The following is a 57,671-nucleotide window of genomic DNA, read 5'->3' as shown; positions in this document are numbered from 1 at the left end:
TCGCTATCATGATTAACCGAAAGCTTTAATGATAAATCAATAGAACGCTCAAAAACGCCGACTAAATCTTGGTGCAATACGGTTATTTCATCAAAAATGTATTCATCAACGGGTAAGTCATTTTGAGTGTCACTTAAGTAAACTTGTTTAATGTTGTGGATGTTATTTATTGCCGTGTAATCGGCAGACAAAAACTGACTATGAATATTACTTATATTTAAAATTAAACATAAAGGAATACTCAGCAACAAGCAGCTAAGCCATAATTTAGTATTTTGCTTAGCATATTTTAGCCAGTTAAAGGTCAGATCAGTAATTAAGTTCAGCATCAAAAACCCTGAGCACTAAGCTGTCCGTCTTGAATATACAAACGCGTTTTTGCTGTTTTAGCATGGTTTTCATCATGTGTTATTAAGCAAATTGTTTTGCCTTCGTCGTTTAGCTTATTGAGTAACTGATATATTTGTTCGCTATTACTCGAATCTAAATTACCCGTTGGCTCGTCGGCTAAAATAATAGAAGGCTCATTTATTAATGCTCTAGCAATAGCAACTCTTTGTTGTTGCCCGCCTGACAATTGGCTTGGCTTTCTATCAATAAATTCAAGCATATTTACTTTATTAAGCGCAGCTTCTACTTTTTTTTGGTAATCCTTTCTAGGCACCGATTTGTTGTAACTGAGTGGCAAAGCCACGTTATCAAATACGCTTAAATGATTTAATAAATTAAAGTTTTGAAATATAAAACCAAGTTCTCTGTTTTTAATGGCTGCAATAGAGTCGGATGTTAAGTCTGCTGTGTTAGTGCCTAAAATAGTGTATTGCCCTTGGCTAGGTAAGTTTAGTAAACCTAAAATAGAAAGTAGGGTACTTTTACCACTGCCAGAAGTACCAGTTATTGCAATGTAGTCACCACTGTTTATTTTAAAACTTACAGCTTTGAGGGTATCAATTTTGGTATTAGGGTATTGATAAAAAACATTATTAAACTCTATTAACGGATAACTCATAACTGACACCTCATTAAAATACTTCTTTCAAATCAAGGTAACTTTGAGTGGCATAAGCTGCTGGTAGTAATAAAACATAGTTACCTTGTAGCGACTCATCAAAGCTTAAAGTGTCTTGCTCAGTTGTTTTGTAATTTATATGAGTAAGAATAGCTTTGCTGGAGGGCGTTATTTCATATATTTTCCACAGACTGTAGTTATCAAAATCATTCGGTTTTTTAATGTTTTGAGCTACTAAAGATTGCTCCAAATAAATATGAGCTTCTATTGCTTGGCTGCTTCTAAGCCATGATGGTGGGGGAGCGTCTAATACTAAAAATACATTAATAGCGCCATTTCTTATTACTGTATCAATATAATCAACCTTAGCTGCAATTGTGCCACTGGGTGTAACTATGTCTGCTTTTTGGCTTATTTTTAACTGATTAGATGAATACTGAGGGACTTGTATTTTAGCCAGTAAGTTGTCGGTCTCTATTAACTCAAACAGCGATTGCCCTTGAGTAACCGCTTGACCTAATTTAGCTAAGTTTTGGCTTACGGTACCGTCAAAGTTTGCTGTGAGTGTTAGTTGCTCTTGACGCCTTTGTAAATAGCTAAGTTTGTTTTTTGCGATGTTTACTTTGTTATCAAGCGCAATTAATTGCAGATCAAATGCCTCTTTAAATAGACTAAGTTCACCATTTTTGGCATTAACTTCAAGTTCACTTTGCTTGTAAAGCATTTCGCTTTGTTTAAAGCGAATTGCAGAAATAATACCTTGTTCCATTAAAACTTTATTAGCATTTAATTCAAGCGCTTGTTGCTGCAATGCCATTTTAGCTTTTGATAAGTCGACTTTAATTTGCGAGAGTTTAATTGCTAAATTGCTTTTATCAATAGCCACTTGAGATTCTAAATTAAGCTGCTCATAACTCGCATTATGTATATCTTGTTCCAATTCGTAGTTAGTTAGCTTTGCTAATACTTGGCCTTTTTTTATAGCTTGCCCTTCACGAATTGTAAGTGTGTTGATATTGCCTTTTAGCGGCGCAGACAAAAGCTCTCTTTGTGTAGGCTCTATTGTACCAATCCCTTTTAATACATTGGATAATGATACTTGAGAGACTAATATTGGCTTTAAATAACGTTCAGGAATATCATTTGAGAAAAGTAGTATCTTAATTAAATAACCCAAAGCCAATAACAACAATAAAGCCGCAATAGTGATAGGATATCGACTTTTTTGTTTAACGATTAAATACTCTTCCATTAGTACAACCTACTTGTGTTTTTGTTATTTTAAAATGTGGTAAACGCTGTTCTAGTTAGGGTTTTTACTTTCCTTAAGTAAAGGGTGTGAGGGTAAGCTAGCTGAGTAATATTTTTTAGCTGGCAGCTGATGGTTTGATTTTTCACCAACTGCGTTCCCAAAACACATTCAGTTATATCACCACTAAGTTAACTATGTAAATTTTATTTTAATGGAATTTAGTGGGAGAAAGGTTTGTTTATCTTGTTTGTTGATGGAGTAGGGCAAGGTAATGATTACGTTGCTACATAAAACGATTTTTTTCGCAGCTAAAACAGACGACGTATTTAACGCGTTGTAACCCAAACTAATTGAGCAAACCAACAAAACACTTATTTTTATAAGTGCTTTTTTGGTTTTTTTGGTTAGGAATGATGTTGGTTACTCTACTTGATGAATATTTATAAAAAAGCTAATATAAACCCAATATCGGTAAATATCAGGGAAGTGATTTATTGTTTATTTCTACAAATTCAATAAACATATTCAAAGTCAGCGTTTTCAGTTTTTACGTAAGATCTTAATAATGCCTTTTATTTATATTCCCCCCATATTTTCATTAAATTGTGTAGAGGGACAAGACATGTTTGGTCTATTAAAATCATATTTTGTAGAAATGTCGCCGGAGGTATCAGGTCGAATAACTGAAAGAGGCAAGCCATTATCCGGTGTGCAGGCAGCAAGGAGTTTAGCATATGATGGATACAAAGGTGGTAAGCTGGCAAAGAACAATTAGAACATACCATTACAAATGGAAAGGTGAGTTTTCTTTTACAAAAGTGATAATGAAGTATCGAAAACCAGATAATATCTTTGGCAAAGCATGTCTGTAATACAGACTAACTATGTTTTAGCGCGGCTATAATTTATGTCAAGTATAGTGTGCAAATAAAATATGGAAACTAATCAAACCCTTAAATGAGCTGTTTTTAGGTTTAAATACAGACCGAAATAAACTATGAAATTGGTACTAGAGAGTTTGGTGGTATGCGATCTCAAGTAGTTATCTCTATATGTTACTTCCAAAGTAGCCTAATGAAATCTTATCATAACAACCTTTATATATCTTCATATGCGGATATTGGTTAATTTTTAATATCAATGACTATTAATGTAAGGAAACACTATGCTTGCAATTTTATCTAGACTTGTATTTAGTTTAGCACAAGTCTCATATCCAATTAAAAGTAGTTTATCAAAAAGGGCTCGATTAGCAGTGAATAAAACTGATGGGGCAGCCTATGTTTGGTTTATTTAAAAAATACGATGTTCACCTATGCCCAGAAGTAAAAGGGAAGGTGTTAGACAATGGGGAACCAGTCTCTAATTTAACGGTTCATCGTTGGTTATGTTATACAGATGAAGTCGAGCGTGAAGATTCAGCTATTACGAATATTAAAGGTGAGTTTTATTTACCAGAATGTAAAATTCGTTCAAAATTACCTGGCCGAGCTTTTGTTGAAAGTATAACTAATCAATTAATTTATATAGAACACAAAGATGAAAAAATCCCATTATGGCAAGCTGTATTGGAAGGGAGACAGCCTTTAGAAGCTTTCAATTACAAATTGGAAGCACTAAATTGTGATTTGAGTAACCCGATTGTAACCTTCGAGTTTAAAAGTGATTTTTCTCAACGGAGATATAGTGCTAGAGGTATATGTCGCTGGGAAAATGATTTTCAGATTTATTAATTATCAAGGATGAATGAAAAATGCATGAAAAACTATCACCACAAGTAGCAGCTGAACTGGCTGCTTTACCATATAAGTTTATTAGAAAAGCACCTATATCTTTCGATATTATCTCCAGGAATATTTCGAATCTATTCGAAGTAAGTCTTTCTGATGGTGCAATTAAAGGTACCTCGGGAGGTTTACCTTTTCAGTTATTTAACAAAACATATGGGTTTGCTATTACTGCGAAAGGAAAAAATGATAATAACAAAGATCATCATGTTATAGCTATTCGCGGAACTAAAGTTATGGTGCCTGACTGGATGAGTAACTTAAATATAGGGTTTGCTACAGGACCAAATAATAAAGATGTCCATGCTGGTTTTATGAAAGCTTTTAATAGCTTAATTCCCTCTTTTGAAGATTACATCAATAAGCATAATCCTAAACATGTGTATTGTGTTGGTCACAGTTTAGGAGGAGCGCTTGCTACATTAACTGCATCGTGGTTGCAATCTAAGTACGGGATTTCAGCCAGCATTTATACTTTTGGTGCACCTAGAGTTGGTAACCAATCATTTGCCATACAAATCAAGGAGTTTATTCCTACGTATAGGGTTACGCATGGTATGGATCCTGTACCATGGATACCATTATGGCCATTTATGCATGCAGATGACGAGTATTTACTTGCGGGTAACAAAGGAGCTAGATTTAGTTTAGGTGCTCATTCCATGGTTGAGCCAACACCTGGCTATATCAATACAGCGGGGTCGTATAAAAGTTACGATAATATTGCTAATAAGATATCTTGTCTAAGTGCTCGACAACGAATTAAATTGGACTATAAAAACCGCACTCAAGCTAGATTTTCTGCGGAATGGGCTCAGAAAATATCAAACGCATTAATGAGCATACTAGTAGATGCTGGTTACTCAATATCTGCGCTATTGAATGTTGCAGGGTCATGTACTATGACTCTTTACGACGTATTGGCTAGAACAATTCACAAAATTGTGGAAATTTCTAAAAGTAAGAAAGAAGATGTTAAAGGCTTATTAGGACATATGTTGGTATTTGCTGGGCAATATCATGATTTAGGTTCATTAACTGTCGCGCTTATACGTTCGGTATTTGAGATAATGACTCGTGCTTTGTACAAAATGGCGGGGCATGCATTACAAAAGTCGATTTAAATTATTTATAGAAAAGCTCTAAATATTAGATTTAGAGCTTTCTATGTACAATTAAAGTTTAGCTAAAATACTTAACTTTAAAGTACTGTTGGGTTTCGTTTCACTCAACCCAACCTACGTGTTACTCATCAATTGAGCGTAGTAGGGCGTTAATGCCTACTTTTTCACGAGTTTGTTTATCTACTTTTTTCACGATGATTGCAGCGTAAAGGCTGTGAGTACCATCTTTTGACGGTAGTGCGCCTGGTACAACTACTGCGCCTGCTGGTACGCGGCCGTAGTGAATTTCGCCAGTTTCGCGGTCATAAATACGGGTGCTTTGGCTGATGTAAACGCCCATTGAAATTACCGCGCCTTCTTCAACAATTACGCCTTCAACAATTTCAGAACGTGCGCCAATAAAGCAGTTGTCTTCAATGATAGTTGGGTTAGCTTGTAGAGGCTCTAAAACACCGCCTATGCCTACGCCACCTGATAAATGTACGTTCTTACCAATTTGTGCACACGAGCCTACAGTCGCCCATGTATCAACCATAGTGCCGTCGTCAACATATGCGCCAATATTTACGTACGATGGCATAAGTACGACGTTTTTACCTACAAAGCTGCCTTTACGTGCTACAGCGTTTGGTACTACGCGCATACCACCTTGTTGAAATTGCTCTGGCGTGTAGTCGCTAAATTTAAGTGGTACTTTGTCGTAAAACTGGTTTACGCCGTCGTTCATTGGTTGGTTGTCGCGAATACGAAACGACAGTAATACTGCTTTTTTAAGCCACTGGTGTACAACCCATTCACCTGATATTTTTTCAGCAACGCGTGCTGCGCCGCTATCAAGTAAATCAAGTGCGTCGATAATGGCTTGTTTTACGTCGCTTGATACTGTGCTTGGGCTAATGCTATCGCGGTTGTCCCATGCGTTTTCGATCATCGTTTTTAAATCTGACATGTGTGTCCTCTATTCTGTTTCGGCGTTGAATTTTTTACGTAATGCCTGATGAATTTTTGCTTGCTCTTCATCAGTCAGCGCTTGGTATTCGTTATTAGATACGACAAAGAAATCCTCTGCACGTTCACCTACCGTTGTAATACGGGCTGCGTGAATGTGTAGTAAATGCGCTTGGAAAACTTCGGCTATTTTGGTTAGTAAACCTTGTATATCGACGGCTTGAATTTCTATTAAACTACGGTCTTTGCGTGCATGTGGGCGCAACACAATTTTAGGTTTAATATTAAAATCTTTAAAGCGTTGAGAGCGGCTCTTTTTAAAGCGAATCTTTTTACGCGGATCGCTCAGAGCTTGCTCAAGCCCGCGTTTAATTGATTGCGCTCGACCACTTGCAATAGGGTCGCCACTTACTTCAAGTATTACAAAGCTAAACAAGACGTAGCCGTCTTTTGTGGTCAGTACTTGCGCGTGTTGTATTTGCGCTTTTTTAGAGCCAATAACACTTACTAATCGGGCAAACAGTGGGCCAGAGTAGGGGCTGTATACAAATACTTGTGTGCCACCATGCATAGCTTTGTTAGATACAACAACACTTGGCTGGCTTAAGTCTGTGCTACTTAATAAATGCTCACTTTGCCATGATATTTGCTGTTCGCTAAAAGCGGTAAAGTAGTTGGCTTTAAAGCGGCTCCAAATTAAATCAATTTTTTCCTCTTGATAACCCAGATTTATTAAGCGTTGTTTAGCTTGGTGCTTTTTATCGCGAATTTGGTCGCGTTGATCCATTGGGTTTTCGAGCCCTAGGCGCAAAGCGCGCTGCGTGTGTAAGTAGAGCTCACGCAGTAGGGTGTTTTTCCAATCGTTCCATAAGTTGTCGTTAGTTGCACGTATGTCGGCAACGGTTAAACAATATAAGTAGTCGAGTTGGCGCTCTGTTTTAACGCGTGTAGCGAAGTCTTTTATTACAGCAGGGTCGTTAATGTCTTTACGCTGTGCGGTAACCGACATAAGTAAATGGTTACTTACAAGCCATGCAACGAGCTTTGCATCCACCGATGAAAAACCATGTAATTTAGCAAATGCTATGGCATCAACAGCGCCAAGTTCTGAGTGGTCGCCACCTCGGCCTTTAGCAATGTCGTGAAATATACCGGCTAAATAAAGTAGCTCTGGTTTGTCCATTCGAGTGACTATTTCACTACAAATAGGAAACTCGCTAATGCCTGTTTTATCAAAATATTCGTAAATGTTTTTGATTAATTTGTGAGTGTGCTCATCTACGGTGTACGCGTGAAACAAATCAAACTGCATTTGCCCAAATATATTACGCCACTGCGGTAAGTAGGCGGCAAGCATGCCGTGCTTGTGCATGAGCGTAAATGCGCGGCCCATGCCGTTAGGGTGTTTAACTAAGCGTAAAAAGGCTTCGCGACAGGCTGCGTAATCTTGCAAATCGCCCAATAAACGACGGCGCACTTGGCGAATAGTACGAATAGTACTTGGGTAAATATGCGTTATTGCTGGGTTATCGGCTATGTGCTCAAACAATACAAAGAGTTGGTCGCGTCTAAAAAATACCGACGGATCTTTTACGCGTATTTGATGACCTACTTGCTCAAAGTTTCTGTCGAGTTCAATTGCTGCCACAGCACTACTTTCGGGCATTATGCTTTGTTCAAAGTATGAAAGTAGCATTTGGTTAAGTTCGCGCACGCGGCTCATTATTCTAAATAAGCGTTTCATCATACGCTCAACAGACGCTTTACCGTCGCTACCAAAACCTAAAATTTCGGCGGCTTGCGGTTGATGATCAAACAATAAGCGGTTTTCAGCTCGACCTGCAGCTAAATGCAGTGCAAAGCGAATGTTCCATAGGTTTTCTAGACACTCAGAAAGCTCTTGAAACTCTTCGTGAGTTAAGTAGCCGTGGCTTATTAACTCTTGCAGGGTTTCGGTTCTAAAATGCTTTTTCGCCACCCAAATAATAGTTTGTAAGTCGCGCAGACCACCGGGGTTTTCTTTAATGTTTGGCTCAAGATTATACGCTGTGCCGTGGCACTTTCTGTGGCGTAAGTTTTGTTCTTGAACTTTGGCAGTAAAAAATTCACCTGAGCGCCATACTGGCGTTTCAAGAATATGCATTTTGAGTTTTTCAAACTCAATGTGGTTACCAAAAATAAGGCGGCTTTCGAGCAAGCTGGTGGCAAAAGTAACGTCTTCACGTTTTTGCTCAATGGCTTGTTCTATCGTACGCACGCTGTGACCAATCTCTAAGTTGAGATCCCATAGCATGGTGACAAACTGGCCTATTTTTTCGCATATTTCTTCGCTTGGCGGTTTAGTTACAAGCAATAAAAAGTCGATGTCGGAGTAGGGATGTAGCTCACCACGTCCGTATCCGCCTACCGCTATTAATGCTAAATCAGGTTCGCGCGCTAAGTCGTAAACATGAAAAAGCTTAATGAGTAGGCGGTCAATAAACTCAGCCCGGGCATTAATTAAATTCCCAACCGGTTGTTTAGAAAATTCGTTATGTAACCATTTATAAAAATAGCTAGAACAATCGCGATAATCACTAAGTTGCTCTGCATCGCTAAGCAACTTTTTTACTTTGTTGGGTAATGCCACGTGGGCTGGCTCCTTGTTGAACCTTTCACACGGATAAGAATTTTCTTATCAAGTGTTTCGGTTTTATTAGTGTTCTATGATCCGCTCGATAGTATCATCTGATCGTAGCGTTAAAATTTCAACACCATTTTCAGTCACTAATAAAGTATGTTCCCACTGTGCAGACAAACTACGGTCGCGTGTTACTACTGTCCAATCATCTTTAAGAAGCTTACATTGGCGTTTACCCGCATTAACCATAGGTTCAATAGTTAAACACATACCTGCTTTTAAGGCTTCGCCGGTACCGGCTTTACCGTAATGCATTATTTGTGGTTCTTCATGAAATCCTGCGCCGATACCGTGGCCGCAATATTCACGTACAATTGAGTAGTTAAAGCTCTCTGCATATTTTTGAATTGCTGAGCCAATATCACCCAAGCGCACACCTGGTTTTACCATTTTAATAGCAAGGTATAAGCTTTCTTGTGTTACTTCTGCAAGACGCTTAGCTTGAATGTTTGGTGTACCAACGTGGAACATTTTAGATGTGTCGCCATGGTAACCATCTTTAATGACAGTTACGTCGATATTTACACTGTCGCCTTCTTTTAATGCTTTGTCATTTGGAATTCCGTGACAAATAACATGATTAACTGACGTACAAACTGATTTTGGAAAGCCATGATAATTTAACGGAGCAGGGATTGCTTGTTGCACATTAACAATATAATCATGACAAAGTGTATTTAGCTCATCGGTGGTAACACCTGGCACTACATGAGGGCCGATCATTTCAAGTACATCGGCCGCTAAGCGCCCAGCTACGCGCATTTTCTCTATTTCTTCAGGGGTCTTGATAATAGCGCTCATTGAGGCTCCAAAGTTGAGTTTTTAACATTTATCGTCGAACAAATTTTGCACGCGACGTTGAGTATTTAATTTTAATATGGTATAAAGCGCGCCGTCTTTTTACAAATAAATTCTTAAATGATTTTTTGTATTTAAGGCAAACACAATTTTATTTTAACACACACACGTATCGTCACATACACTTGGGTGCATTTGAAGTTTAATTACTTCGGTGTTGGTGCTATGGGATATGTGGAGGCCTAACCCTAAACAACTATAGAGGATCTATAAAATGGCAAACGTTTCAATGCGCGATATGCTTCAAGCTGGTGTTCACTTTGGTCACCAAGCACGTTACTGGAACCCTAAGATGAAGCCTTTCATCTTCGGCACACGTAACCGTGTACATATCATCAACCTTGAGCAAACTGTACCAATGTTCAACGACGCACTTAAGTTTTTATCAAGTGCTGCAGCAAACAAAGGTAAAGTTCTTTTCGTTGGTACTAAGCGCGCAGCAAGCGACGCAGTTAAATCAGCTGCTTTAGAAAGCGACCAGTTCTTCGTAAATCACCGTTGGTTAGGTGGTATGTTGACTAACTGGAAAACTGTACGTCAATCAATCAAGCGTCTTAAAGACCTTGAAGCACAAAGCCAAGACGGAACTTTCGAGAAATTAACTAAGAAAGAAACGTTAACGCTTAACCGCGAAATGGAAAAGCTTGAAAAGAGCCTTGGTGGTATCAAAAACATGGGCGGTCTTCCAGACGCGCTTTTCGTTATCGATGCTGACCACGAGCACATTGCTATCCGTGAAGCAAACAACCTAGGTATTCCAGTTGTTGCAATCGTAGATACTAACTCTAACCCAGACGGTGTTGATTACATCGTACCTGGTAACGATGATGCTATCCGTGCTGTAAGCCTTTACACTAGCGCTGTTGCAGCTGCTATTACTGAAGGTCGCGAGAATAACATCGTTGCTCAAGCTGAGAAAGACGATTTCGTTGAAGCTGAGTAATTAGCTGTCATCAAGTCTTCATCTTTTTAAGGTGAAGACTTGCTATTCTTGTCGAGCGGGTAACCCGCTTATCTAACCTGATTTCAGATTTGAGGATTTACTAATGGCTGTAACTACTGCCCTAGTTAAAGAATTACGCGAGCGCACAGGCGCTGGCATGATGGATTGTAAAAAAGCGTTAACTGAGACTGATGGCGACATCGAGTTAGCGATTGAAAACATGCGTAAAAGTGGCGCTGCTAAAGCTGCTAAAAAAGCAGGTAACATTGCTGCTGAAGGTACTATCATCATCAAGCAAAACGCGGGTGTTGCAGTACTAGTAGAAGTTAACTGTCAAACAGATTTCGTTGCAAAAGACGTAAGCTTCTTAGCATTTGCTAACAAAGTTGCTGACGCTGCAATTGCTGACACTATCTCTATCGAAGACTTACAAGCTAAGTTTGAAGAAGACCGTGTTGAGCTAGTTACTAAAATTGGCGAAAACATCAATGTACGTCGTCTGCAGTACGTAACTGGTGAAAACCTAGTTGAGTACCGTCATGGCGATCGTATCGGTGTTGTTGTTGCGGGTGTTGCTGATGAAGAAACACTTAAGCACGTTGCAATGCACGTTGCTGCATCTAGCCCTGAATATTTAACACCTTCAGATGTACCAGCCGATGTTGTTGCTAAAGAAAAGCAAGTACAAATCGAAATCGCGATGAATGAAGGCAAGCCTGCTGAAATCGCTGAGAAGATGGTTGTTGGCCGCATGAAAAAATTCACTGGTGAGGTTTCTCTTACTGGTCAAGCTTTCATCATGGAGCCTAAGAAAACTGTTGGCGATATTCTTAAAGAGAAAAACGCAACAGTTACTAGCTTCGTACGTGTAGAAGTTGGTGAAGGTATCGAGAAGAAAGAAGAAGATTTTGCTGCTGAAGTTGCTGCTCAAATTGCTGCTGCTAAAGCTAAGTAAGATTACTATTTGTGAAGGATAATGAAATTAGATGCAATTAAAGTACTATTTGGTTTTGCTTCGCAGCTAGAAATTCTTTAAAATAACCGCGCTTTTATGTTTAACATAAGCGCGGTTATTTTTTATCCATAATTCAATAAAAGTTGGCCCCAATACTATGACTATCAATCGCAAACCTATTTTTAGACGTGTTCTTCTCAAATTAAGTGGTGAAGCTTTAATGGGAGACGAAGGCTTCGGCATCGATCCTAAAGTTTTAGACCGTATGGCACAAGAAATTAAAGAGCTAGTAGAGCTCGACGTAGAAGTGGGTTTAGTTATTGGTGGAGGTAACTTTTTACGCGGTGGATCACTTGCAGAAGCAGGTATGAATCGCGTAGTAGGCGATCACATGGGTATGCTTGCAACGGTTATGAACGGCCTTGCAATGCGTGATGCGCTACACCGTGCATTTGTAAATTGTCGTCTTATGTCGGCTATTCCGCTTAATGGTGTATGTGACGCTTATAACTGGGCTGAAGCAATTAGTTTATTGAAAACTGGCCGCGTAGTTATTTTTGCAGCGGGTACTGGTAACCCATTTTTTACTACCGATTCTGCAGCATGTTTACGCGGTATCGAAATTGAAGCGGATACAGTAATTAAAGCGACTAAGGTTGATGGCGTATACAGTGATGACCCTGTTAAAAACCCAGATGCGACGCTTTATACCCACTTAAGCTACAATGAAATCATTGAAAAAGAATTAAAAGTTATGGATTTAGCGGCATTTACTCTAGCCCGCGATCACAATATGCCATTGAGCGTATTTAACATGAATAAATCAGGCGCGCTAAAACGCGTAATTATGGGTGAAGAAGAAGGTACACTTATTTCTTCACAAGCCTCAGATGAAATAATCAAATAATTAGGATTAAACCGTGATTAACGATATTCAAAAAGACGCGCAAGCGCGCATGCAAAAAAGTGTAACTGCACTAGGTAGCCAATTATCTAAAATTCGTACTGGCCGTGCACATCCTGCAATCCTAGATGGCATTATGGTGTCGTACTACGGTGCACCAACGCCTTTAAACCAAGTTGCAAACGTAACAATTGAAGATTCTCGTACACTTGCTATTGGTGTATTTGATAAGTCTTTAGCGCAAGCTGTTGAAAAAGCAATTATGGCATCTGACTTAGGTTTAAACCCTATGTCGGCAGGTACTGTTATTCGCGTACCACTTCCTCCACTTACAGAAGAGCGTCGTAAAGACCTAATCAAAATTGTACGTGGCGAAGTTGAAGGCGGTCGTGTTGCTATTCGTAACATTCGTCGTGATGCTAATGGCGATGTAAAGGGTTTATTAAAAGATAAAGACATATCTGAAGATGAAGCGCGTCAATCAGATGATGCGATTCAAAAGCTTACTGATAAGTTTATTAAAGAAATGGATACTTTATTAGCTGCCAAAGAAACAGAATTGATGGAAATCTAAGTAAGGTCCTGTTTATCTTTCGAGGTTGAATTTGCAGCAGTGTGTTTGGTTTTTAGGCAAGGCAGAGCCTATGTTGTGTGGTTATTCCCCATAATTAGGCGATAACGATGCATAAAATCCAAACACGCGCTGCCCAAAGGGTTCTGTCTAGGGGCGATTAACTCTTTGTTGCCTACATGGATGTAGGTAAGGGGCGTGAGCAGGACGCGGAAGCTTTACTCGATTTTTGCTTAGTCCACTAGGTTACAAATCTCGCGCCGCGATTAAGTCGCCCCTAGATTGAACAAATTACAATCCTGAAAGGTCGACAGGACCTATTAAAATTATTAGTTTTGAAACGCCGTCTAGGGTATACTAGGCGGCGTTTTTTTATGGAATACTCGATATTTATGGTTCTAGATGCTGACACAATTTCACAGCAATGTTTACCCAAACATGTTGCTATCATCATGGATGGGAACGGACGTTGGGCGCAAGCTAGAAATAGACCTCGTGTGTATGGGCATAAAAAAGGCGTAGACGCAGTTCGTCAATCTGTTCAGTTTTGTACTAAATTAGGGATACAATCGTTAACCTTATTTGCTTTTAGTAGTGAAAACTGGCGCCGCCCTGAAGACGAAGTAAACACTTTAATGGAGCTTTTCTTATTTGTTTTAACAAAGGAAGTTAAAAAGCTTCATAAAAACAATGTAAAACTGACCATTATTGGAGACTTATCACGATTTTCTGAAGGATTACGTAGCAAGGTAGACGCTGCGCATAAGCTGACTGAAAATAACACCGGGTTGCGTTTAAATGTTGCAGCTAATTACGGTGGTCGTTGGGATGTTGCCAATGCGGCAAAACAACTTGCTTTGCAAGTTGCGCAGGGCACACTAAACGCAGAAGATATTACAGAAGAGCGCTTAGCACAGCATATGAGCATGGCAGATCAGGCAGAACCTGATTTGCTTATTCGCACTGGTGGCGATGTTCGTATTAGTAATTTTTTACTATGGCAAGTTGCTTATGCAGAACTTTACTTTACCGAGACACTTTGGCCTGATTTTAATGAAGCAGCATTTGCTGAGGCCATTGCGTGTTACGTTGCCAGAGAGCGACGTTTTGGTTGTACGGGCGAACAAATAAAACAATTACTCGCTCAAACCTAAATAGAATAAGGGTCACATTTTGTTAAAACAACGAATTTTAACCTCTCTAGTGCTAGCTCCATTAGCATTGGCTTTGGTTTTTTATACACCGCTTACGTTATTTAGTTACTTTGCTGGTGCAATTGTATTATTAGGCGCATGGGAATGGTCTGCATTTATGGGCCTTTGCGACAAGCTTAAACGTGCTGCCTTTGTTGTGTTTATTGCAGCTTTACTTGCCTTGCTTAATTTACATTGGCCTATTGAATCATTATGGGAAAATGGCAAGCTAGTCGGTGATGCAAACTACGTATTTACGCTTTCGTTTGCTTGGTGGATTGTTGCTAGCTATTTAATTTGGCGCTACCCAGAGATGGCTAAAGCGTGGAATGAAGGCCTAGTTATGCGCGGCATTGCAGGGCTACTCACGCTTGTACCGTTATGGCTTGCACTAAATACACTACGTAGCGCGCAATATGCTGAATCAACTCATTTTGGTTCGGTGCTAATTTTAGTGGTACTCGGTATTGTATGGAGCGCAGATGTGGGTGCTTACTTTACGGGTAAAAGTTTTGGTAAACATAAGTTAATGCCTAAAGTAAGCCCTAATAAAACAATTGAAGGTTTAGCAGGCGGTGTAGTCGCTTCTATTATTTTTGTATTAGCATTTTGTCACTTTACCGATGTTGATTTAGTTGTATGGCCTGTGTACGCGATAATGACAGCATTTATTGCGTTGTTTTCTGCGGTAGGTGATTTACTGGAAAGCATGTTTAAACGTGAAGCTGGTTTAAAAGATAGCGGTCGATGTTTACCAGGACACGGCGGTATTTTAGATAGAATTGACAGCTTAACGGCTGCTGCTCCAATGTTTGTTATGTGCTATGCGTGGACTCTTAGTTTATGAGCCAAAAGCAATTGCTGGTTATTTTAGGCGCAACAGGCTCAATTGGTTTAAGTACACTTGATGTTGTGTCGCGCAATAAAGAGTTATTTGATGTTTTTGTTTTGGCTGCAGGACAAAATGCAAAGAAAATGGCGGAGTTGTGTATTGAACATGAACCGCTTTATGCGATTATGGCTAACCAGCAGGCCGCAGAGCAGTTATCTGCGTATTTAGCTAATACTCAGTGCCAAACTCTGGTTATGCACGGTGAGCAAGCAATGAGTGACTTATGTGCTCATCCCGATGTTGACATTGTAATGTCGGCAATTGTAGGTGCAGCTGGTTTACTACCCACATTAAGTGCTGTTGAAGCGGGTAAAAAAGTACTACTAGCTAATAAAGAATCTTTAGTTATGTCAGGTCAGTTGTTTATTGATAAAGTTAAACAACATAAAGCCACTTTGCTGCCAATAGATAGCGAACATAATGCAATTTTTCAATGCCTACCTTCTTCGTTACAAAATGCCAAAGGCGATCAAAAACTACAGCAACATGGCGTAAGTAAAATTTTGCTTACTGGCTCTGGAGGCCCGTTTTTAACGCGTGATATAAATACGTTAAAAGATGTAACCGTAAGTGAAGCCGTTGCACACCCTAACTGGTCGATGGGTCAAAAAATATCAGTAGATTCCGCAACTATGATGAACAAAGGTTTAGAGTTTATTGAAGCTAAGTGGTTATTCAATTGTGATGCGAGTGATATTGATGTGGTTATTCATCCACAAAGTATCATTCACTCAATGGTGCAGTACCACGATGGTTCTATTTTAGCGCAAATGGGTAACCCCGATATGCGCACGCCAATTGCCCATGCACTTGCGTATCCTGAGCGAATTAATGCGGGTGTTAAACCGTTAAACTTCTCTGACATTTGTGATTTTTCGTTTACTAAACCTGATTTTTCTCGTTATCCAAATTTACAATTAGCGATTGATGCGTGTAGTGCAGGGCAGGGTGCGACAACAACGGTTAACGCAGCAAATGAAATAGCTGTGGGCGCATTCTTAAACGGTAAAATTGGTTTTACCGATATATACAAAATAAATGCACAGACGCTAGAAGCTGCAACTTACACCAATGTGCAAAGCCTAGATGAAATTTTAGAGTGTGATAAATTAGCGCGTATTAGCGCTTCAGAATTTATAACAAAAGTGGCGCATTAATATGTTTGATTTTTTTTGGAATCTTGGCTCATTTATTTTAGCGCTTGGTATTTTAGTGGCCATACATGAATATGGCCATTTTTGGGTTGCACGAAAAATGGGCGTTAAAGTGCTGCGTTTTTCAATTGGTTTTGGTAAGCCACTGTTAAAATGGCATGACAAATATAATACCGAATACGTGATTGCCGCTATTCCATTAGGTGGTTATGTAAAAATGCTTGATGAGCGAGTTGATGACGTACCAGCAAATCAACGACACTTGTCGTTTAACTCTAAATCTGTACAAGCGCGTATTGCTATTGTTGCAGCAGGTCCTATGGCTAACTTTTTGTTTGCCATTTTTGCTCTTGCGGTGATGTATATGGTAGGAGTGCAATCGGTTAAGCCAGTTGTTGGCAGCATAACCGAAGGCAGTCGCGCAGAGCAGGCGGGCATTATGCCTTCTCAACATATTATAAAAATTGGTAATGATGACATAACGACATGGCAAGATGCCACGTTTGCGCTTATGTCTAACTTAGGCGAAGAAAGCGTTGAAGTTATTGTTCGTGATAAAAACCTTCAACCACGCGTTAAAACGCTTAATTTAGAGGGTTGGAAGCTTGACCAGCGAGACGTACCACCATTAAGTTCGTTAGGTATTGTGCCATTTAGACCTCAAGCAACTTTAACAATTGCCGCCGTAACTAAAGACTCAGCCGCAGAACACGCTAATTTACAAGTTAACGACACAATTTTGGCTGTAAACGGTGAAACAATAAGCAATTGGCAGCAATTAGTTAATCTTATTACGCAATCAGCTAACAAATCTTTACAATTTAGTGTAAAAAGACAAGATACTATACAAGCCATTACAGTTACCCCTAAAGGGCGCATTGATAATAACGGTATTGAGCAAGGCTTTTTAGGTGTTGCTCCTGTTGTACAGCAATGGCCTGATGGCTATGTAGAGACAAGGCATTACGGCCCGCTCGATAGTATTGTGCGAGGCACAAAAGAAACGTGGCGCTTAATTACACTCAGTTTTGACATGATTGGTAATTTAATTACAGGCCAGGTTTCGGTTAAAAATTTAAGTGGTCCTGTGGGCATTGCAGTAGGCGCTGGAACTAGCGTAAGCTATGGGTTAGTGGCCTTTTTAAGCTTTTTAGCCTTAATAAGCGTTAACTTGGGTGTATTTAATTTATTACCCTTACCAGTGCTTGATGGCGGACACTTAATGTATTACATAATTGAACTTTTTCGTAAAAAGCCGGTCTCTGAAAAGACACAAGAGTTTGGTTTTAAAGTGGGTGCCTTGTTGCTCATTTTTCTAACATGTTTCGCTTTGTTCAATGATGTATCGCGTTTGTAGTTACAGCGTGGCAAATTACTAATTAGAACACGATTGTAAAGCACCACTAGTAAGGTGTTATGCGGTAATACAGTTGTAAAGGATAAAGATAATAAAATGGCTATAAAAAAACATTTGGCAATAACAAGTTTATTGGGTGCAAGTTTTGCAGCCCTAGGCCAAAACTCCTTTATTGTTGAAGACCTGAAAGTTGAAGGTTTGCAGCGCGTAGCACTTGGTGCAGCGCTAACACATATTCCTATTAACGTAGGCGATAATGTTGATGACTATACGATTTCAAAAACAATAAAGTCACTTTATCGTTCTGGGCACTTTGATAACATAAAAGCACTTCGTGATGGCAACAACGTTATTTTTAAAGTAACGGAACGTCCTACCATCAGCTTTATTGAGTTTGAAGGCAATAAAGACATTAAAGACGAGCAGCTTAATGAGTCTCTTGATCAGCAAGATATTCGCCAAGGTGAACCACTTGATAAAACCGTTATCGATAGTATCGAAAAAGGCTTAGTTGAGTTTTTCCACAGCATTGGTAAATACAACGCTAAAGTAGATATCAGTATTACTAAGCTGCCACGTAACCGCGTTAAACTTAAGTTAGAGTTTGATGAAGGTGATGCTGCTTCTATCCGCCAAATTAACTTAGTGGGTAATGAACTTTTTTCTAATGAAGAGCTTCTTAAACTTGCTGAATCGCAGCAAGATTTACCTTGGTGGCAGTTTATGGGTAGCGACCGTTACCAAAAGCAAACCATTGAAGGCGATTTAGAAAAAATTCGTAGTTATTATTTAGACCGTGGTTACCTGCGTTTTAATATCGACTCAACACAAGTTTCAGTGAGCCCTGAACGTGAATCAGTTTACGTTACAGCTAACTTAACTGAAGGCGTAAAATATAAAGTTAAAGGTTTTGACTTTATTGGTGACTTGCTTGGCCGTGAAGACTTAATTAAAAGTGTTATCCCACTTAGAGCGGGTGAGCTTTATAACGGTTCTGTAGTTACTTCATCTGAAGAGTTTATTAAAAGCTACTTAGCACGTTTTGGTTACGCTAATGCTGAAGTGCGTACAATTCCAGAAATTGACGACGAAAAGCAAGAAGTACAATTAACACTATCGGTTAACCCAGGTAAGCGTGTATACGTTCGTCGTATTATTGTTGGTGGCAACCAAAATACGGCAGATGAAGTACTTCGTCGTGAAATGACACAACTTGAAGGCGCATGGTTATCTAATCAAAACCTTGAGCGTTCAAAACTGCAAATTCAACGCCTACCTTACATGGAAACTGTTGATTTTAACGTAGTGCCTGTACCCGGTGTGGATGACCAAGTAGATGTAGACTTTACTGTAAAAGAGCAATCTGCAGGTAGCTTTAATGCTGGTCTTGCTTATGGTTCTTACTTAGGTCTGCAGTTTAATATTGGTGTAACAGAATCTAACTTTTTAGGCACAGGTAACCAAATTGGTTTAAACCTTAATACGTCTACAGGTTCTGAAAGCTTAAGCTTATCGTACACAGACCCATACTTTACGCCAGATGGTGTATCGCAAGGCAGTAGCATCTTTTACAGAAACTACGATGCAAGTAAATTCAGTCTTGTTGAATATAAATCGAAAAGTTATGGTTTAGGCACAAATATTGGTTTTCCGATTGATGCTGTAAATCGTGTTAACTTTGGCGCCCGTTGGATTAAAGAAGAGCTTTCGGATATTGCAGAGTACGAGCAAACGCGTGTACTTCGTGAAACATTCTTAGATCCAGATAACCCAGATGCAGGCTTTGACTTTACTAAGTATGAGCTGAGTGTTGGCTGGTCGCGTATCACCGTTAACCGTGGTTTATTCCCAACAGCGGGTTCGCGTCAAACTCTAAACTTAACAGCAACAACGCCTAACTCAGATCTTCAGTACTTTAAACTGAACTACGATTCGCGTTTTTACTGGCCTATATCAAATGACCACCGTTGGGTATTCTCAACGCGTGCAGCACTTGGTTATGGTAATGGTTATGGTTCTACAAACGGGTATGAGCAAACACTTCCATTCCAAGAGTACTTCCGTATAACGGAAATGGAACTACGTGGCTTTGACCGTAATACGATATTACCACGTGCTGTGTCGCGTATACCGCAGTCTATTCCGGGTACGCCAGGTGCAGACGGTACTACAACCGGTAGCATTGGTGGTGCATCAGAATTTGATATTCTAGTGCCACAAGGTCGTATTGGTGGTAATGCTAAAGCAGTGGCAGGTATGGAGCTAATTGTTCCTACACCATTCTTAGATGAAGAAAATACCAGCTCTGTACGTACTAGCTTCTTTGTTGATGCTGCAAACGTATGGGATACTGAGTTTAACGTAGACCGCTATCAAAACTTAGGCGTTGATGAACGTGCTAAATTAGATGACTATTCAGACCCAATGCGTTTTAGGGTTTCAACCGGTCTTTCATTACAATGGATCTCTCCAATGGGTCCAATGCTGATCAGTTTTGCGTATCCATTGCAAAAAGAAGAAGATGACGATACGAAAACCATCAGCTTTAACATTAGTAACACTTTCTAAAGGAGTTTTTTGTGAAAAAATTATTTAAATCAACAGCTGTAGCAGTTTTAGCAACGTTAATGATGGGTACTTCTGTGAATGCATTTGCACACAAAGTAGGTATTGTTGATATGCAGGAAATCTACAAGCAAATTCCTCAAATGGCTAAAATTGAACAGTCTTTACAAACTGAGTTTGCTGAACGTCGTCAAGAGCTTGAAAAGTTACAAGGCGATATTCGTTTTGAAGCTGAAAAATTTAAACGTGAAAGTACAACTATGAGCCAAGCTCAAAAAGATACTCTGCGTGAAAAAATTCAAGGCATGCAAAAAAATCTTGCTGAACAAGGTCGCCCTTTAGAGCAAGAAATTAAAGCGCGTCAAAACCAAGAGCTTGCTAAAGTTCAAGGTGTAATCATCAAAACAATTGAAGAGATTGCTAAAGACGGCGACTTCGACGAAGTTAAAGTAAAAGACACTACTATTTACTTTAACCCTAAAGAAGTGACTGATCTTTCATCTAAAGTTGTAGCCGCTGTTAGTAAGAAATAATCACTCTATGCAAAATTATACGCTTTCGCAAATTGCGGAACTTCTAGGCGCCGAACTTCAGGGTGATGGCGCTTTAGAAATAAAAAAAATAGCGACACTTGCAAATGCCCATTCTGGGCATATTGCATTTTTAGCGAACTCAAAATATCGATCGCAACTTGAAACTACTCAAGCGAGTGCTGTAATAGTAAGCCAAGCCGATGCAGAGTACTTTAGTGGCAGCAAAATTATTGTTGCTAATCCGTATGTAAGTTACGCAAAATTAGCGCAATTTATGGATACAACACCACGCTCAGCCTCGACGGGTATTCATCCAAGTGCAACTGTTCATTCAACAGCGATTGTTAGTGATAGCGCCGCTATTGGTGCTAACGCAGTCATTGAAGCTCATGCAGTGATAGGTGACAACGCGCAAATTGGTCCGAACAGTTTTATCGGGGAACGTGTTAAAATAGGTTCTGGCACTAAGCTTTGGCCTAGTGTGACTATTTATCACGATGTTGAAATTGGTTCAGATTGTTTGTTTCAAGCAAATAGTGTTGTAGGTAGTGATGGGTTTGGCTATGCAAATGAGCGCGGGCAGTGGGTTAAAATACCTCAGCTTGGTTCAGTTATCATAGGCAACAAAGTTGAAATTGGTGCAAGTACGACAATTGATCGTGGTGCACTGGACAATACCATCATTCATAGCAATGTTATTATCGATAATCAGTGTCAAATAGCGCACAACGTTGAAGTTAATTCAGGCACCGCAATAGCGGGCTGCACTGTACTTGCAGGAAGCGTTACCATTGGCAAGAACTGTCAAATTGGTGGCATGGTTGCAATTAATGGTCACATGTCTGTATGTGATGGTGTTATAATTACCGGCATGAGTATGGTGACAAAATCAATCACCGAACCAGGTATTTACTCATCTGGTATGCCCCATACAACAAACAAAGAATGGCGTAAATCAATAGCTCACTTGCGTAACCTTTCAGACATGAAATCTCGTCTTAAAGCGCTTGAAGCATTGGCTAAGTCATAACGTTGAACACTAATAAGGATGCTATTTTGGCAAACGAATTAAATAGCCTTGATATTCAAGAAATTTTAAGTTTATTACCGCACCGTTACCCGATGCTATTAATTGATCGTGTTATTGATTTTACACCTGGCAAGTCTTTACATGCTATTAAAAATGTTTCTATAAATGAACCAATTTTTACTGGGCACTTTCCAAATCAGCCAATTTTTCCTGGTGTGCTAATATTAGAATCAATGGCGCAAGCAACGGGTTTATTAGGTTTTAAAACAGTAGAAAACCGTAGCGAAAACGAATTATATTTGTTTGCTGCTGTTGATAATGCACGTTTTAAACAACCTGTAATTCCTGGTGATACAATGCATCTTCATGTTGAGTTTTTAAAAGAACGTCGCAACATTTGGAAGTTTGCTGCAGAAGCTAGAGTCGACGGCAAAATAGTGTGTAGTGCCGAAATTATGTGTGCGAGAAGAGAGTTTTAATAGTGATCCATTCTACAGCAATAATCGAACCTGGCGCTAAACTAGGCAACAATGTCTCAGTTGGTCCGTATAGTTATATTGGCAATGATGTTGTTATCGGTGATAACTGTATTATTGAGTCTCACGTTGTTGTTAAAGGGCCGTCAACTATTGGCTCTGGCAATCATATTTTTCAGTTTGCGTCTGTGGGCGAAGCCTGCCAAGACAAAAAATACAACAACGAGCCAACCACATTAATCATGGGTGATAACAACGTTATCCGTGAATGTGCCACTATTCACCGTGGTACGATTCAAGACCAAGGTGTTACTAAAATTGGTAGTAATAATTTGTTTATGGCTTATACACACGTTGCACATGACGCGGTAATTGGCGATAACGTAATTTTTGCTAACAACGCAAGTGTGGCCGGCCATGTACATGTTGGTGACTGGGTTATCCTTGGTGGTAATTCGGGTGTTCATCAGTTTTGTAAAATTGGTGCACATGCCTTTATTGGTATGTATTCAGGTGTTAACAAAGATGTACCACCATTTGTTACTACCATTGGTATGCCAGCAGGCCCTGCAGCTATCAATAAAGAAGGCATGAAGCGTCGTGGTTTCGAAAGTGATGAAATTATGGCTGTACGCCGTGCATACAAAGCATTTTATCGTAAAAGCTTAGGTGCTGAAGAAGCTATTGAGTCGCTTAGTGAGGATGCCGCAAAGTATCCTGCTGTGAAATTGATGGTCGACTTTGTTAAAAACTCAGAGCGCGGCATCGTAAGATAATTCGCGGGTTTGCTTTAAGCATTAAAAAAACCACCCTAGATGATAAATCGAAGGTGGTTTTTTATTGCCCTGCTTAAAGCTAATTCAGTTAATACTCAGGGTACTTGAGTTAGTATGCGGGTAATTTATATAATAAAAGCCGTCCTATGCGTTTACCTAAGTTAGTTCTCACTCTTTTTATTACTTCAGTTTTAGCCGCTTGTAGTAGCCAGCCTATTGTTAAATCATCTGCTGGAGAAATCACTCAAGTTGGGAAAGCATCTTTTTATGCTGATAAATACCACGGAAGAACAACCGCCAACGGAGAGCGCTTTAGTCAACAAGCCGCCACGGCAGCCCATTTAGAATTCGATTTTGGTACTACGGTGGTTGTTACTAATCTAGCCAATAACAAATCAGTCACGGTAAGAATTAACGATAGAGGCCCGTATGTGCGAGGTCGTATTATTGATTTATCAAAAAGTATGTTTAAAAAGATAGCCGACCCTAAGGTCGGCGTTATTGATGTATCAGTAAAGGTTTTAAAACCGGGTAGTTAGCGCAACATAACCAGGATAAGCCCCACTGAGCTCTTTATGAGAGCCTTGTGCGACTACTTTACCGCCTTCCAACCATACAACATTATCCATTTGAGCAAGTAGAGCGGGATCGTGCGTAATTGTGAGCACGCTCGCGTTATTCATAACATGCATTATTGCTTGCATTACCCCTTGCTTAGACTGATTATCAAGACCTTCTGTTGGTTCATCAAGAACTAAAATAGCCGGACTTTTAAGTAATGCTTGTGCAATAGCTATACGTCTAGACTGACCTTGCGACACATTACGCCCGCCAGTGCCTAATCGTGTTTTTAAACCTTCTTTTAGTTCATTAAACCATGGGCTTAATTGCGCTAATGAGAGCGCTTCAATCATTTGCTCTTTAGTTGCATTTGGCGCAGCATAACGTAAATTTTCACTCAGTGTGCCATCAAAAATATGGTGCTGCTGAGCTAATATATTTATCACACTTGCGCGTATATCATTATTTAACGAATGTAAGTCAACAACGCTATTTTGATTATTTAGCGTTATGCTGCCTTGTTGTAAAGGCCATAAACCAGTCAGTAAATTTACAAGCGTCGTTTTACCGCTGCCGCTTCTACCTACAATTGCTACTTTTTGCTGGGGCTTTAGTTCAAAACTGATATCAGTTAGTGCTGTTTGCTCACCATATTGGTAGCTAATATTGTTAAGTGCTAGCGTGTGGTTTTGCGAGTTAAAGTTTTCATCAACGTCTACATGTGTATCTTTAACTTGTGAGTTAGCGGCTTTATCTTCAAGTGTAAACAACCGCTCTGCTGCTTTTAATACACTAGGAAGCTCTATAAACGCATTGGGTAGTAGCAATACACTTTCAAAGCTTGCCAGTACAAACAGGCTTAACATAGCAAGTTCTACATTTACCATACTGTTGGTGTAAACCAGCGGGACAATGGTTACTATGCTAGCAAGCATCGCTAATTGAACAACCAATAAGCTTAACCCATCTGAGTTTGCCAGTGCTTTGTGGCGAATAAATAATTGCTGATTGTACTGCTCGCTTAATTCGTCGCACTTATTAAGTTGCTGCGAACGGGCTTGATAAATACTAAGCTCTCTAAGTCCTGTGAGTGTATCTGAAAGCTCAGAGCGAAGTTGTGCACTAAGTTGTGTTTCTTTATGGCTGTTTTTAGTGAGCTTTGCGCTGAGTAGGGCAGGTATAACAACACCAATAAGTATAATGCCAGTAAAGCAAATAAGGGCGACGTTGCCATTATAGGCCGACATAAACAGCATGATGATTGGCACACTTAAAAGAGCGACTAGCATAGGAAGTAAAACGTTTAAATAAAACTTGTCGAGTGCGTCTACATCGTTTTGTAATCGGTTAACTAGATCAGCGCTGCGGCTCATTGCTAAATCAACATTGTTAAGCTTACTTAACGTTGCAAAGACATTGGTACGTATTTCACTTAGTAATAAAAACGTGGCGTTATGAGTAACTAGGCGTTCGCCATAGCGCGATGCAGTTCGTACAATTGCTAAAAACCGAATCGTTCCTGCTGGAGTAAAGTAGTTCATTTGCACGCCCGCAAGACCTGCAGCCGCCATTGACGCTAAAAACCAGCCAGAAATAGCCAACAAGCCCACATTAGCTAATACCGTAATCGTTGCTAAAAATGTACCCAATAGCATAGCTTTATAATGAGGAGCACAAAGCTTTAATAAGCGAATAAAATTATGCATGCGCCACCCCTTGTTTAGCCGTTTTTAATAAATCAGCAAATGCACCATTTTGCGCTGCAAGTGTTTCAAAGTGACCTTGCTCAGCTATTTTTCCATCGTGCATAACAATGATATTGCTGGCATGTTTAACGGTATTTAACCGATGAGCAATAACTAACACTAAATTATTTTTAGCGTATTCACTAATAGCATTTTGAATAAGTTGCTCTGTTTGGCTATCAAGGTGCGCTGTAGGCTCATCAAGCACTAAAACTGGTGCTTGTTTTATGAATGCACGTGCGAGTGCGATGCGTTGCTTTTGTCCGCCAGAAAGCCCTTCGCCTTGCTCACCTATCAGTGTGTTAAAACCATCGGGTAGGGTATTTATAAATTCAAGCACACCAGCTTGCTTTGCTGCATGTTCAAGCTCTTGCTGTGTGGCAGTTGGTTTGGCCAATTTAATGTTGGCAGCAATGGTGTCGTAAAACAGCGTCGCTTTTTGTGGTATCCATGCAATGTTATTTTGCAGGTAAGTAATATCGGTTGTACTTAAACTCTGCTCATTAATAGATAGGTGGTTAATCACCTCAGGGTGAAACCCTAATAAGCAGTCAAACAACGTACTTTTACCTGATCCACTACTGCCCACAACGGCAATTAAGCCTTTATTTGGCAGTGTTAAATTTATATTTTTAATCCCTTCGTTACTATCTGGGTATATAAAATTGAGATCGGTAATACTTATGGAGTTAATTGCATTTAAAGTTAAATTGTTTTCAGGCGAGCTTGTAGTCACTGACGCATTTTCGTCACTTGGCAGTGGTGCATTTAAAATCGCAACCATATCGGCAGCGGCACTAATGCCTTGTAAACGTGCATGGTAATGGCTACCTAGCTGGCGCAGTGGTAAATAAAATTCAGGCGCTAAAAGTAGCACCACAAAGCCAGTAGCAAAATCAAGAGTGCCAAAAAACAGTCTAAAACCAATAATTACTGCGACTAATGCCACGCTAATGGTGGCTAAAAACTCAAGTGCAAATGATGATAAAAAAGCGATTTTTAAAACATCGAGTGTAGCGTGTCTAAAATCATCTGAAATTTTAGCTATTTGTTTAAGCTCGGTACGTGTTGCATTAAATAGCTTGAGTTGAGTTAAACCTTGTACGCGGTCAAAAAAGTAATTGCCCAGTACAGCAAGTTGCTTCCAGCGTTTTTGGTTTAAAGCTTCGGCTTTTGAGCCTACTAAAATCATGAAAAAAGGAATGAGCGGGGCGGTTAATAAAAATATCAGCCCAGCTTTATAATCTGTCGGAAAAATAACAACCAATATTGCCAGCGGAATAAGCGCGCTGTAAGCAGCACCAGGTAGGTATTTAGCATAATAGTCGTGGAGTGCTTCTACGCCATTATGTAGGGTATTTAATGTAGCGCCTTGGCCGTGTTGTTCTATATAGCTTGGGCCAAGTAAGCTGAGCTTATTTAGAAGTGTTTGGCGCATAGCCGATTTTATTTTAAGTGCAGCATATGCACTCAAGCGTTCGCTTAATGCTAAAAACACCGCGCGCAATAAAATAATGCCTGCTAAGGGCCATAATAAATGAGTAACTTGGGCTAAATTATTACCTTCAAACATAACGTTGTGAATAGTTTGCGCAAGTAAATAAGCACCTGCAATCATCAGTAATGCGTTAAAAGTACCCAGTGCAATGCTTAACTTTAACCACACTGCAGCGGGTTTACTTTGACGCTTTAAAAAAGCGCGCAGTGATTGCTGCTGCGCGCGATCTGGTCGGGGGTTAGTCGTCATCTTTTGTGTTGTTAGCATCGTTTAATAAATCGTGCATGGCTTGTTCATCATCAGCAATGCTGTTTTTATTTTGATGAAATTCGTACCACATTACATTTATTACACCTAAGGTACAGGCCAAAAGTACACCTAAAATCCAAGCGAAATACCACATAGTTTAGTCTCCTTAGTAGCTACCGTGAGTGTTGTTTTCAATTTCTTCAACCGTTACTCTGCGCCACATTTTTACATAACACCAGGTGGTGTAAGTTAAAATAAGTGGGACAAAAATACACACTGCAACAAACATTACATTGAGCGTTTTATGGCTCGATACCGCATCCCAAATTGTTAAGCTAATATTTGGATTGTTGCTTGATGGCATAATAAATGGGAACAGTGAAACACCGGCCGTCATAATCACGCCAATTAACATTAAGCTTGTTGAAATAAGTCCAAGTGCTGGTTTGTTCAATTTAGAAAAAAATAGCGCACTTAGTGCCATTGCAAACGCTAAAATAGGAAAGGTCATAGTCCATGGGCGTTCACTGTAATTGCTAAGCCACGCGCCTTGGGCTGTTGTTACTACTTTAGCTAATGGATCTGCATGGCTTTGTGTATCAGGCATAGATACAATTTGGTAACCCGTTAAATTAGCAACCCAAAAACCAGCGCCTGCAAACAGTATAATAAACACAATCAGTGAATAACGACCATATTGCCCTGAGCGATCTGCTACTGCATCAGCTGTACGAAGCTGTAACCACATCCCCGCATGAGCAATTAGCATAGTGATACTCACTAAACCAGCAAGCAAACCAAACGGGTTAAGTAAACCAAAAAATGAACCTTGGTAGCTAACACGCATTAAGTTATCAATATTAAATGGTACGCCTAAAAATAAGTTACCAAAAGCAACACCAAAAACTAATGCTGGAATTGCGCTGCCTGCAAGCAAGCCCCAATCCCAGTTATTACGCCAGCGTTTTGAGTCTACTTTACTGCGGTAATCAAACCCTAGTGGTCTAAAAAATAGAGCAAAGAGTACTAGCATCATGGCAAAGTAAAAGCCCGAAAATGCAGCTGCATAAACCATAGGCCACGCTGCAAATAACGCGCCGCCTGCGGTAATAAACCATACTTGGTTACCATCCCAGTGTGGACCAATGGTATTAATTACCGTACGGCGCTCTGAATCTGTTTTACCAACTAGGCGAAGCAACATAGCAACGCCCATATCCATGCCATCGGTAATAGCAAAGCCAATAAGCAGCACACCAATGATCAACCACCAAAGCATTTTTAATGTTTCATAATCAAAAATCATGATTGCTCTCCTTCAGTTTGATCAGTTTTATTTGGCAATTCAAAATGATATTTACCAGTATGTAGCGAGCTTGGTCCTTGCTTAACAAAGCGGATCATCAACCAACCTTCAACAATGGCTAAACCAGTATAGAAAACAATAAATCCAGTTAAGCTAATTAAAATATCGTTTACTGTTAGTGACGACGTGGCTAAAAAGGTCGGCAGTATTTCAGATATAGCCCAAGGTTGACGTCCATACTCAGCAACTATCCAGCCAAATTCAATCGCTATCCAAGGTAGTGGAATGCTCAATACGGCAGCCCATAACAACCAGCGCTTTTGCTCAATAACGCGATGTGCGTTGTAGTAAAATGCCAATATAAATACACCCAACATGGCTACACCACAGGCAACCATAATCCTAAATGACCAAAACATAGGGCCTACTTTAGGGAAAGAGTCTTTAACGGCTTTTTGAATGTGCTCTTCGGTAGCATCTACAACATCAGGTGTGTAGCGCTTAAGTAGCAAGCCATAACCTAAATCATCTTTTAGGGTATTAAACTTAGCAACATTTTCTGGCGTATCTTCACCGTTTCTGAGTTTTGTAAGGTATTCATAAGCAATCATACCGTTGCGAATACGTACTTCGTGTTGTTTTTCTAGGTCGTTAATACCCGTTACTTGCTCATCAAGTGAACGCGTAGCAATTAACCCAAGTGCGTAAGGTATTTTAACCGCAGCATGTGTTACTTGCTCTTCTGAATCAGGAAAACCAAATGCGGTAAACGCAGCCGGAGCCTCTTCTGTGTGCCATTCAGCTTCAATCGTGGCAAGTTTTACTTTTTGAACTTCGCCTACTTCGTAACCTGATTCGTCACCGAGTAAAATTACACATAGAATTGATGCTAAACCAAAGCCCGATGCGACCGAAAAAGAACGTTTAGCAAACGCTAAATCACGGCCTTTTAATATGTACCAACTACTTATGCCCAGTACAAACATAGATGCAGCTACATAACCTGCCGATACGGTATGAATAAACTTAACTTGTGCTACAGGGTTAAACACAAGCTCTGCAAAGCTGGTCATTTCCATGCGCATGGTTTGATAGTTAAATTCAGCACCTACTGGGTTTTGCATCCAGCCGTTGGCTATTAAAATCCACAGCGCCGACATGTTGGTACCAATGGCCATTAAAAAGGTTGCACCTAAATGTTGGCGTTTAGAGAGTCTGTCCCAGCCTAAAAAGAACATACCTACAAAGGTCGATTCTAAAAAGAATGCCATTAAACCTTCAATAGCAAGGGGAGCACCAAAAACATCACCTACGTAATGCGAATAATAAGACCAGTTAGTACCAAACTCAAATTCCATGGTAAGGCCTGTCGCCACACCAATTGCAAAGTTAATACCAAACAATTTCCCCCAAAACTTAGTCATATCACGATAAATTTCGCGACCGGTCATAACATAAACCGATTCCATAATAACTAAAATCCAGGTCATACCTATCGTTAACGGTACGAATAAGAAATGAAAGAGAGCGGTAACAGCAAACTGTAATCGCGATAGATCCACAAAGGTTTCATCTATCATTATTGGCTCCTTGAGAGTGACGGATTAACAGGGCAACATTTAATTGGCAAAGTTAAGGTTTAATGAACTTTCAGTAATTACTGAAAGTTTGTAATAGTATTTACTTTTGTGCAATTTTTGTCAACATACATATTAGTAAAACTTAATATATATTTCCTATGCTACATCAGTATTAAAAACAAACAACATAAAGCCTTAACTTACGTGATAAAAAACCAGTTATTTAAAGCGTTTAACCAAACAGTAAAACACGGTAAACTAACAAGCATGAACGCCTGGTTTACTTGTGAAATAAAATCAAATGAATAAAGATAAAAAACAACTACGTATTGGTATTGTGGCAGGTGAACTGTCGGGCGATATTTTAGGTGAAGGTTTAATTAAAGCCCTTAAAAAACATTTTCCGGACGCTATTTTTGAAGGAATAGCAGGACCTAAAATGCAAGCGCAGGGCTGTAAAACACTTTACGACATGGATGAGCTTTCGGTAATGGGGCTTGTTGAGGTGCTAGGGCGTTTGCCGCGTTTGCTTAAAATACGTAAACAACTCGTGCAGCATTTTGTAGATAACCCACCTGATGTATTTATTGGTATTGATGCACCCGATTTTAACTTACGCGTTGAAAAGCCACTTAAAGATGCGGGCATTAAAACAGTACAGTATGTAAGTCCGTCTGTTTGGGCGTGGCGCGAAAAGCGAATTCATACAATAAGTGCAGCGACTAATTTAGTGCTTGCGTTACTGCCATTTGAAAAAGAATTTTACGATAAGCACCAAGTGCCATGTACATTTGTGGGTCATACTTTGGCAGACGATATAGCGCTTGAACACGACGACAGCAAAGCACGTGCAGAACTCGGCTTAAGCCTTGATGACAAAGTACTGGCGTTACTTCCTGGTAGCCGAGGCTCAGAAGTTGGCTTACTAAGTGAAACTTACATTAAAACAGCTGCAGAGCTGCAAGCTAAAAACCCCAATCTTAAAGTTGTGGTGCCACTGGTTAACGAAAAACGCAAAGCGCAGTTTACTGATATATTAAACGCTACCGCGCCAAACCTTAATGTTAACCTGCTTGATGGACAATCAAAATTAGCGATGCAAGCTGCTGATGCTATTTTATTAGCGTCGGGCACTGCAACACTCGAAGGCATGCTTTATAAAAAGCCAATGGTAGTGGGCTATAAAATAAAGCCTTTGAGCTATTGGATATTTAAGACTTTATTTACGTTTAATATTAAGCATTTTTCGTTGCCTAACTTATTAGCAGACGAAGAGCTAGTGCCTGAGTTTTTACAAAGTGAGTGTAATGTGGCTAATTTAACAAATGCGCTTACTCCTATGCTCAACACTGATAACAAAGAGCTAAAAGCACGCTTTTTAGCTATTCACGAAAAAATTAGATTAAATGCCAGCGAACAAGCAGCGAATGCTGTGGCGGAGTTAATAAATGCAAATTGATAGACCTAATGTATCCTTAATTGCCGGTGTAGATGAAGTAGGGCGCGGCCCGCTTGTTGGTGATGTAGTTACTGCCGCCGTCATTTTAGATCCCACTAAACCAATTGCTGGCTTAGCGGATTCTAAAAAATTAACAGATAAAAAACGCCAAGCGCTTGCGATTGAAATAAAAGAAAAAGCATTGTGTTATGCCTATGGGCGCTGCAATCCAACAGAAATTGATGAGTTAAATATTCTGCACGCGACTATGCTTGCCATGACCCGTGCAGTAGAGGCATTAAGTACGCAACCTGAATTTGTATTTATAGATGGTAATCGTTTGCCAAAACTCACTATGCCAGCGCAAGCTATTGTTAAAGGCGATAGCTTAGTGGCCGAAATTTCAGCGGCGTCTATTTTAGCTAAAGTAGCACGCGATGACGAAATGATTGAGCTTGATAAACGCCACCCTGAATATGGCTTTGCAGGGCACAAAGGGTATCCAACAAAAGCACATTTTGCAGCGCTTGAGCAGTACGGCGCGATTGATGAGCATCGTAAAAGCTTTAAACCTGTGCAGCGTGTATTGGCGCAAGCCAATGGTGAGGGTTAAGCATGGCTGCTCCTGATTTTGTTCATTTAAGAGTTCATTCAGATTTTTCGATGGTTGACGGCCTTGCTAAAACAAAGCCAATAGTTGCTAAAGCGCAAGAGCTGCAAATGCCCGCTATTGCGATTACCGATCAAATGAACTTTTGTGGCTTAGTGCGTTTTTACGGCGCAACACATAACGCCGGTATTAAGCCTATTGTGGGTGCTGACTTTTGGGTTCGTAGCCCAGAATTTCCTGACGAGCCAAGCCGCTTAACCATATTAGCCAAAGACAACGACGGCTATAAAAATATTACCTTATTAATATCTAAAGCGTATCAACGTGGGCATGTGTTTCATCGCCCAGTGATTGACCGAGAGTGGCTGGTGGAGCATAAAACGGGCTTAATTATTCTCTCGGGCGCTAAAGATGGTGACTTAGGTAAAGCGTTACTAAAAAATAATCCAAGTGTTATTGAATCGGTAGTTAGCTTTTATAAGCAGCATTTCAGCGATAACTACTACCTTGAGCTTGTGCGCACTAACCGACCGCTTGAAGAAGACTACTTACACATGGCGGTAGAGCTTGCTACCAAAGAGCAGTTACCTGTTGTAGCGACCAACGAAGTAGTGTTTTTAAAGCCTGAAAACTTTGAAGCGCACGAAATTCGCGTTGCTATTTTTGACGGCTACACGCTTGACGATAAACGCAGGCCTAAGCGATTCTCTGAAGAACAATACCTAAAAACATCAGAGCAAATGGCTGAGCTGTTTAGCGACATTCCAGAAGCCCTACAAAACACAGTAGAAATAGCTAAACGTTGTAATGTAACGGTTCAGCTAGGGACTTACTTTTTACCTGATTACCCAACTGGCTCACTCAAGATTGATGAGTTTTTAGTTAAAGTGTCAGAAGATGGTCTTGAAGAGCGACTGCAGTTTTTATTCCCCGACGAAGAAGAGCGAAAAGTAAAACGTGTTGAATACGATGAGCGACTTGATATAGAGCTTGGCGTAATTAACCAAATGGGATTCCCAGGTTACTTCTTAATCGTAATGGAGTTTATTCAGTGGAGTAAAGATAACAATATTCCTGTTGGACCTGGTCGTGGTTCAGGTGCGGGTTCGTTAGTTGCGTACGCACTTAAAATTACCGATTTGGACCCACTTGAATTCGACTTGCTTTTTGAGCGGTTTTTGAATCCAGAACGTGTATCAATGCCCGATTTCGACGTCGATTTTTGTATGGATAGACGAGACGAAGTAATTGATCACGTGTCGGCTTTGTATGGGCGTAATGCGGTATCGCAAATTATTACCTTTGGCACCATGGCTGCAAAAGCGGTAATACGCGATGTAGGGCGAGTGCTTGGGCACCCTTACGGGTTTGTTGATCGTATTTCTAAAATGATCCCCGGCGATCCTGGGATGACACTTGCTAAAGCGTTTGATATAGAGCCGCGCTTGCAAGAAGCCTACGATGGCGATAACGAAGTAAAAGACTTAATCGACATGTGTCGCATCCTAGAAGGGTGTACACGTAACGCCGGTAAACATGCGGGTGGCGTAGTAATATCACCAACCACTATTACCGACTTTGCCGCGCTTTATTGCGATGACGAAGGTAAGTTTCCGGTCACGCAATTTGATAAAAACGACGTAGAAACTGCAGGCTTAGTTAAGTTCGATTTCTTGGGTTTACGTACACTGACTATATTGCAGTGGGCGGTCGATATGACCAATGTGCGCATGGAGCGCCAAGGTAAAGATCTCGTTGATATAAATACCATCCCACTGGATGATAAAAAAAGTATTGAATTATTACTTCGCGCTGAAACGACTGCTGTATTCCAGCTAGAGTCGCGCGGTATGAAAGACTTAGTACGCAGACTTAAGCCCGACTGCTTTGAAGATATGATTGCACTCGTGGCCTTGTTTCGACCAGGTCCGCTGCAATCAGGCATGGTAGATAACTTTATCGACCGAAAACTGGGCCGCGAAGAAATCTCATACCCAGATGCGCAGTATCAGCACGAAAGCTTAAAACCAATACTTGATCCAACGTACGGCATTATCTTGTATCAAGAACAAGTAATGCAAATTGCGCAAGTACTAGCAGGTTACACGCTAGGTGGCGCCGACATGCTGCGTCGTGCAATGGGTAAGAAAAAACCCGAAGAAATGGCAAAGCAGCGTTCAACGTTTGAAGATGGCGCAAGAAATAACGGCATTGACGGCGAACTCGCAATAAAAATCTTCGACTTGGTAGAAAAGTTCGCAGGTTACGGTTTTAATAAATCTCACTCGGCGGCGTATGCACTTGTTTCGTATCAAACGCTGTGGATGAAAACGCATCATCCTGCAGAGTTTATGGCTGCGGTAATGTCGGCTGATATGGATAACACCGACAAAATCGTTATTTTGGTGGATGAATGTGAAAACATGAAGCTCACCTTATTGCCGCCAGATGTGAATGCAGGTGAGTTTAAGTTTACAGTAAACTTGCAAGGCGAGATTGTTTACGGCATTGGCGCGATAAAAGGTGTGGGTGAAGCACCGGTTGATGCAATATTAGAAGCGCGTGCAAAAGGAGGCCCATTTAAAGATTTATTTGATTTTTGTGCCCGAGTTGATTTAAAACGCTTAAATAAACGCGTGACCGAAAAATTAATTTATTCAGGTGCACTCGATAATTTAGGGCCAGAAAAAACCCAAGCTGGCCGTGCTACATTACTAGCTAGTTTAAAAAGTGCAATGCGTGCGGCCGACCAACACAATAAAGCTGAGCTATTAGGGCAAAGTGATTTGTTTGGTTTATTAGCCACTGAGCCTGATGAAGTAGAACAAGCCTTTATTAAAGCCACAGGCCTAACTGATAACGAATGGTTAGATGGTGAAAAAGAAACCCTAGGCCTTTATTTAACTGGGCATCCGATAAATCAGTACCGCCGTGAGCTTAGGCATTATACCAGCGGAAAAATAGTTGATTTACAGCCAACGAACCGCGATGTATTTGCAACAGCCGCAGGTTTGGTGATTGCTTCTAGGGTATTAATTAACAAAAAAGGAAATCGTTGGGCCTTAGTAACTTTAGATGACAAGAGTGCACGGATTGATGTACGCTTGTATTCAGACGAGTTTGAAAAGTACCAAGATATGCTCCAAGTTAACAATATCTTGGTAATATCTGGACAGGTCAGCTTTGATAACTTCTCCGGTGGTATTACAATGACCGCCAGAGAAATAAACACCATTGCTCAAGCGCGTGAAAAGCGTATTAAAGCGATTAAAATGACGCTGAACATGGTGCAAGTCGAGGCAGGTTTCTTCGATAAATTACAAAAAGTACTCGAACCCTATAAAATGGGAACGTGTCCGATCAAGGTTTATTACCAACGTCCAGATGCGTTGGCGCAATTAACTCTTGGGATCGAATGGTGTGTTACGCCAAGTGACGACTTAATTCATAAGTTATCACTAATGGCTGCGCAAGATGTAGAACTAGAATTTAACTGATTAGGTAGTTTAGAGCATGAGCCTCAATTATCTTGATTTTGAGCTTCCAATTGCAGAATTAGAAGCAAAAATTGAAGAATTACAAAATATAAGCCGCGCTGGCGAATTAGACCTTGAGTTAGAAGAGGAAGTCAGCAAATTAAAAGAAAAAAGTGCCAAACAAAAACAGGAGATTTTTTCTAATTTAGGCGCTTGGCAAGTATCACAGTTAGCACGTCATCCGTTGCGTCCTTACACTCGAGATTATATCGAGCGCATTTTCACGGAATTTGACGAGTTTGCTGGCGATCGTACTTTTGCTAACGATCCGGCTATTTTAGGAGGCGTTACGCGTTTAGATGGCGAACCAGTAATGGTTATTGGCCAACAAAAAGGCCGTGACACTGCTGAAAAAATTAAACGCAACTTTGGTATGCCAAAGCCAGAAGGTTACCGTAAAGCATTACGCTTAATGGAAATGGCTGAGCGTTTTAAAATGCCAATCATGACCTTTATCGACACGCCGGGTGCATACCCAGGTGTTGGCGCTGAAGAACGTGGTCAATCTGAAGCAATCGCGCGTAACTTAAAAGTAATGGCGACACTTAAAGTGCCGACAATATGTACGGTTATTGGTGAAGGCGGTTCAGGTGGTGCATTAGCGATTGGTGTGGGCGACAGAGTTAACATGTTGCAATACAGCACTTACTCTGTAATTTCGCCTGAAGGTTGTGCGTCTATTCTTTGGAAAAGCGCCGACAAAGCACCACTTGCAGCAGAAGCAATGGGTGTAACCGCAGAGCGAGTTAAAGAACTAGATTTAATCAGTAACTTAATTGATGAACCTCTAGGTGGCGCGCATCGCAATTACGATGCTATGGCACGTAACTTAAAAGTTCGCCTTAAACGCGACTTAGCAGACCTACAAGCGCTTACGCTTGAAGAAATGCTTGATCAACGTTATAAACGTTTAATGTCGTTTGGTTATTGCTAAACACATTAAATGTTAAAAAAAGCCGCTTATGCGGCTTTTTTGCTTTAAAATGTTCAGAGTTTTTATATAAAAGTGCGCCCATATGCATACATCAGCAATTTATCAGCAATTAAAAAAATCATTAAATAGCTATATTGAGCAAGGTAACACCGCTTTTACAGTGGCGCTTTCTGGTGGCGTTGATTCTGTGGTGTTGTTGCATTTAATGCGCACTTTAAAAGTAGATAACCCTGCAATTAATGTATCGGCTATTTATGTCCACCATGGCTTGAGCCAGTATGCTGATGACTGGCAACACTTTTGCAAAAACGTATGCATTGAGCTTAATGTGCCTTTTGAAGCTGCGAAAGTTGTAATTGAGCAGCAGTCGCGCACAAGTCTTGAAGCCCAAGCACGCGACGCCCGTTATAAAGCACTTGATGAACTAAGCCCACAAGGCAGCATTATTTTACTGGGCCAACACTTAAACGATCAAGTAGAAACGTTTTTATTGCGCTTAAAGCGTGGCTCAGGTTTAAAAGGGCTTGGTTCTATGTATAAAGAGCGCTTTCTGCAAAGTGGGCGTATATGTTTTAGACCATTACTAAATGTAGCTCGCAGCGATATAGAAGCGTTTGCAACGCAGTTTAGTATTAGCCACATAACCGATGACTCTAATACAGATGAAAGTTTTGATCGTAACTTTTTACGCTCAAAAATAGTACCTGTGTTAGCTGAGCGCTTTAATGGGTTTGAACAATGCACTGCACGAAGTATTGAGCTACTACAGCAGCAACAAACATTACTTGATGAATATACTCAGCTTGATTTAAATAAGTGTATTAACGAGCATCAAGCACTTTGCATTGGCCAGATAAGCGAATACAGCGCAGCGCGCATTGCAAATATAGTACGTGCGTGGCTTGCACTATTTACACAAGTGATGCCATCGCAAAAGCAGCTCGAGCAAATTATTAATCAAGCAATGTGCGCAAAAAACGATGCACAAATGCGTATCGATTTGCTCGATGGGCAAATACGTCGTCATCAAGGTTATTTGTATTTTGTAACACCAAGTGAAGTATTAACAGATATTGAGCTGAATCATTCACAGCTAAAACTGGCAGACGGGCGCCTATTAATTAAAAGCACCGGTTGCGGAGTAAGACCTCCACACGCTAATGAGCAAGTAATAGTGCGCTTTAATTGCAATAGCGCACGCATTAAACCACTTAAAAAGCCTGGTAGTAATACAGTTAAACATTGGTTTAAAGATGCAAAAATAGCGCCTTGGCTTCGCGCCAGTGTGCCGCTTATTTTTTATAATGATGAATTAGTTCAAGTGGTTGGTTATTTTATAAGTGCTAAGCATATTGATGAAAATGGTATTTTTTGGGAGTGTAAATAAATGAGTAAACAGCCGCATGTTGGTTTGTCGTTAGTTACTAAAGCGCCAATGGGTATGCTAATAACGGCCGTTATAGCTATTATTGCTAATATTTTACTTGAGCTAAATATAGTTACGTTAGGTTATGCAGTTGCGGGTGGAATTGTATCTGCAGTGCTTTTATTAGCTTATTGGTTAGGTAAAGGTGGATTGTTTTTTATTTTAGGCGTGAGCCTGCCACTGCTTTTAGTATTATTTACACCGCTTGCTACTATTACCGCATTACTTAATTTAATTAGCGGATTCTTTTTTGGTTTTTGTGCCGCGTTGTTTATTTATAAATTGGTAAGTGCAAAGCCTAGCGGGGGAAGCTAGGCTTTTTATTTAATGCAGTTAAGTAAAGACTAATATGCTTTTGCGCAGTTTCTACCAGATGCTTTTGCTTTGTATAAACCTTTATCGGCGCGAGCAAATATTTCAGTTTCGCTGTCTTGGCTGTTAGCTAAAGTAAAACCAATACTGGTTGTTACTTTATACTTAGACATTAGGGGCGATTTTCTTACTAAGCACATTATCCGCTCAGCAATCACTTTATTCGTTGTAAACTCAGGGTCTTCAATAAGTAAAGCAAACTCATCACCACCAAATCTAAATACCGAATCAGTGCCGCGTATGCTGCTACACAGTACTTTTGAAAACTCTTTAAGTGTATCGTCACCAATTTTATGGCCAAAGTTGTCGTTAACTTGTTTAAAATTATCTAAATCAAGCAGCATTAAACTAAATGGACGCTGGTAACGACGGCAGTTTTCAAGCTTTTGCAGTAAAAAGTCATTAAACTGACTACGGTTATTTAAGCCGGTTAATGCATCCTTTGTGGCAAGCTTTAATACACGGCTATACATCATCGCATTACGAAGTGGATAAACCAGCGCAGTATGTAAAGTATGTAGCTTTTTCTCAATGGCTTGACCAAGCGGGAATTTACTAAAATAAATTAGCTGCCCTAAGTGTTCTTTACCAATCGCCAAATCAAAAATATAGGGTGTACTATTTGTATCACTCTGTGATGTTTGTGTAGTTCCCAGTGTTGACTGAAACTGTAAACCAGAGAAATTTAACAATTGTTTTGTAAATTTTGCGTATATAGCTAAAACATCCTCAATCACTAAGCTAGTTTGTAGCTCTGTAACGAGTTTATGTGTTTCTGTTATTTCATTTGTTGGCGAGTGTTCAGCCGAAAACGGCAAAAAATCACCGCGACCAGACACACGCTGCGTCAAAATATGGACGTTTTCCATTAAATTCTCCCCCGAGGGTGTTGCTTTGCAATTACTAAGCGATTTTTGTGCCATATTTTAAAACTTGCTGAAAAACAGAAGGTTGCTATATTTAAAGTAAGTCCCTTGGTTTAATTGACGCGTGAGGCCGAATTTGCAGAGTATTAATGTTCAAATTTTTGGCTTGCTAGTGGCAGCAGTTCTTTTTGTGTGGTTTTTTAAACGCATTGGCTTGCCGCCTATTTTGGCGTACCTAGCAACGGGGGTTTTAGCCGGTAGTCATGGTATTGGTTGGTTAGCGCAATCTCATGAAATAGAGTTTGTAGCAGAGCTTGGTATTGTGTTTTTGTTATTTAGTTTGGGGTTAGAATTTTCTATTTCGCGGCTAATGGCAATGCGAAGCCTAGTATTTGGGCTGGGCTCGTTACAAGTAGGTATAACCAGCTTACTCTTCATTATTATTTTATATTGTTTAGACTTCTCCCTACTCACCAGTTTTACCATTGGTACAATTATGGCGCTTTCTTCTACGGCTGTAGTGGTTAAGCTATTAAAAGAAACGGGTGAGCTTAATCAGCGCCGTGGGCAATTGGCCGTTGGTGTACTGCTTTTTCAAGATATTGCTGTTGTTCCTCTATTAATAATATTCCCCTTATTTGCATCAAGCGACTCTCAAAGTATTGGCTGGGCTTTAGCGTTTGCCCTAAGTAAGGGCGCATTTGTATGCGTGCTTCTTTGGGCAATTGGTAAATGGGTATTGCCCATTGTGTTTAAAGAAATAGCGCAAGTACGAACCGATGAGTTGTTTGTGCTTACCACTATATTAGTCGCCTTATTTGCGGGCTTTTTAACGTATATGTTTGGCTTGTCTATGGCATTGGGCGCTTTTTTAGCGGGAATGATGTTAGGTGAGAGCCATTACAGGCATCAGTTAGAGGCCGATATACGTCCATTTCGCGATATTTTAATGGGGCTGTTTTTTGTAACTGTGGGTATGCAGTTGGATATTTTATTTGTACTGGCGCATATAGTAATAATTATTGGCGCATTGCTTGGGTTACTCGTATTAAAAATTACAGTAGTAGCACTTAGTGCGCGGCTAATGCATGAGCGAAACCAAGACTCGCTCGCCTGTGGCATTATGCTGTGGCAAATGGGGGAGTTTGGTTTTGTACTTATCGCACTTGCTGGCCAGCATCAGTTACTAAACTCAGAGCAAGCTTCATTTTTAATTGCCCTTGGTGTGTTATCAATGGCATTTACACCATTTTTGATTGATAAAACGCCATTTATTTTAAAGCGTTTGGGTATACTTGATCGCCCTAGTTTAGCGCTGGAGAGTGAGCCACAAAGTAGTACACTTTATAGTGACCATGTTGTTATTTGTGGTTTTTCGCGTGTAGGGCAAACTATAGCGCGTTTTTTAAAGCCCGAAGCAATAGACTACGTTGCCATCGAAAGTAACCCAATTTTAGTACAAGAAGGCAAAGCGGCGGGTGAGCCTGTTATATTTGGCTATGTTAAACAAAAAGATATTTTAAAATGCGCAGGAGTAGAGCGAGCTCGCTTGGTTATTATTACTTTTACAGAGCTTGATCACGCACAAGTTGTTATTGATGCCATAAAACAAATAGCGCCCAACGTTAAAATACTTATTCGTACTCGTGACGATAGCCAGTTAGATTATTTAAAAGGGCTAGGCGTAACCGAAGTAGTGCCAGAGTCATTAGAGGCGAGCTTAATGCTCGTGTCGCATGTGTTGTCTATGTCGGGCGTACCGATGACGCGTATTGTGCGTAGAGTAAGTAAAGAACGTCGTAATCGTTATCCATTAATGCAAAGCTTTTACGCAGGGTATTTTAAAGATAGCGAAGATGCCTCAAGTGAACGATTAGAATATTTACATGTTGTAGCGCTACCTCAGCAAGCTTATGCCGTGGATAAAACAATTGAAGATCTTAATTTAGAAAAGCGGCGAGTGCTCGTAAAAGCACTGCGCAGAGAAGGAGCCGAAATAGATACGCCATCAGCGCAAACAACATTATTGGCTAATGACGTTTTAGTATTACAAGGTAAACCAAGGCGTGTTGAGCGGGTAGAGCACTATCTGCTCGACGGAATCGAATAGTGACTTAGATTAATCTAGCTCTAAAAGATTAATCTAACTCTAAAAATTCACGCATCTTAGGCAACTGCGCCATACCGTCTTCATAGCCAATTTGCATTAAATGCTGGGTGTAGCGTTTTTCAAACAATAGGTAACTGGTTAAGCTCGATTGCGAATGCTTTTTTACACCTATGGTACGTAGCAATACTTTAATGGCCCATGGCATATCGTCGTAATACTGCGCTGCAATGGCGTTAAAGTTTTGCGAAGGGTTAATGACAAAGGTATCTATTTGTTTAAGTTCTTGATGTTTGTCGCGAGCGGGTAATAGCCCTAATGTTCGGTTAACACGAGCCAAACGCTCCAAATCCGATTGCATAGTGTCGGTAAATACACTGTCGAGTAAATGCCCTGCAACAGCAGATAGACCCGGATAATGTGGCGAGTAACCCGGTGGGTGTAATTCTTTGGGTTGGTCGACCCCAATAATAAATATTTTTTCAGCGCCTAAATGAATCGACGGACTCAGCGGAGAAAGTTGATGTATAGAGCCATCCCCAAAGTAATGGTTATAAATATTTACACTTGGAAACACCATAGGGATGGCACTCGATGCCATTAAGTGCTCAACATTGATACGAGTTGCACGGCCTTCGCGTTTAGCACGCTGCCAAGATGTTTGCGTATTAGATTGAAAAAATGCAACAGAGTCGCCCGTTGTATAACTTGAGGCCGTAATTGAAAGAGCATCTAAATAATTACGATGTAAATTGCGCTCAATGCGGTGTAAATCTAAAATTTCGTTTAATAAACCACGCAGAGGGCGGTTGTTTAGCAAGCTCGCTGGTGGATGGTTAATATGTTCTGACTGAAAGCTCGTTAAAATATTACGCGCAATATGACCAAATACGCTTAAAAAATCACTTTTATAGACCATAGAGGTTGAAAAGTTTTTCCAAACTGATTCAAGCTTTCGTACAGCCAAATGCGCACAGGAGGCGTAACATGCTAACGCAGCTGAGTTAATAGCCCCAGCAGAGGTGCCATTTATTACTCTAAATGGCAATGGAGCGGTACGAGGCATACTATGAGCTAGCGCTTTAAGAACACCCACTTGATAAGCAGCACGTGCGCCACCACCTGTGAGTAATAAGGCAATTTTAGGTTTTTGTGGATCAACTTGCTTGATTTTCATATTGGTGGTTAAACTGTTCTACGTCTTTACTTTATTTATTAACTGTAAGTCTTTAAGCTAGAAGAATCAAAGGATAACTGCCCTAATACTTATTACATTGTTTAATCACCCAATTTAGTACGTAACTTACTTTGCTATAATTGCCGTATTATAAAATGTAATAGTATTTGTGTAAGAATGAATTTAATCCACTTAGCGTACTCTAAGTGATATCGCATTTTAATTTTTATGGAGTTCGTATGTCAGATAAACCAGAAGCATCAGATGTTCAAAAACGTCCACCTAATAACAATATTCTTTTCGCCGTTATTATTTTAATAGTCGTAGCATGTGCGGCCGCCTTCGTATTGCTAACACCCAGTGACGAGCAAGCAACACGCACTGAGGTAGAGCCCACAGTTAAAGAACAACCTATGATGGAGCTTAAACCCGAGAACGACCCCGTGGTAGATGCGCCGTCTGTAAATCCAGAAAAGCCAGCAGAGCTTGAAGTACCAGCACAAAGTCCAAGTGAGCCTGTGCCTGAAGTAAAACCACTACCAACGCTTAACGAAAGTGATGCAGTTGTTGTTGCTAAAATGGACGAGTACCTAAGCGACTCAGTAATGAGCTTAATGGTGACCGACGATGTTATTCGTCGTGGTGTGGTATATGTAGATAACTTAGCAAAAGGAAAAATAGCTAAAAAACACATGCCTGTTGTACAGCCAGAAGAAAAATTTAGCGTGAATGAAGGTGATATCTTAACTATTAACCCTAACAGCTACGAGCGTTATACACCGTATGTGAAAATATTTACCAGTATGAGTGCAGCGCAAGCCGTTCGCATGTACGAAGAGTACAAGCCACTTATTAATAATGCATACAGTGAAATTGGTTACGGCGATGACGAGTTTAATCAAACGCTAACCGATGCAATCGATTTATTACTTGATACGCCAGAGCCTGAAGGTGACTTGCCGTTACTTCGTGATTCAGTAACGTATCAGTATGCGTTTTCGGAGTGGGAGCAATTACCAGATGCACAAAAACAGCTTTTACGTATGGGTCCAGAAAACATGAAAAAAGTAAAAGCAGCATTACGTAATATAAAAGCGCAGTTAGAGAACAATTAGTACGCACTAAAATAGCTAAATACGCCGCGATTGTATATGAAGTATGCAATCGCACTTTCTTTTTAGATTATCCCTTGAATAACAGAGCAAAAGTAGAGATAATCCCTCCCGCGCCAACCAAGGCCCTCAATGGTAGTCTTATTGGTCCTCTCGCAACACTAGCAGGCGAACCTGGTCAGGCCCGGAAGGGAGCAGCCACAGTTTGTGACGTGTGTGCCGAGATGTGGCTGGTAAGACTGCCACCCAAATTCCTCATTTGGTGTTGTTTGAAGTATAAGTTGACATATTTGTACTAAAAGATGGCATAAATTGGAAGTATAAGGTGGCATAGTCTAGTATTTAACCAAATGGTTAGATGGCTGACTCACATGTACAGAAGAAAACTCAAACACTCCCGTGTTAAAAACCTCCATAAATTTGCTAGTCAAAAAAATAAATCTACCTGTTTAGTCGAATCCTCTTTAGAGTTTGATGCGTGTTTCCATTTTGAATTTTCAGCATCAATAGCCGCATTTGAAGCACAACCACTAGGTTACGAATATGAGTTTGATAACCGTATTTGCCGTTACACACCTGATTTTTTACTTACCCACACAGACGGCACGCAAAAATTTATTGAAGTAAAACCACAAAGCAAAATTGCCGATGAAGACTTTCGTGCACGTTTTATTGAAAAGCAAGCCATCGCTAAGCAAGATAGACGTGACTTAATACTGGTTACTGATAAGCAAATCCGTGTATACCCAACACTCAATAATTTAAAGCTTTTACATCGCTACTCTGGTTTTCAGTCTTTAACAGAGTTGCAAGCATCGGTGCTAAAGCTTGTTAAGCAATACGGCTCGATCAAAGTGAGTCAGTTAGTTAGCTTTTTAAAAGTAACTGCCGGTGAGCTACTTGCTACGGTGCTACGCTTATTATCATTAGGGCAGTTATTTGCCGACTTAACTACAAATGAAATATCAATAGAAACAGCAATTTGGTCTAACAATGTTTAATGACGGTTTGTTTGAAGATGAATTTAATCAGCCATTACCAAAAGTAGAGACCAAACTACCTCAAAATTACGTCAAAGATTTACAAGTCCTTCCTGAGAAAATAAAAATAACAACATTTGCTAAGCTTAAATATATTCAATGGCTTGAGGCTAATATTCAAGGCGGTTGGACACAAAAAAACCTTGAGCCTTTATTAAAAGTAATGCCTGAGGTTGAGGGAGAAAAAAAGCCCAGTTGGAGAACAGCAGCACGATGGTATAGCGCTTATACCAATGCGGATAAAAATATAATGGCGCTAATACCAAGCCACCAAAAAAAGGGTAACAGGGATCGCGATACAGCAACCGATAAGTTTTTTGAAAAGGCACTTGAGCGTTACTTAGTAAAAGAAAAACCATCAGTGGCTTCGGCTTACAAGTTCTATAAAGACTTAGTTATTATTGAAAACGACATTGTTGTAGGCAGTATTTTAAAGCCTTTAACATACAAAGCATTTAAAAATAGAATAGATAACTTACCGCAATACGAAGTAATGATTGCTCGTTATGGTAAGCGCCTTGCTGATATTGCTTTTAATAAAGTAGAAGGGCATACACGGCCTACTCGAGTACTCGAAAAAGTTGAAATTGACCATACACCGCTGGATCTTATTTTATTAGATGATGAGCTACATATCCCGCTTGGCCGGCCAACACTCACCATGTTAGTCGATGTGTATAGTCATTGTATTGTTGGCTATTACTTTAGCTTCAGTGAGCCTAGCTATGATGCAGTAAGGCGAGCAATGCTAAATGCAATGAAACCTAAAAGTGAAGTAGCAAAACTATATCCTGATACGTTAAATGAGTGGAAGTGTGCTGGCAAAATTGAAACACTCGTTGTTGATAATGGCGCTGAATTTTGGAGTAACAGCCTTGAACTTGCTTGTGAAGAAATAGGTATTAATACTCAATATAACCCTGTCGCAAAGCCTTGGTTAAAACCCTTTGTAGAACGTATGTTCGGCACAATTAACACTGAATTATTAGACCCTGTTCCTGGTAAAACCTTTTCTAACATTTTACAAAAGCATGAATACAATCCAAAAAAAGATGCAATCATGCGTTTTACGACCTTTATGCAGTTATTTCATAAATGGGTAGTAGACGTTTACCATCAAGATGCCGACAGCCGCTTTAAGTACATACCAAGCAAATTATGGGATCAAGGCTTTAGTACGTTACCACCAACAATGCTGAGTGATGCTGATCTTCAACAACTGGATGTTGTGCTCAGTATTTCAAATCATCGGGTACTTCGTAAAGGTGGAATAAGGCTAGAAAATTTAAGCTACGACAGTACTGAACTGGCGAACTATAGAAAGCAGTTTAGCCACAAAGTATCTCAAGAAGTTTTAATTAAATTAAACCCCGATGATATTTCTTATATATACGTTTACCTCGATAAGCTAGAGCATTACATAAAAGTGCCATGCATAGATCCAAATGGTTATACCCAAAATTTAAGTTTGAATCAGCATAAAATAAATATACGCATTCATCGCGATTTTATTTCGGGCTCTATCGATAATATAGGCTTAGCAAAAGCGCGTATGTTTATTCATAACAAAATTCAAAACGAGTTTGAAGAGTTAAAAAATGCGCCAAAAAACTCAAAGGTAAAAGGGGGTAAAGCGTTAGCTAAGCATCAAAATGTTAGTAGCGACTCGCAGAAATCAATAGCTCAGAGCGAGCCAGTAGAACACAAAAAGGTTACACCTAAAGAGCAAGTAACTGATAGCTGGGATGACTTTATCTCAGATCTAGATGGATTTTAATTATGCTGACCGATAAACAAAAAGAAAAGCTTAACGAATTTCGTGATGTATTTATTGAATACCCAATAATAAGCACGGTATTTAACGACTTCGACAGATTAAGACTTGGTAAGGGGTTAGCGGGCGAAAAGCCCTGCATGCTTTTAAATGGCGATACAGGCACAGGTAAAACAGCACTGATCAAGCAATATAAAGAACGACATTTACCGCAGTTTATTAATGGTGTTATGAATCACCCTGTATTAGTAAGTCGCATACCTAGTAACCCTACACTAGAATCTACTTTAGCTGAGCTTCTTAAAGACTTAGGGCAAGTGGGTAGCACAGAGCGGAAACTGCGAGTAAACGGTACTCGGTTAACTACATCATTAATAAAATGCCTAAAAACGTGTGGCACAGAGCTTATAATTATTGATGAGTTTCAAGAGCTAATTGAGCACAACCAAGGTAAAAAACGCCGCGAGATTGCCAACCGATTAAAATATATTAACGATGAAGCGGGTGTATCAATCGTATTGGTAGGTATGCCGTGGTCAGAAAAAATAGCAGACGAGCCTCAATGGTCATCGCGTTTATTAGTAAGGCGGCAGCTGCCTTATTTTAAGTTATCAGAAAATCCAAAGCATTTTATACAGTTAATAATTGGCTTAGCTAACCGAATGCCATTTACCGAAAAGCCAAACCTAAGTGAACAAGCTACAGTGTTTGCTTTGTTCTCACTTTCAAAAGGTTGCTTTAGAACACTCAAATACTTTTTAGATGATGCCGTACTTTATGCATTAATAGAAAATGCAAAAAACCTCACAACCAAGCATCTAGTCAAAGCATTTGATGTACTCTTCCCTGATATACCAAACCTATTTACTTTGCCAGTTGCAGAAATTACAGCAAGCGAAGTCGAACGCTATTCACTATACAAACCTGAAAGCGCCCAAGATGAAGATCCGTTTATAGCGACCAAGTTTACTGACCGAATGCCGATTAGTCAGTTGTTGAGGAAGTAATTTAAGAACTTTTATTTACTAATATTTATTTTTTAAATGCGTAAGTTAATTTTAAGTTTTATTATGTGGTATTTTGTTTGAATCAGTCATTGTAGGGAAAACCATTGTGAGTAAAAAGTCTATACTAAGGAAAGATCAACGTCCTATAAATATAATAAATACACGACATTTGAAAAGGGTGTTTATCGAGGTTCTTACTCAATTTTCTAATTTCGCTAAAAAGTCTTTAATCCTCCCAATGAAAATCTTTGTCAATCCGTTTGTGACGACTCTTGTTGTTGTCGCCCAAATGTTTACAGGTGCAATACTAGGTGCAAATTTAGGCTCATCTTACTCCGGCTCTACAGGGGGAGCTTCAGTTCCAATTAGTGTTAGTGTCTTGAAAAACATTTGGAATGGATTAGAGCCAATTACACAAAATATTACTTTAGTCGTTCTGGTCCTTTCTATAGTGAAAGCTTTTTTTGATATTGTTAATTCGTATTATGAGAGGTCGCTGTTAGGTAAATTTTATGAAATACAGAAATCTTCAGCGGATAGAGGTTGGATAAGTGAATATCAAGACATACTCAATAGAACCGTAATCCCTTTTAATATTATTTTAAGGAGGGGGTTAGACGGTGAGGAAATTGAATATGATAATGTTAAACGCAAATCAATTGAGATATTAACTTCGATAAGAAGCTTAGCTGCCAGATGGGATGATTCAGAGCATAGTAATGCATATTCAATTAATATTATGTTTTACATGAATAAAAGTAGCGAAGTTGAAGAAAAGCTCAAAGAACATTGGGAGAAGAATAAGGTTTTTTATGACAGTAGTTGTGCAAGTATTGCACTGAGTAATGTTTCTGGCGTGCTAGCTGTGATTGCATCTTTAAATTCTAAATCGACAAAATTTTTTGAGAAATCAGAAAATAATATTCCACTAATGTTACCGGTAAGACATTCACCAGAAACGTTAGATTCTATCCATTTAGAAATTCCTGGTGCACCTACTGCTTTTTCTATGGGTAGTTATAGTTACTTAGGTGATGTTAATGATGCCGTTAGGGAATGGGTAGATATTGATAGTTGGCAGAATTTTACTGAAATGCGTGCTAATGATTTAGTCAATCACTACTCAAATGATAAGACAAATAGATCTAATTTTTCAATGGCATTAAAAGCACCTGAAGATATCGATTTTGAAGACTCTTTAGAGATAGGCGATTTTGTTGGTGTCTTAAACTTATATTCATCAAAGCGTGAAGCATTGAAATATGGTCATGATGAATTTTATCAATTTATGAGACCTTTTCTTGAAACCCTTACTAAAGCTTTGATTCTTCAAGAGCAAATTATATCTCAAGGTGTTATTAATGAAGATAATGAACTTGAATCAAATGTTGCAAACTTGAACCCATAACTTTTTATTAATGATCTTTGTTAGTATTACTATGATATGAAAACAACATTTTTGTTGTAATTGAGGTTATGTATGACTATTATTAGGCTACAGAATCAGGAGGAAATCATGGTTATTAAACTAAAAAAGCCAGTTACCAAGAGTAAGAAAAGTACTCAACCTAACAACGATAATCGTAGAAAAGTTACCGCTAATTCAGATGCCGTGGCATCAAAGGTATTATAGGCTTCCAAATATATTCTCCCCGAGCCTGACCTCTTAAAGAGGTTAGGCTAGAAAACTATGACTTTCGTAAAGATAGCTTGTAGCCTTCACTGGGCTTTGAAATATATTTCAAAGTCAAAATTTTATTTGCTCATCCCAGTTACCAATCAAAAATTAAAATATCTTTCGGATTTGTACGTTTACCTTGCTCAAAGGTAAGTTTTAACGTTTTTATATTAAAACTAAAATATCCTTAGTACACTTACCTACTAAATACTAAGAGAATCTTAGCTATATATATTTCATAGCTAGGGTTCAAATGGAAACTCCAACACCTTCACGCCTAAAATCTGCAAGAAAAGCAGCTGGCCTTACTCAGCAACAGCTAGGTATGGCATTAGGAATGGAGCCAAACACGGCTAGTGCTCGCATGAACCAATACGAAAAAGGCAAACATGCCCCTGATTTTTTAACCATGAAACGCATTGCTAAAGAGCTTGATGTACCGGTAGCCTATTTTTATTGTGAAGAAGATATTCTATCTGAACTAATTTGTGCTTTGGGTAAGTTAAAAAAAGAAGACCAAATTGAATTATTAAATACACTCAAACCTGCAAAGCTATAAAGGATCAGAAAACATGGAAGTAAATGCTAATTCAATTAGGAAAATAGGTAAGACGGGAGATGATTCTTGGCTCTTAAAGGATACTCGTCAAATAACATTTTTTATTGGCCCAAATAATTCAGGTAAAAGTCGCGAATTAAGAAAATTGTTTAATGAAAATGTAAAGCAATGGGCATTAGAGTATGAAGGCTTTGAAATAAAGGGAATAATCGAAAAACTAGAAAGTGACTTCCATCAAGGTCGTTCGAGGGAACTGCTAGTAAGAATGAAATCGCTAAATTATGATCAAATGCTTAATCAATTATCATCAATTCAGAATAAACCTATCGGTTTAAACAATTTAGCAGAAGAAATTTATTCAATGTTTAAGGCTTCAAACTATACCTCCCCTGGAGAGCAAGGCCGATTTGTTGAGGTCATTAATTCAATGATAAATGGATATTTCTCTGAAGCGTTATTAAAAAATATTAGCGATTACTCTGTGACCAATCACTGGAGTAAAATTTATATTCCAACTTTGAGAGGGCTTCGGCATGTTGCTGGAGAAGATATTTTTGAGTCTCGAACTAAGTCTGATTACTTTCCTCAATTAAAAAAAGATGAGTGTGAGGTTTTTACAGGTCACAGCCTTTATAAAGATCTCACACAACACTTACTAGGCTCTTACGGAAAACGGCAAAAAGTTCGCGACTATGAACAGTATCTTTCTGAAAACTTCTTTTTTGGCAGGGATATTTCGTTAGTACCAATGGTTGATAAAGATGTTGTACATGTCAAAGAAGGTGATGATGAAGACAGGCCTATTTATGATTTAGGCGATGGTATTCAATCAATTATATTATTGACGTATAAAGTTTTTATGGCTGAAAAATCGACAATGTTTTTTATTGAAGAGCCAGAACACTTTTTACACGCTGGACTTCAAAGAACGTTAATTGAAATATTTTCAAAACATAAAGAACATATGTTTTTTATGACTACCCATTCAAACCATTTTTTAGATTTGGCTCAAGAGCGTGACGATATTTCTATTCAACAAGTTTCAAGGGTAAAAGGTGAGAGTAAAGTACAAGCCTCATTAGATTACGGTGAGTTACTTAATGAGCTTGGTGTACGTGCATCGTCGGTACTTCTTGCTAATTGTTCAATTTGGGTAGAAGGCGTTACTGATAAATTATACTTGCGAGCCTATCTAAATAAATACATTGAAGAGCTCGAAGATGAAGATAAGAAAAGTAAGTTAAAAAGTTATCATGAAAATCTTCATTTTGTTTTCACAGAATACCAAGGCAGTAATATTACTCACTGGGATTTCAGTGATGATGTTGAAAATAATGGTAGTGAAACCCCCGCTAAAAGACTCAACAGAAATATCTTATTAATTGCTGATGCAGATATTGAGGGCAAAGGTGAGCGTGTTGAAAGCTTACGAGAAGCTTTGGGAGAGGCATTTTATTTACTTGAATATAAGGAAATCGAAAACTTTATACCCTTTGATATTTTGATTGATACAGCTAAAGCTAGATGGGAAACTTTTAAACAGAGAACTGATAGCAATATTGATAGATTTGAAAATATGAAGGAAGAGCTATTTAAATCTAATAAGTATGGTATTGGTGAAGTGCTAGAGCGCTATGTCGACAAAGCTGATGGACTTGAACGGAAATTCTATTCTGACAAATCAGGTACAATTAAAGACAAAGTTAAATTTTGTCATACTGCAATTTCACTAATTAATAAGTCTGATGATTGGAAGTTAACGCCAGAGCTAACTTCGCTATGTGAAACGGTCTGGGATTTTATTGAATCACATAATCAATAACTGCTTATGTGATTCGATCTTTTAGATGTAAGTGAGCAGACTCAGAAATATCACATCCGATAGCTTGTCGATTTAAGTTATTGGCTGCTACTAAAGTAGCTCCTGAACCAAAAAAAGGATCGACGACGAGTTCATTTTCATTACTGCTTTGAGAGATAAGCGTTTCAATTAACTTAACTGGTTTTTCAGTAGGGTAGCCCCTGTATACTCTTTTACACGTAAGGATATCTGGAACGCTTAGATCATTTAACTTGCGCTTACCTTTCTCGAAAAAAAGAATATATTCGTGTCTAGCTCTGTAATGATAACCCATCCCGATAGTTACTTTATCCCAAATTATTGGCTTCCAAAACTTGAAACCTACTTTTTCAGCTATTGGCTTAATATAAAACATTGTTTCCTGATCGCAGAATAGATAAAAATGCGAACCTTTTTTCAGTACTCTGTAAATTTCAATTAGTAGTTCTTCAAAGCGATTATTTGGAAATATGTCGAACCATTGATTACTTGACGATTTACTTACTTTTAGGCGAGTGGTTGTTCCTATTTTTCGATGTTTTTCTAATGATTCGTAGGGTGGGTCAGTAATTAAAAGATCAACACTTTCGGTTAAAAGTGTTGATAACCAATTTACCGCATCATCTTTATGTACTTGCATTAAATCTCTTTAGCTAAAGTGTGCTACACAAACGGCCATTGTGAAAAGCTTTCGAAGCAACGCCCTTTTTTAATCGTCGACAATCAATGCAATAGCTTTGATATCCATCAGGGTTGCGAGCTGTTTTACGAGCAGGAGTAATACCAAAAGAAGCCGGATATGGATGGAATATATGTTCAGAACTATTAGCGTCTGAACAATGAGGGCATGATTTAAACTTTTGACCGGTTGATGAATCTTTCTTTTGAACCATGCCGCTATTTAAAGCTTTGCCACAGCAGTTACAAGCCATAAGAATCTCCTTATAAGTTAGCTTTGTATTTTTAAATTTGAGTTTTTTATTATGTTACTGGCTATTAATACATCCATTAGAAATGCCGTAACGCTCTCTACAGTATCAGATATTGTACTTTTGTGAAGTACGAATGATTTAACGATAATTATTTTTGACTATCTAATTTATTTAGCCTAAACCTAAGCTAAGATTTTCTTAGTTTAGGTTGGCGATGCATTTTTTAGTTCAAACAAAACCTTACTCAGATGAGGCGCTTGAAAGCTATTTGTTGAGGCTTGCAAGTGATAACTCATACAATGGCTATAGTGAGCTTGCTGATATATTATGGCAATGGCTTGCAGAGCAAGATCATGAGCTTGAAGGTGCGTTGCCGTTAGAGCTGTGTAAGGTTGATGTTTATCATGCTAGGCAAGCGAGCAGCTTTAGAATAAGAGCTCTAAAGTTGCTAGCCCAATTAGCTGATGTAAACGCTGGTGACATTCTTGCACTTGCTTGGCGGCGCAGTAACTTTAAATTTGGCAACCTAGCAGCAGTAAGCCGTAATGAGCTGACTATTCCCCTTGAACTACTTCGCACTGATAACATACCTGTTTGCATTGAATGCTTGTCTGAGTCTTCATATATTCCTTTTTATTGGCATTTAAAGCCCTATAAAGTGTGCCATAAGCATAAAAAACAATTAACTATACAATGTCATGAATGTCATAACTCAATTGATTATAGAGCTTCTGAGGCGTTTTTAGAGTGCGGTTGTGGTTGCAAACTAACCAGCAGTGAACAGTTAAACGATGCAGACTTTAAAATTGCATCTGCGCTTGCAAGTAGTAGCAGCCAAAAAATAGTGGGGTTGATATCGTGGTTTGCGAAAGTTAAACAACTTGATGTAAGCGATGCTGACTTTAACCGTACTTTTGTTAATTACTTTAGTACTTGGCCTAATGGTCTTACAGCTGAGTTAGATTTACTTACAAACAATGCGCGGCTCAAGCAACTCAACCCTTTTAATAAAACTAAGTTTAACTCTGTTTATGGAAATGTGATTCGTGATGGTCAAATAGCTGCAACAAGTAACCGTAAAAACAAAGTACTTGATGAGGTTATTAATTACTTTGTCGAATTAGTTGATAGTAATACTAAATCTAAACATCCAAATATTGCTGACTTACTGCTTTGTACTTTTGATGCCGCAGTATTGTTGAACACAACCACAGAGCAGGTTTATAGGCTTCACCAAGAAGGCTTTTTAAACTGTGCTTATCCACAAAAAAAGCACGAACAGCTCAGAGCTGATAGTCATGTTTTTTATTTACGCCAAGTTATTGAGCTACAGCAAGCATTCGCTGCTGAAAAGCCTCAAACAAAAAAACAATTTATAGCGCCGTGGTAACTTATGAACTTACAAGATGCATTTGCAATTGAATCACTAAAAGAAAAAACCACAGCACTTAGAAAGTTGTTTGCTCCATACACGCCTCATGTTGCGGTAGATGGCTTTGAAGAAGAAGCGCTGACTGTACTCATTAACCTAGTTTATAAGCGCAGTGAAATTGATGATCTAACAAGTACAAGAACCGCTAAAAGTGTATTACTCGATGAAGTGTTACTGAGTAAATGTATTAACGAAGTTAAATGGTTTCATACTCATAACTTAAAATACCCCGATATACGCGTAAGCCATCAACGTTTAATTAGTGAGGTTGTAAGTGAAGATATTGCGGGTATTTGCAGCCGGTCATTACCTTTAAGTTTTGGCTGGTCGCACAACAGTGCTGAAATTAATCATGCAAAGTTATTTTTAACCTCGTTTAATTGGCAAGGTGAAGTGACTTGTTTAGCAAAGTTATTAATAACTGAAGAGCCTGTTTGGATTAATTTAATCAGAACATACGGGTTTACTAAAAAGGCAGTTTTAAACATCGCGGGTAAAATAAAACAGCAGTTGCCAGTGGCAGAGCTCCCTTTAGAAGTAAGTTCTTTTTCACCACAATTACAAATGCCATTTCAGCAAAGCTACCTTGCGGTTACGCCTGTAGTAAGCCACGCAATGCTAGCTAAAATTCAGCAATTAACAATAGAACGTAAGTTAAACTTTGGTTTAGTTGAGCATTCAAGACCTGCCAATGTTGGCGATTTAGCAAGCTCAGTAGGCGGTAATATTAGAGTGCTTCGTTACTTTCCTAAAACATATTCTAAGGCTGTTAACCGCTCTAAAGTAGCTGATAATGATATTGAGAAAGCATTTAAAATTCGTGCGCTATTAAGCAGTCAATTTCAACAGGCACTTTTGGTGTTGATAGGTATTAAACAGTTTAATACGTTAAGGCAAAAGCGATTAGCGCGAGTAGCGGCTATTAGGCAAGTACGTGTTAGTTTGCAGTTATGGCTGGATAACATTCTGGAAGCTAAAAATAACGCTCAAGAGCAAGCTTACCCTGAGTGGGCAAAGCATTACTTAGATCAGAGAATTACTAACTGTATTAGCCAATTTAGTAACATATTAAATGAAAGCCTTAGTTCTTTGAGCAAACTTAAACGCTTTGCGTATCACCCTAATTTAATGGGGTTGTTTAAAACGCAGTTAAACTATGTATTTACTCACTGTGCAGCTGAACAAGAAATATTAAATGATGAGCAAATAGTGTATGTACATTGCCAAGATATGCGAGTGTTTGATGCTGAGGCAATGGCTAACCCGTATATTCAAGGTATGCCGTCACTTACTGCTTTAAATGGGCATGCTCATAATTTTGAGCGTAAGCTAAAGAACTTTATAGACCCTTCAATTAAGTGTATTGGCAGTGCCATTTACATTGAAAACTATCAACTACATACGGGTAAACCATTACCTGAACCAAATAAGTTAAAACAAGTTGCTGGCCGTAGTCATGTAATAAGATCAGGAATTATCGATAAACCTAAATGTGACATAACACTCGATTTAGTATTTAGGCTTTTGGTACCAAATACTGAGCTGTTAGATAAGTTAAATAGTCAGCTTATAAAGCCCGCACTACCATCTACGTTTGCAGGCGGGACTATGCATCCACCTTCGTTATATCAAAATATAGACTGGTGTCATGTACATACTAAACCGAGTGAGCTGTTTAAAAACCTTAAGGTAAAATCGTCAAATGGCAGTTGGTTATACTCTTCAAAAAAAGTAGTTAAAAGTTTTGAACAATTAATTGATGCCCTTAACGGTAACTTTAATTTAAGACCTGCTGCAATTGGCTTTGCTGCGCTTGAAGAACCCGTAAAGCGAGATGCAGCATTACATGAACACCATTGTTATGCAGAGCCCGTAATTGGGTTGTTAGAGTGTGTTAGCAATACATCAGTAAAGTACGCAGGGGCTAAGCAGTTTTTTCATCATGCATTTTGGGTTATGGATGTTCAAAAAGAGTCTATGCTTATGAAAAAGTCTAAGTTTGAGTATGAATAATGCAATTACCTCGGCACTTAAGTTACACGCGTTCGCTCTCACCCAGTAAAGCGGTGTTTTTTTATAAAACACCGGAGTCTGATTTTGAACCGTTACAAATAGAGCAAAATAAATTAGTTGGGCAAAAGTCAGGGTTTGGCGATGCGTATCAAAAGCAAAATGTGGCTAAAAATTTAGCGCCACAAGATCTCGCTTTTGGGAACCCACAAACAATTGATGTGTGCTACGTGCCTCCAACGGTAAATGAACTATTTTGCCGTTTTTCACTTAGGGTTGAGGCTAATAGCAATGAACCACATGTTTGTGATGACCCTAAAGTTATTTATTGGTTAAAACGGTTTTTTGAAACTTACAAAAAACACAATGGTCTTAATGAAGTTGCAACTCGCTATGCTAAAAATATACTGATGGGGAACTGGCTTTGGCGTAACCGCCAATCACCAAATATTGATATTGAAATCCTTACTGAATATGCAGCCCCGATCATTGTTGAAGGTGCGCAAAAACTAAAATGGCAAGGCAATTGGCAAAATAATCAAACAGCATTAATAACATTGTCAGAATCTATTCAAGAAGGGCTCAGTAACCCTCAAAGTTATTGTTATTTAGATATAACCGCAAAAATTAAAAATGCATTTAGCCAAGAGGTTCACCCTAGTCAAAAATTTGTAGATACTGTTGAACAGGGCATGTCATCTAAACAGCTTGCATACACTCAAGTGGGCGATAAAAAAGCAGCAAGTTTAAACTCACAAAAAGTAGGGGCTGCTATCCAAACTATCGATAATTGGTATGAGGGAGGCTACAAACCTTTGCGCACTCATGAGTATGGTGCAGATAAGCAAATATTAGTTGCACACAGAACGCCTAAGAGCAATTCAGACTTTTATTCATTACTCCCGCGCATTGCCATACATATTAAGCACATGGAAAGACATGGTTTAGGGCAAAATGAAGAATCAAACGCAGTTCACTTTATTGCGGCAGTGCTGATTAAAGGTGGCTTGTTCCAAAGGAGTAAAGCTTGAAGCGCTATTATTTTACTATTACTTATTTACCTAAAAATTGTGATGTAAGCCTCCTTGCTGGGCGATGTATCGCCATATTGCATGGGTTTATGAGTTCACGTGAAATTAGTAATATTGGTGTGTGCTTTCCTAAATGGAATGAGCAAACAATAGGTAATGAATTAGCGTTTGTATCGACAGATAAGAAGCAATTAATCAATCTATCTCAGCAAAGCTATTTTGAGATGATGGCTCATGATAAGTTATTTGGCTTATCAAAAATACTCGAAATACCAGTAAACCAAAGCGAAGTCATGTTTGTTCGCAACCAATCAGTAGCCAAAGCATTTGTTGGTGAAAAGCAAAGACGATTGAAACGCGCTAAAAAGCGAGCTGAAGCTAGAGGCGAGGTTTACAACCCTGAATATAAATTTGAGGAAAAAGCCATAGGCCACTTTCATTCAATACCCGTATCAAGCAAAGGCAACGGGGAAAATTTTATACTTCACATACAAAAAATTGAAAATACTAATGCGATAGAAAATCAATTTAATAATTATGGCTTTGCTACAAATCAAACATTTCAAGGCACGGTTCCCTCTTTGAATACCCTTTTTTAATAATTTTAAAACACTCTTTTAATTTTCAACTGGTTATAAGGTTGATTAAAAATAAGGGTAAATAATTTAAATTCATTTAACAGTTTGGTATTTATAGGAATTTAAACTATTTTTAATAGTGAACTGCCGAGTAGGCAGCTGGAAATATTCGTGAAAAGCAAAGACGGTTTACTTAGTCGTGAACTGCCGAGTAGGCAGCTGAAGTTAGGCCGGGAAGTAAACAACCTCAAATTGTAACTTTTAAC

Annotated in this window: 50 protein-coding genes and 1 other RNA gene (1 of these 51 only partly in view); 36 read left to right on the top strand and 15 right to left on the bottom strand. The window is 39.2% G+C overall.

All coding sequences use genetic code 11. The features are described 5' to 3' along the window. The 3 genes in view from CXF64_RS13155 to CXF64_RS13145 are tightly spaced (at most 13 nt apart) and all read right to left on the bottom strand, a layout consistent with a single transcriptional unit that may run on beyond the window. Positions 1–329, bottom strand: the 5' portion of a protein-coding gene (locus CXF64_RS13155; protein ID WP_101217240.1) for an ABC transporter permease. 2,032 nt of this gene lie to the left of the window's left edge; the window shows 329 of its 2,361 coding nt (coding positions 1–329); its start codon is at positions 327–329; its stop codon lies beyond the left edge, outside the window. Continuing rightward, positions 329–1,009 (bottom strand): ABC transporter ATP-binding protein, encoded by a 681-nt coding sequence (locus CXF64_RS13150; RefSeq protein WP_101217239.1) that lies wholly within the window; start codon positions 1,007–1,009, stop codon positions 329–331. Before CXF64_RS13150 ends, CXF64_RS13155 begins: the two co-directional genes overlap by 1 nt. Before the next feature lie 13 nt (positions 1,010–1,022). Further along, positions 1,023–2,261, bottom strand: a complete 1,239-nt coding sequence (locus CXF64_RS13145; protein ID WP_101217238.1) for an efflux RND transporter periplasmic adaptor subunit — start codon at positions 2,259–2,261, stop codon at positions 1,023–1,025. A gap of 622 nt (positions 2,262–2,883) precedes the next feature. Here CXF64_RS13145 and CXF64_RS20820 point away from each other — a divergent pair. The 3 genes from CXF64_RS20820 to CXF64_RS13135 all read left to right on the top strand — a co-directional run bounded on the left by CXF64_RS20820 (position 2,884) and on the right by CXF64_RS13135 (position 5,172). After that, on the top strand, positions 2,884–3,036 hold the full coding sequence (locus CXF64_RS20820) for a hypothetical protein (protein WP_198551140.1): 153 nt from the start codon (positions 2,884–2,886) through the stop codon (positions 3,034–3,036). 505 nt (positions 3,037–3,541) lie between these two features. Then, positions 3,542–3,994 (top strand): DUF6795 domain-containing protein, encoded by a 453-nt coding sequence (locus CXF64_RS13140; protein WP_101217237.1) that lies wholly within the window; start codon positions 3,542–3,544, stop codon positions 3,992–3,994. A 20-nt stretch (positions 3,995–4,014) separates the two neighbouring features. Next, positions 4,015–5,172 carry a lipase family protein gene (locus CXF64_RS13135; RefSeq protein WP_101217236.1) on the top strand — a complete coding sequence of 386 codons (1,158 nt, stop codon included), beginning with the start codon at positions 4,015–4,017 and terminating at the stop codon, positions 5,170–5,172. A gap of 121 nt (positions 5,173–5,293) precedes the next feature. Here CXF64_RS13135 and dapD read toward each other — a convergent pair whose 3' ends face one another. From dapD to map, 3 genes are all read right to left on the bottom strand, one after another. Continuing rightward, positions 5,294–6,121 carry a 2,3,4,5-tetrahydropyridine-2,6-dicarboxylate N-succinyltransferase gene (gene dapD / locus CXF64_RS13130; RefSeq protein ID WP_002958324.1) on the bottom strand — a complete coding sequence of 276 codons (828 nt, stop codon included), beginning with the start codon at positions 6,119–6,121 and terminating at the stop codon, positions 5,294–5,296. Positions 6,122–6,130: 9 nt separating this feature from the next. Further along, entirely contained in the window at positions 6,131–8,749 is a 2,619-nt protein-coding gene (gene glnD / locus CXF64_RS13125) for a [protein-PII] uridylyltransferase (protein WP_007580974.1), read from the bottom strand. Positions 8,750–8,815: 66 nt separating this feature from the next. Further along, positions 8,816–9,601, bottom strand: a complete 786-nt coding sequence (gene map / locus CXF64_RS13120) for a type I methionyl aminopeptidase (RefSeq protein WP_007580976.1) — start codon at positions 9,599–9,601, stop codon at positions 8,816–8,818. 271 nt (positions 9,602–9,872) lie between these two features. On the opposite strand from map, the gene rpsB reads away from it, so the two are divergent. The 14 genes from rpsB to CXF64_RS13050 all read left to right on the top strand — a co-directional run bounded on the left by rpsB (position 9,873) and on the right by CXF64_RS13050 (position 23,546). After that, a complete protein-coding gene (rpsB, locus tag CXF64_RS13115) occupies positions 9,873–10,601 on the top strand; it encodes a 30S ribosomal protein S2 (protein WP_007580978.1) in 729 nt (242 codons plus the stop codon). 103 nt (positions 10,602–10,704) lie between these two features. Beyond that, on the top strand, positions 10,705–11,556 hold the full coding sequence (gene tsf, locus CXF64_RS13110; protein WP_007580981.1) for a translation elongation factor Ts: 852 nt from the start codon (positions 10,705–10,707) through the stop codon (positions 11,554–11,556). Between the two features lie 157 nt (positions 11,557–11,713). Then, positions 11,714–12,463, top strand: coding sequence for a UMP kinase (gene pyrH / locus CXF64_RS13105; protein ID WP_007580982.1), 750 nt, complete (start codon positions 11,714–11,716; stop codon positions 12,461–12,463). 49 nt (positions 12,464–12,512) lie between these two features. Continuing rightward, entirely contained in the window at positions 12,513–13,034 is a 522-nt protein-coding gene (gene frr, locus CXF64_RS13100; protein ID WP_206008562.1) for a ribosome recycling factor, read from the top strand. Positions 13,035–13,405: 371 nt separating this feature from the next. Continuing rightward, positions 13,406–14,185 (top strand): isoprenyl transferase, encoded by a 780-nt coding sequence (locus tag CXF64_RS13095; protein WP_007580985.1) that lies wholly within the window; start codon positions 13,406–13,408, stop codon positions 14,183–14,185. A 19-nt stretch (positions 14,186–14,204) separates the two neighbouring features. After that, entirely contained in the window at positions 14,205–15,071 is an 867-nt protein-coding gene (locus tag CXF64_RS13090; protein WP_101217235.1) for a phosphatidate cytidylyltransferase, read from the top strand. Further along, positions 15,068–16,273, top strand: coding sequence for a 1-deoxy-D-xylulose-5-phosphate reductoisomerase (gene ispC / locus CXF64_RS13085; RefSeq protein WP_024590724.1), 1,206 nt, complete (start codon positions 15,068–15,070; stop codon positions 16,271–16,273). The genes CXF64_RS13090 and ispC overlap by 4 nt, the downstream gene beginning before the upstream one ends. Position 16,274: 1 nt before the next feature. Beyond that, the gene (gene rseP / locus CXF64_RS13080; RefSeq protein ID WP_101217234.1) at positions 16,275–17,627 is read left to right on the top strand and encodes a sigma E protease regulator RseP; all 1,353 of its coding nucleotides are present in this window, start codon (positions 16,275–16,277) and stop codon (positions 17,625–17,627) included. 96 nt (positions 17,628–17,723) lie between these two features. Continuing rightward, the gene (gene bamA / locus CXF64_RS13075; RefSeq protein ID WP_007580991.1) at positions 17,724–20,195 is read left to right on the top strand and encodes an outer membrane protein assembly factor BamA; all 2,472 of its coding nucleotides are present in this window, start codon (positions 17,724–17,726) and stop codon (positions 20,193–20,195) included. A gap of 11 nt (positions 20,196–20,206) precedes the next feature. Continuing rightward, positions 20,207–20,725: an OmpH family outer membrane protein gene (locus tag CXF64_RS13070; RefSeq protein ID WP_007580993.1), complete on the top strand. Its 519-nt coding sequence runs from the start codon at positions 20,207–20,209 to the stop codon at positions 20,723–20,725. Between the two features lie 7 nt (positions 20,726–20,732). Further along, positions 20,733–21,755 (top strand): UDP-3-O-(3-hydroxymyristoyl)glucosamine N-acyltransferase, encoded by a 1,023-nt coding sequence (gene lpxD / locus CXF64_RS13065; protein WP_007580995.1) that lies wholly within the window; start codon positions 20,733–20,735, stop codon positions 21,753–21,755. A 26-nt stretch (positions 21,756–21,781) separates the two neighbouring features. Continuing rightward, positions 21,782–22,234, top strand: a complete 453-nt coding sequence (fabZ, locus tag CXF64_RS13060; RefSeq protein ID WP_007580997.1) for a 3-hydroxyacyl-ACP dehydratase FabZ — start codon at positions 21,782–21,784, stop codon at positions 22,232–22,234. A 2-nt stretch (positions 22,235–22,236) separates the two neighbouring features. Next, entirely contained in the window at positions 22,237–23,007 is a 771-nt protein-coding gene (gene lpxA / locus CXF64_RS13055) for an acyl-ACP--UDP-N-acetylglucosamine O-acyltransferase (protein ID WP_007580998.1), read from the top strand. A gap of 146 nt (positions 23,008–23,153) precedes the next feature. Further along, on the top strand, positions 23,154–23,546 hold the full coding sequence (locus CXF64_RS13050; protein WP_101217233.1) for a septal ring lytic transglycosylase RlpA family protein: 393 nt from the start codon (positions 23,154–23,156) through the stop codon (positions 23,544–23,546). On the opposite strand, the gene cydC is transcribed toward CXF64_RS13050, so the two are convergent. Genes cydC through CXF64_RS13025 form a run of 5 tightly spaced genes read right to left on the bottom strand, consistent with a single transcriptional unit; the run spans position 23,529 to position 29,946 of the window. Next, entirely contained in the window at positions 23,529–25,274 is a 1,746-nt protein-coding gene (cydC, locus tag CXF64_RS13045) for a thiol reductant ABC exporter subunit CydC (RefSeq protein WP_101217232.1), read from the bottom strand. The genes CXF64_RS13050 and cydC overlap by 18 nt on opposite strands. After that, positions 25,267–27,060, bottom strand: a complete 1,794-nt coding sequence (gene cydD / locus CXF64_RS13040; RefSeq protein WP_101217231.1) for a thiol reductant ABC exporter subunit CydD — start codon at positions 27,058–27,060, stop codon at positions 25,267–25,269. The genes cydC and cydD overlap by 8 nt, the downstream gene beginning before the upstream one ends. Continuing rightward, positions 27,050–27,214 (bottom strand): cytochrome bd-I oxidase subunit CydX, encoded by a 165-nt coding sequence (gene cydX, locus CXF64_RS13035; RefSeq protein WP_002958303.1) that lies wholly within the window; start codon positions 27,212–27,214, stop codon positions 27,050–27,052. The genes cydD and cydX overlap by 11 nt, the downstream gene beginning before the upstream one ends. Before the next feature lie 12 nt (positions 27,215–27,226). After that, positions 27,227–28,366: a cytochrome d ubiquinol oxidase subunit II gene (cydB, locus tag CXF64_RS13030; protein ID WP_007581007.1), complete on the bottom strand. Its 1,140-nt coding sequence runs from the start codon at positions 28,364–28,366 to the stop codon at positions 27,227–27,229. After that, positions 28,363–29,946, bottom strand: coding sequence for a cytochrome ubiquinol oxidase subunit I (locus CXF64_RS13025; protein ID WP_010553739.1), 1,584 nt, complete (start codon positions 29,944–29,946; stop codon positions 28,363–28,365). The genes cydB and CXF64_RS13025 overlap by 4 nt, the downstream gene beginning before the upstream one ends. 301 nt (positions 29,947–30,247) lie before the next feature. Here CXF64_RS13025 and lpxB point away from each other — a divergent pair, with 301 nt between their 5' ends. The 6 genes from lpxB (at position 30,248) to CXF64_RS12995 (ending at position 38,205) form a co-directional block, all read left to right on the top strand. After that, positions 30,248–31,405, top strand: coding sequence for a lipid-A-disaccharide synthase (gene lpxB / locus CXF64_RS13020; protein WP_101217230.1), 1,158 nt, complete (start codon positions 30,248–30,250; stop codon positions 31,403–31,405). Next, positions 31,395–31,997 carry a ribonuclease HII gene (gene rnhB / locus CXF64_RS13015; protein WP_010553737.1) on the top strand — a complete coding sequence of 201 codons (603 nt, stop codon included), beginning with the start codon at positions 31,395–31,397 and terminating at the stop codon, positions 31,995–31,997. Before lpxB ends, rnhB begins: the two co-directional genes overlap by 11 nt. A gap of 2 nt (positions 31,998–31,999) precedes the next feature. Continuing rightward, positions 32,000–35,491 (top strand): DNA polymerase III subunit alpha, encoded by a 3,492-nt coding sequence (gene dnaE / locus CXF64_RS13010; protein WP_024590731.1) that lies wholly within the window; start codon positions 32,000–32,002, stop codon positions 35,489–35,491. Between the two features lie 16 nt (positions 35,492–35,507). Beyond that, positions 35,508–36,464: an acetyl-CoA carboxylase carboxyl transferase subunit alpha gene (accA, locus tag CXF64_RS13005; RefSeq protein ID WP_101217229.1), complete on the top strand. Its 957-nt coding sequence runs from the start codon at positions 35,508–35,510 to the stop codon at positions 36,462–36,464. 82 nt (positions 36,465–36,546) lie between these two features. Continuing rightward, positions 36,547–37,851 carry a tRNA lysidine(34) synthetase TilS gene (gene tilS / locus CXF64_RS13000; protein WP_101217228.1) on the top strand — a complete coding sequence of 435 codons (1,305 nt, stop codon included), beginning with the start codon at positions 36,547–36,549 and terminating at the stop codon, positions 37,849–37,851. Continuing rightward, entirely contained in the window at positions 37,852–38,205 is a 354-nt protein-coding gene (locus tag CXF64_RS12995; protein ID WP_007581020.1) for a hypothetical protein, read from the top strand. It abuts the gene before it with no gap. 29 nt (positions 38,206–38,234) lie between these two features. On the opposite strand, the gene CXF64_RS12990 is transcribed toward CXF64_RS12995, so the two are convergent. Then, positions 38,235–39,131, bottom strand: a complete 897-nt coding sequence (locus CXF64_RS12990; protein ID WP_024590733.1) for a GGDEF domain-containing protein — start codon at positions 39,129–39,131, stop codon at positions 38,235–38,237. A 133-nt stretch (positions 39,132–39,264) separates the two neighbouring features. Between CXF64_RS12990 and CXF64_RS12985 the strand changes: the two genes are divergently transcribed. Continuing rightward, complete coding sequence (locus tag CXF64_RS12985; RefSeq protein WP_101217227.1) at positions 39,265–41,238, top strand: monovalent cation:proton antiporter-2 (CPA2) family protein; 1,974 nt, start codon at positions 39,265–39,267, stop codon at positions 41,236–41,238. A gap of 28 nt (positions 41,239–41,266) precedes the next feature. Here the strand turns inward: CXF64_RS12985 and CXF64_RS12980 are convergent, their stop codons facing one another. Then, positions 41,267–42,412 carry a patatin-like phospholipase family protein gene (locus CXF64_RS12980; RefSeq protein ID WP_007584072.1) on the bottom strand — a complete coding sequence of 382 codons (1,146 nt, stop codon included), beginning with the start codon at positions 42,410–42,412 and terminating at the stop codon, positions 41,267–41,269. Positions 42,413–42,651: 239 nt separating this feature from the next. Between CXF64_RS12980 and CXF64_RS12975 the strand changes: the two genes are divergently transcribed. The 8 genes from CXF64_RS12975 (at position 42,652) to CXF64_RS12940 (ending at position 51,404) form a co-directional block, all read left to right on the top strand. Continuing rightward, positions 42,652–43,527: a DUF3014 domain-containing protein gene (locus CXF64_RS12975; RefSeq protein WP_101217226.1), complete on the top strand. Its 876-nt coding sequence runs from the start codon at positions 42,652–42,654 to the stop codon at positions 43,525–43,527. 139 nt (positions 43,528–43,666) lie between these two features. Continuing rightward, positions 43,667–43,763, top strand: an RNA gene (gene ffs / locus CXF64_RS12970) — signal recognition particle sRNA small type. A gap of 132 nt (positions 43,764–43,895) precedes the next feature. Further along, positions 43,896–44,525, top strand: coding sequence for a TnsA endonuclease N-terminal domain-containing protein (locus CXF64_RS12965; RefSeq protein WP_101217225.1), 630 nt, complete (start codon positions 43,896–43,898; stop codon positions 44,523–44,525). Further along, positions 44,518–46,341, top strand: coding sequence for a Mu transposase C-terminal domain-containing protein (locus CXF64_RS12960; RefSeq protein WP_101217224.1), 1,824 nt, complete (start codon positions 44,518–44,520; stop codon positions 46,339–46,341). Before CXF64_RS12965 ends, CXF64_RS12960 begins: the two co-directional genes overlap by 8 nt. 2 nt (positions 46,342–46,343) lie before the next feature. Further along, positions 46,344–47,345, top strand: a complete 1,002-nt coding sequence (locus tag CXF64_RS12955) for a TniB family NTP-binding protein (protein WP_101217223.1) — start codon at positions 46,344–46,346, stop codon at positions 47,343–47,345. A 106-nt stretch (positions 47,346–47,451) separates the two neighbouring features. Next, positions 47,452–48,753 (top strand): hypothetical protein, encoded by a 1,302-nt coding sequence (locus tag CXF64_RS12950; protein WP_101217222.1) that lies wholly within the window; start codon positions 47,452–47,454, stop codon positions 48,751–48,753. Between the two features lie 523 nt (positions 48,754–49,276). Further along, positions 49,277–49,582, top strand: coding sequence for a helix-turn-helix domain-containing protein (locus tag CXF64_RS12945; RefSeq protein ID WP_024590742.1), 306 nt, complete (start codon positions 49,277–49,279; stop codon positions 49,580–49,582). Between the two features lie 13 nt (positions 49,583–49,595). After that, entirely contained in the window at positions 49,596–51,404 is a 1,809-nt protein-coding gene (locus tag CXF64_RS12940; RefSeq protein WP_101217221.1) for an AAA family ATPase, read from the top strand. 4 nt (positions 51,405–51,408) lie between these two features. On the opposite strand, the gene CXF64_RS12935 is transcribed toward CXF64_RS12940, so the two are convergent. Both CXF64_RS12935 and CXF64_RS12930 read right to left on the bottom strand, forming a co-directional pair. After that, on the bottom strand, positions 51,409–52,062 hold the full coding sequence (locus tag CXF64_RS12935) for a DNA-methyltransferase (protein WP_101217220.1): 654 nt from the start codon (positions 52,060–52,062) through the stop codon (positions 51,409–51,411). A gap of 13 nt (positions 52,063–52,075) precedes the next feature. After that, entirely contained in the window at positions 52,076–52,354 is a 279-nt protein-coding gene (locus CXF64_RS12930; protein WP_024590745.1) for a hypothetical protein, read from the bottom strand. Between the two features lie 214 nt (positions 52,355–52,568). On the opposite strand from CXF64_RS12930, the gene CXF64_RS12925 reads away from it, so the two are divergent. Genes CXF64_RS12925 through cas6f form a run of 4 tightly spaced genes read left to right on the top strand, consistent with a single transcriptional unit; the run spans position 52,569 to position 57,426 of the window. Further along, the gene (locus CXF64_RS12925; protein ID WP_101217219.1) at positions 52,569–53,744 is read left to right on the top strand and encodes a TniQ family protein; all 1,176 of its coding nucleotides are present in this window, start codon (positions 52,569–52,571) and stop codon (positions 53,742–53,744) included. 3 nt (positions 53,745–53,747) lie between these two features. Continuing rightward, a complete protein-coding gene (locus tag CXF64_RS12920) occupies positions 53,748–55,799 on the top strand; it encodes a type I-F CRISPR-associated protein Csy2 (RefSeq protein ID WP_101217218.1) in 2,052 nt (683 codons plus the stop codon). After that, positions 55,799–56,827, top strand: coding sequence for a type I-F CRISPR-associated protein Csy3 (gene csy3, locus CXF64_RS12915; RefSeq protein WP_101217217.1), 1,029 nt, complete (start codon positions 55,799–55,801; stop codon positions 56,825–56,827). Before CXF64_RS12920 ends, csy3 begins: the two co-directional genes overlap by 1 nt. Then, a complete protein-coding gene (cas6f, locus tag CXF64_RS12910) occupies positions 56,824–57,426 on the top strand; it encodes a type I-F CRISPR-associated endoribonuclease Cas6/Csy4 (protein ID WP_101217216.1) in 603 nt (200 codons plus the stop codon). Before csy3 ends, cas6f begins: the two co-directional genes overlap by 4 nt. Positions 57,427–57,671: the final 245 nt, after the last annotated feature.

It is taken from the genome of Pseudoalteromonas sp. GutCa3, from assembly GCF_002836155.1.
Classification (GTDB): domain Bacteria; phylum Pseudomonadota; class Gammaproteobacteria; order Enterobacterales; family Alteromonadaceae; genus Pseudoalteromonas; species Pseudoalteromonas arctica.
The sequence above is the reverse complement of the archived record's forward strand: the minus strand, read 5'-3'. Positions and strand labels throughout refer to the sequence as shown.

What these genes read in the sequence shown, in the direction of transcription:
- CXF64_RS12960 (WP_101217224.1), top strand. Translation starts at nt 44,518, where the DNA reads ATGTTTAATGACGGTTTGTTTGAAGATGAATTTAATCAGCCATTACCA.
- CXF64_RS12925 (WP_101217219.1), top strand. Translation starts at nt 52,569, where the DNA reads ATGCATTTTTTAGTTCAAACAAAACCTTACTCAGATGAGGCGCTTGAA.
- CXF64_RS13140 (WP_101217237.1), top strand. Translation starts at nt 3,542, where the DNA reads ATGTTTGGTTTATTTAAAAAATACGATGTTCACCTATGCCCAGAAGTA.
- CXF64_RS13050 (WP_101217233.1), top strand. Translation starts at nt 23,154, where the DNA reads ATGCGTTTACCTAAGTTAGTTCTCACTCTTTTTATTACTTCAGTTTTA.
- rpsB (WP_007580978.1), top strand. Translation starts at nt 9,873, where the DNA reads ATGGCAAACGTTTCAATGCGCGATATGCTTCAAGCTGGTGTTCACTTT.
- dapD (WP_002958324.1), bottom strand. Translation starts at nt 6,121, where the DNA reads ATGTCAGATTTAAAAACGATGATCGAAAACGCATGGGACAACCGCGAT.
- cydX (WP_002958303.1), bottom strand. Translation starts at nt 27,214, where the DNA reads ATGTGGTATTTCGCTTGGATTTTAGGTGTACTTTTGGCCTGTACCTTA.
- CXF64_RS13150 (WP_101217239.1), bottom strand. Translation starts at nt 1,009, where the DNA reads ATGAGTTATCCGTTAATAGAGTTTAATAATGTTTTTTATCAATACCCT.
- CXF64_RS13025 (WP_010553739.1), bottom strand. Translation starts at nt 29,946, where the DNA reads ATGATAGATGAAACCTTTGTGGATCTATCGCGATTACAGTTTGCTGTT.
- CXF64_RS12965 (WP_101217225.1), top strand. Translation starts at nt 43,896, where the DNA reads ATGTACAGAAGAAAACTCAAACACTCCCGTGTTAAAAACCTCCATAAA.
- frr (WP_206008562.1), top strand. Translation starts at nt 12,513, where the DNA reads ATGCAAAAAAGTGTAACTGCACTAGGTAGCCAATTATCTAAAATTCGT.
- CXF64_RS12940 (WP_101217221.1), top strand. Translation starts at nt 49,596, where the DNA reads ATGGAAGTAAATGCTAATTCAATTAGGAAAATAGGTAAGACGGGAGAT.
- CXF64_RS13135 (WP_101217236.1), top strand. Translation starts at nt 4,015, where the DNA reads ATGCATGAAAAACTATCACCACAAGTAGCAGCTGAACTGGCTGCTTTA.
- rseP (WP_101217234.1), top strand. Translation starts at nt 16,275, where the DNA reads ATGTTTGATTTTTTTTGGAATCTTGGCTCATTTATTTTAGCGCTTGGT.
- CXF64_RS12945 (WP_024590742.1), top strand. Translation starts at nt 49,277, where the DNA reads ATGGAAACTCCAACACCTTCACGCCTAAAATCTGCAAGAAAAGCAGCT.
- cydC (WP_101217232.1), bottom strand. Translation starts at nt 25,274, where the DNA reads ATGCATAATTTTATTCGCTTATTAAAGCTTTGTGCTCCTCATTATAAA.
- map (WP_007580976.1), bottom strand. Translation starts at nt 9,601, where the DNA reads ATGAGCGCTATTATCAAGACCCCTGAAGAAATAGAGAAAATGCGCGTA.
- CXF64_RS20820 (WP_198551140.1), top strand. Translation starts at nt 2,884, where the DNA reads ATGTTTGGTCTATTAAAATCATATTTTGTAGAAATGTCGCCGGAGGTA.
- ispC (WP_024590724.1), top strand. Translation starts at nt 15,068, where the DNA reads ATGAGCCAAAAGCAATTGCTGGTTATTTTAGGCGCAACAGGCTCAATT.
- CXF64_RS12990 (WP_024590733.1), bottom strand. Translation starts at nt 39,131, where the DNA reads ATGGAAAACGTCCATATTTTGACGCAGCGTGTGTCTGGTCGCGGTGAT.
- lpxD (WP_007580995.1), top strand. Translation starts at nt 20,733, where the DNA reads ATGCAAAATTATACGCTTTCGCAAATTGCGGAACTTCTAGGCGCCGAA.
- CXF64_RS12975 (WP_101217226.1), top strand. Translation starts at nt 42,652, where the DNA reads ATGTCAGATAAACCAGAAGCATCAGATGTTCAAAAACGTCCACCTAAT.
- lpxB (WP_101217230.1), top strand. Translation starts at nt 30,248, where the DNA reads ATGAATAAAGATAAAAAACAACTACGTATTGGTATTGTGGCAGGTGAA.
- rnhB (WP_010553737.1), top strand. Translation starts at nt 31,395, where the DNA reads ATGCAAATTGATAGACCTAATGTATCCTTAATTGCCGGTGTAGATGAA.
- CXF64_RS13145 (WP_101217238.1), bottom strand. Translation starts at nt 2,261, where the DNA reads ATGGAAGAGTATTTAATCGTTAAACAAAAAAGTCGATATCCTATCACT.
- csy3 (WP_101217217.1), top strand. Translation starts at nt 55,799, where the DNA reads ATGCAATTACCTCGGCACTTAAGTTACACGCGTTCGCTCTCACCCAGT.
- CXF64_RS12955 (WP_101217223.1), top strand. Translation starts at nt 46,344, where the DNA reads ATGCTGACCGATAAACAAAAAGAAAAGCTTAACGAATTTCGTGATGTA.
- CXF64_RS12995 (WP_007581020.1), top strand. Translation starts at nt 37,852, where the DNA reads ATGAGTAAACAGCCGCATGTTGGTTTGTCGTTAGTTACTAAAGCGCCA.
- bamA (WP_007580991.1), top strand. Translation starts at nt 17,724, where the DNA reads ATGGCTATAAAAAAACATTTGGCAATAACAAGTTTATTGGGTGCAAGT.
- cydB (WP_007581007.1), bottom strand. Translation starts at nt 28,366, where the DNA reads ATGATTTTTGATTATGAAACATTAAAAATGCTTTGGTGGTTGATCATT.
- CXF64_RS12980 (WP_007584072.1), bottom strand. Translation starts at nt 42,412, where the DNA reads ATGAAAATCAAGCAAGTTGATCCACAAAAACCTAAAATTGCCTTATTA.
- dnaE (WP_024590731.1), top strand. Translation starts at nt 32,000, where the DNA reads ATGGCTGCTCCTGATTTTGTTCATTTAAGAGTTCATTCAGATTTTTCG.
- CXF64_RS13095 (WP_007580985.1), top strand. Translation starts at nt 13,406, where the DNA reads ATGGAATACTCGATATTTATGGTTCTAGATGCTGACACAATTTCACAG.
- tilS (WP_101217228.1), top strand. Translation starts at nt 36,547, where the DNA reads ATGCATACATCAGCAATTTATCAGCAATTAAAAAAATCATTAAATAGC.
- CXF64_RS12935 (WP_101217220.1), bottom strand. Translation starts at nt 52,062, where the DNA reads ATGCAAGTACATAAAGATGATGCGGTAAATTGGTTATCAACACTTTTA.
- CXF64_RS12920 (WP_101217218.1), top strand. Translation starts at nt 53,748, where the DNA reads ATGAACTTACAAGATGCATTTGCAATTGAATCACTAAAAGAAAAAACC.
- CXF64_RS12930 (WP_024590745.1), bottom strand. Translation starts at nt 52,354, where the DNA reads ATGGCTTGTAACTGCTGTGGCAAAGCTTTAAATAGCGGCATGGTTCAA.
- pyrH (WP_007580982.1), top strand. Translation starts at nt 11,714, where the DNA reads ATGACTATCAATCGCAAACCTATTTTTAGACGTGTTCTTCTCAAATTA.
- tsf (WP_007580981.1), top strand. Translation starts at nt 10,705, where the DNA reads ATGGCTGTAACTACTGCCCTAGTTAAAGAATTACGCGAGCGCACAGGC.
- accA (WP_101217229.1), top strand. Translation starts at nt 35,508, where the DNA reads ATGAGCCTCAATTATCTTGATTTTGAGCTTCCAATTGCAGAATTAGAA.
- cydD (WP_101217231.1), bottom strand. Translation starts at nt 27,060, where the DNA reads ATGACGACTAACCCCCGACCAGATCGCGCGCAGCAGCAATCACTGCGC.